45 protein-coding genes, 1 rRNA gene and 1 riboswitch are annotated in these 56,812 nt (G+C 72.8%); of the genes, 25 read left to right on the forward strand and 21 right to left on the reverse strand.

What is annotated here, in order from left to right:
* Positions 1-86: ribosomal RNA gene (locus H299_RS0122420) — 16S ribosomal RNA — on the reverse strand; the annotation flags it as partial.
* A 628-nt stretch (positions 87-714) separates the two neighbouring features.
* Positions 715-1,263, reverse strand: coding sequence for a MarR family transcriptional regulator (locus H299_RS0122425; protein WP_027750232.1), 549 nt, complete (start codon positions 1,261-1,263; stop codon positions 715-717).
* 118 nt (positions 1,264-1,381) lie between these two features.
* Between H299_RS0122425 and H299_RS35620 the strand changes: the two genes are divergently transcribed.
* Entirely contained in the window at positions 1,382-2,719 is a 1,338-nt protein-coding gene (locus H299_RS35620) for an MFS transporter (RefSeq protein ID WP_078512944.1), read from the forward strand.
* Positions 2,720-2,758: 39 nt separating this feature from the next.
* Here H299_RS35620 and H299_RS0122435 read toward each other — a convergent pair whose 3' ends face one another.
* Together H299_RS0122435 and H299_RS0122440 are read right to left on the reverse strand one after the other, a co-directional pair.
* Complete coding sequence (locus H299_RS0122435; protein WP_027750233.1) at positions 2,759-4,684, reverse strand: SpoIIE family protein phosphatase; 1,926 nt, start codon at positions 4,682-4,684, stop codon at positions 2,759-2,761.
* A 189-nt stretch (positions 4,685-4,873) separates the two neighbouring features.
* Entirely contained in the window at positions 4,874-6,190 is a 1,317-nt protein-coding gene (locus H299_RS0122440) for an NAD(P)/FAD-dependent oxidoreductase (RefSeq protein WP_051262737.1), read from the reverse strand.
* 387 nt (positions 6,191-6,577) lie between these two features.
* On the opposite strand from H299_RS0122440, the gene H299_RS0122445 reads away from it, so the two are divergent.
* Together H299_RS0122445 and H299_RS35625 are read left to right on the forward strand one after the other, a co-directional pair.
* Positions 6,578-7,417, forward strand: coding sequence for a helix-turn-helix domain-containing protein (locus H299_RS0122445; RefSeq protein ID WP_027750235.1), 840 nt, complete (start codon positions 6,578-6,580; stop codon positions 7,415-7,417).
* A 195-nt stretch (positions 7,418-7,612) separates the two neighbouring features.
* Positions 7,613-9,565 (forward strand): sigma-70 family RNA polymerase sigma factor, encoded by a 1,953-nt coding sequence (locus tag H299_RS35625; protein ID WP_078512945.1) that lies wholly within the window; start codon positions 7,613-7,615, stop codon positions 9,563-9,565.
* A gap of 104 nt (positions 9,566-9,669) precedes the next feature.
* Here H299_RS35625 and H299_RS35630 read toward each other — a convergent pair whose 3' ends face one another.
* From H299_RS35630 to H299_RS35635, 3 genes are all read right to left on the reverse strand, one after another.
* Positions 9,670-13,083: a BTAD domain-containing putative transcriptional regulator gene (locus H299_RS35630; protein ID WP_051262735.1), complete on the reverse strand. Its 3,414-nt coding sequence runs from the start codon at positions 13,081-13,083 to the stop codon at positions 9,670-9,672.
* A gap of 116 nt (positions 13,084-13,199) precedes the next feature.
* A complete protein-coding gene (locus H299_RS0122460) occupies positions 13,200-13,715 on the reverse strand; it encodes a methylated-DNA--[protein]-cysteine S-methyltransferase (RefSeq protein ID WP_027750236.1) in 516 nt (171 codons plus the stop codon).
* Between the two features lie 131 nt (positions 13,716-13,846).
* Positions 13,847-16,126 carry a macrolactam cyclase family protein gene (locus H299_RS35635; RefSeq protein WP_037760087.1) on the reverse strand — a complete coding sequence of 760 codons (2,280 nt, stop codon included), beginning with the start codon at positions 16,124-16,126 and terminating at the stop codon, positions 13,847-13,849.
* A gap of 667 nt (positions 16,127-16,793) precedes the next feature.
* Between H299_RS35635 and H299_RS0122470 the strand changes: the two genes are divergently transcribed.
* Both H299_RS0122470 and lhgO read left to right on the forward strand, forming a co-directional pair.
* Positions 16,794-18,284, forward strand: a complete 1,491-nt coding sequence (locus H299_RS0122470; RefSeq protein ID WP_027750237.1) for an NsdA family TPR-like regulatory protein — start codon at positions 16,794-16,796, stop codon at positions 18,282-18,284.
* Between the two features lie 210 nt (positions 18,285-18,494).
* A complete protein-coding gene (lhgO, locus tag H299_RS0122475) occupies positions 18,495-19,775 on the forward strand; it encodes an L-2-hydroxyglutarate oxidase (protein WP_027750238.1) in 1,281 nt (426 codons plus the stop codon).
* Between the two features lie 87 nt (positions 19,776-19,862).
* Here the strand turns inward: lhgO and H299_RS0122480 are convergent, their stop codons facing one another.
* Positions 19,863-20,447 carry a hypothetical protein gene (locus H299_RS0122480; protein ID WP_027750239.1) on the reverse strand — a complete coding sequence of 195 codons (585 nt, stop codon included), beginning with the start codon at positions 20,445-20,447 and terminating at the stop codon, positions 19,863-19,865.
* A 154-nt stretch (positions 20,448-20,601) separates the two neighbouring features.
* Between H299_RS0122480 and trmB the strand changes: the two genes are divergently transcribed.
* The 4 genes from trmB (at position 20,602) to H299_RS0122500 (ending at position 24,728) form a co-directional block, all read left to right on the forward strand.
* Positions 20,602-21,435, forward strand: a complete 834-nt coding sequence (trmB, locus tag H299_RS35640; RefSeq protein WP_486587376.1) for a tRNA (guanosine(46)-N7)-methyltransferase TrmB — start codon at positions 20,602-20,604, stop codon at positions 21,433-21,435.
* Positions 21,436-21,667: 232 nt separating this feature from the next.
* Complete coding sequence (locus H299_RS35645; RefSeq protein WP_037760094.1) at positions 21,668-22,021, forward strand: ArsR family transcriptional regulator; 354 nt, start codon at positions 21,668-21,670, stop codon at positions 22,019-22,021.
* Positions 22,018-22,287 (forward strand): hypothetical protein, encoded by a 270-nt coding sequence (locus H299_RS0122495; protein ID WP_027750240.1) that lies wholly within the window; start codon positions 22,018-22,020, stop codon positions 22,285-22,287. The genes H299_RS35645 and H299_RS0122495 overlap by 4 nt, the downstream gene beginning before the upstream one ends.
* A gap of 152 nt (positions 22,288-22,439) precedes the next feature.
* Entirely contained in the window at positions 22,440-24,728 is a 2,289-nt protein-coding gene (locus tag H299_RS0122500; protein ID WP_078512946.1) for an MMPL family transporter, read from the forward strand.
* Between the two features lie 69 nt (positions 24,729-24,797).
* Here the strand turns inward: H299_RS0122500 and H299_RS0122505 are convergent, their stop codons facing one another.
* A complete protein-coding gene (locus H299_RS0122505) occupies positions 24,798-25,268 on the reverse strand; it encodes a hemerythrin domain-containing protein (protein ID WP_027750242.1) in 471 nt (156 codons plus the stop codon).
* 209 nt (positions 25,269-25,477) lie between these two features.
* On the opposite strand from H299_RS0122505, the gene H299_RS0122510 reads away from it, so the two are divergent.
* The 3 genes from H299_RS0122510 to H299_RS38555 all read left to right on the forward strand — a co-directional run bounded on the left by H299_RS0122510 (position 25,478) and on the right by H299_RS38555 (position 27,745).
* Positions 25,478-26,329 carry a GNAT family N-acetyltransferase gene (locus tag H299_RS0122510; protein WP_027750243.1) on the forward strand — a complete coding sequence of 284 codons (852 nt, stop codon included), beginning with the start codon at positions 25,478-25,480 and terminating at the stop codon, positions 26,327-26,329.
* Between the two features lie 256 nt (positions 26,330-26,585).
* Complete coding sequence (locus H299_RS38550) at positions 26,586-27,299, forward strand: HNH endonuclease (protein WP_486587378.1); 714 nt, start codon at positions 26,586-26,588, stop codon at positions 27,297-27,299.
* The gene (locus H299_RS38555) at positions 27,296-27,745 is read left to right on the forward strand and encodes a very short patch repair endonuclease (RefSeq protein ID WP_078512949.1); all 450 of its coding nucleotides are present in this window, start codon (positions 27,296-27,298) and stop codon (positions 27,743-27,745) included. Before H299_RS38550 ends, H299_RS38555 begins: the two co-directional genes overlap by 4 nt.
* On the opposite strand, the gene H299_RS0122515 is transcribed toward H299_RS38555, so the two are convergent.
* Positions 27,680-28,885: a DNA (cytosine-5-)-methyltransferase gene (locus H299_RS0122515; protein WP_027750244.1), complete on the reverse strand. Its 1,206-nt coding sequence runs from the start codon at positions 28,883-28,885 to the stop codon at positions 27,680-27,682. The two genes, H299_RS38555 and H299_RS0122515, sit on opposite strands and share 66 nt — an antisense overlap.
* Positions 28,886-29,046: 161 nt before the next feature.
* On the opposite strand from H299_RS0122515, the gene H299_RS0122520 reads away from it, so the two are divergent.
* Positions 29,047-29,778 carry an HNH endonuclease gene (locus H299_RS0122520; RefSeq protein WP_027750245.1) on the forward strand — a complete coding sequence of 244 codons (732 nt, stop codon included), beginning with the start codon at positions 29,047-29,049 and terminating at the stop codon, positions 29,776-29,778.
* 101 nt (positions 29,779-29,879) lie between these two features.
* Here H299_RS0122520 and H299_RS0122525 read toward each other — a convergent pair whose 3' ends face one another.
* A complete protein-coding gene (locus H299_RS0122525) occupies positions 29,880-30,506 on the reverse strand; it encodes an ATP-binding protein (protein ID WP_027750246.1) in 627 nt (208 codons plus the stop codon).
* 212 nt (positions 30,507-30,718) lie between these two features.
* Here H299_RS0122525 and H299_RS0122530 point away from each other — a divergent pair, with 212 nt between their 5' ends.
* From H299_RS0122530 to H299_RS0122555, 7 genes are all read left to right on the forward strand, one after another.
* A complete protein-coding gene (locus H299_RS0122530; RefSeq protein ID WP_027750247.1) occupies positions 30,719-31,564 on the forward strand; it encodes a Scr1 family TA system antitoxin-like transcriptional regulator in 846 nt (281 codons plus the stop codon).
* Positions 31,564-31,776 (forward strand): DUF397 domain-containing protein, encoded by a 213-nt coding sequence (locus tag H299_RS38560; RefSeq protein ID WP_078512950.1) that lies wholly within the window; start codon positions 31,564-31,566, stop codon positions 31,774-31,776. Before H299_RS0122530 ends, H299_RS38560 begins: the two co-directional genes overlap by 1 nt.
* A gap of 97 nt (positions 31,777-31,873) precedes the next feature.
* Positions 31,874-32,323 carry a Scr1 family TA system antitoxin-like transcriptional regulator gene (locus H299_RS40580; protein ID WP_486587377.1) on the forward strand — a complete coding sequence of 150 codons (450 nt, stop codon included), beginning with the start codon at positions 31,874-31,876 and terminating at the stop codon, positions 32,321-32,323.
* A gap of 177 nt (positions 32,324-32,500) precedes the next feature.
* Positions 32,501-35,098, forward strand: a complete 2,598-nt coding sequence (locus H299_RS37700) for a protein kinase domain-containing protein (RefSeq protein ID WP_027750249.1) — start codon at positions 32,501-32,503, stop codon at positions 35,096-35,098.
* Entirely contained in the window at positions 35,095-36,429 is a 1,335-nt protein-coding gene (locus tag H299_RS39705) for a CHAT domain-containing protein (RefSeq protein ID WP_027750250.1), read from the forward strand. The genes H299_RS37700 and H299_RS39705 overlap by 4 nt, the downstream gene beginning before the upstream one ends.
* On the forward strand, positions 36,426-37,460 hold the full coding sequence (locus H299_RS0122550) for an alpha/beta hydrolase family protein (protein ID WP_078512951.1): 1,035 nt from the start codon (positions 36,426-36,428) through the stop codon (positions 37,458-37,460). Before H299_RS39705 ends, H299_RS0122550 begins: the two co-directional genes overlap by 4 nt.
* Positions 37,461-37,503: 43 nt before the next feature.
* Entirely contained in the window at positions 37,504-38,343 is an 840-nt protein-coding gene (locus H299_RS0122555; RefSeq protein WP_027750252.1) for an MOSC N-terminal beta barrel domain-containing protein, read from the forward strand.
* A gap of 19 nt (positions 38,344-38,362) precedes the next feature.
* On the opposite strand, the gene H299_RS0122560 is transcribed toward H299_RS0122555, so the two are convergent.
* Positions 38,363-38,695 carry a glyoxalase superfamily protein gene (locus tag H299_RS0122560; protein ID WP_027750253.1) on the reverse strand — a complete coding sequence of 111 codons (333 nt, stop codon included), beginning with the start codon at positions 38,693-38,695 and terminating at the stop codon, positions 38,363-38,365.
* A 146-nt stretch (positions 38,696-38,841) separates the two neighbouring features.
* On the opposite strand from H299_RS0122560, the gene H299_RS0122565 reads away from it, so the two are divergent.
* The gene (locus H299_RS0122565) at positions 38,842-39,285 is read left to right on the forward strand and encodes a PPOX class F420-dependent oxidoreductase (RefSeq protein ID WP_027750254.1); all 444 of its coding nucleotides are present in this window, start codon (positions 38,842-38,844) and stop codon (positions 39,283-39,285) included.
* Positions 39,286-39,737: 452 nt separating this feature from the next.
* Here the strand turns inward: H299_RS0122565 and H299_RS0122570 are convergent, their stop codons facing one another.
* From H299_RS0122570 to H299_RS0122585, 4 genes are all read right to left on the reverse strand, one after another.
* On the reverse strand, positions 39,738-40,865 hold the full coding sequence (locus tag H299_RS0122570) for a peptidoglycan DD-metalloendopeptidase family protein (RefSeq protein ID WP_027750255.1): 1,128 nt from the start codon (positions 40,863-40,865) through the stop codon (positions 39,738-39,740).
* Between the two features lie 13 nt (positions 40,866-40,878).
* A riboswitch (cyclic di-AMP (ydaO/yuaA leader) is annotated at positions 40,879-41,026 on the reverse strand.
* A 337-nt stretch (positions 41,027-41,363) separates the two neighbouring features.
* Entirely contained in the window at positions 41,364-42,557 is a 1,194-nt protein-coding gene (locus H299_RS0122575) for a PP2C family protein-serine/threonine phosphatase (RefSeq protein WP_078512952.1), read from the reverse strand.
* A 69-nt stretch (positions 42,558-42,626) separates the two neighbouring features.
* On the reverse strand, positions 42,627-43,190 hold the full coding sequence (locus tag H299_RS37705) for a hypothetical protein (protein ID WP_027750257.1): 564 nt from the start codon (positions 43,188-43,190) through the stop codon (positions 42,627-42,629).
* A 148-nt stretch (positions 43,191-43,338) separates the two neighbouring features.
* Positions 43,339-44,790 carry an FAD-binding oxidoreductase gene (locus tag H299_RS0122585; RefSeq protein WP_027750258.1) on the reverse strand — a complete coding sequence of 484 codons (1,452 nt, stop codon included), beginning with the start codon at positions 44,788-44,790 and terminating at the stop codon, positions 43,339-43,341.
* 283 nt (positions 44,791-45,073) lie between these two features.
* Between H299_RS0122585 and H299_RS35660 the strand changes: the two genes are divergently transcribed.
* The 4 genes from H299_RS35660 (at position 45,074) to H299_RS0122605 (ending at position 49,237) form a co-directional block, all read left to right on the forward strand.
* A complete protein-coding gene (locus H299_RS35660) occupies positions 45,074-46,366 on the forward strand; it encodes an MFS transporter (RefSeq protein ID WP_037760099.1) in 1,293 nt (430 codons plus the stop codon).
* 118 nt (positions 46,367-46,484) lie between these two features.
* The gene (locus tag H299_RS0122595) at positions 46,485-47,066 is read left to right on the forward strand and encodes a TetR family transcriptional regulator (protein ID WP_027750259.1); all 582 of its coding nucleotides are present in this window, start codon (positions 46,485-46,487) and stop codon (positions 47,064-47,066) included.
* Positions 47,067-47,266: 200 nt separating this feature from the next.
* Positions 47,267-47,737, forward strand: coding sequence for a hypothetical protein (locus H299_RS0122600; protein WP_027750260.1), 471 nt, complete (start codon positions 47,267-47,269; stop codon positions 47,735-47,737).
* Between the two features lie 24 nt (positions 47,738-47,761).
* Positions 47,762-49,237: a hypothetical protein gene (locus H299_RS0122605; protein WP_027750261.1), complete on the forward strand. Its 1,476-nt coding sequence runs from the start codon at positions 47,762-47,764 to the stop codon at positions 49,235-49,237.
* Between the two features lie 58 nt (positions 49,238-49,295).
* On the opposite strand, the gene H299_RS35665 is transcribed toward H299_RS0122605, so the two are convergent.
* The 5 genes from H299_RS35665 to H299_RS0122630 all read right to left on the reverse strand — a co-directional run.
* Entirely contained in the window at positions 49,296-50,828 is a 1,533-nt protein-coding gene (locus H299_RS35665; RefSeq protein WP_078512954.1) for a nitrosuccinate lyase, read from the reverse strand.
* Complete coding sequence (locus H299_RS35670; protein ID WP_078512955.1) at positions 50,825-52,954, reverse strand: FAD/NAD(P)-binding protein; 2,130 nt, start codon at positions 52,952-52,954, stop codon at positions 50,825-50,827. Before H299_RS35670 ends, H299_RS35665 begins: the two co-directional genes overlap by 4 nt.
* Before the next feature lie 647 nt (positions 52,955-53,601).
* Entirely contained in the window at positions 53,602-54,048 is a 447-nt protein-coding gene (locus tag H299_RS35675) for an NUDIX domain-containing protein (RefSeq protein WP_037760102.1), read from the reverse strand.
* Between the two features lie 62 nt (positions 54,049-54,110).
* Entirely contained in the window at positions 54,111-55,898 is a 1,788-nt protein-coding gene (locus H299_RS0122625; protein WP_027750262.1) for a helix-hairpin-helix domain-containing protein, read from the reverse strand.
* Positions 55,899-55,990: 92 nt separating this feature from the next.
* Positions 55,991-56,812 (reverse strand): SpaA isopeptide-forming pilin-related protein (locus tag H299_RS0122630; protein WP_027750263.1); only part of this gene is annotated, 822 nt, incomplete at its 5' end.

The following is a 56,812-nucleotide window of genomic DNA, read 5'->3' on the forward strand; positions in this document are numbered from 1 at the left end:
CCACCGAAGCGGCTTCATCGTTCGACTTGCATGTGTTAAGCACGCCGCCAGCGTTCGTCCTGAGCCAGGATCAAACTCTCCGTGAATGCTTTAAAAAGCAGCACGAGAGCGGGTCGACCGGAGGAATAATCCAGCCGACCACAGCGTCCTCGCTGTACAACATCATTCAAAGGAACCACCACCACCGAAACCCACCCACAGACTTGCAGGCAGACCCCGAATGGCAGGGGGATCAACATATCTGGCGTTGACTTTTGGCACGCTGTTGAGTTCTCAAAGAACGGACGCTTCCTTCGAATGCCGTCTCCGACACCCTCCGGGCTTTCCCTTCGGTATTTCGTGTTCCCGACTCTAGCAGATCCTTTTCCCGGTCCTGCCCCCGGTCGAGCGGGGTTCCTACTGTGTACTGCGGTCCTGCTGTTTTCGCCTTTCGGCGTGTCCACCACGTTAGAGGATCACCCACCCGAATTCCAAACCGGGCCTTCCGAAGCGATTACGGCACGCCGAAATCATCCCCGGAGGGAAATCACACTTCTGAAATGGATGCCGTCACGAAGACAGCGGGATGGCCACCCGAGGTCACAACAACCCCGTGGCAGCCCGGAGGACACTACGGATCGCCGGGGGCCGTGTCAAACGGAGCCGCCGCCCGCGCGTGTGCTGTCCCGCGGGCCGTCAATTGCCGTGATCGCGGGGGCAGTTGTCCGCACCCGCTCAGTCCAGATCGGTGAGCCGGCCGCCCGCGTCGTGCTGGGCCGTCTCCACCCGGCGGAGCAGGCGCGTGAGCAGCTCCCCCAGGACGCCCCGCTCGTCCCCCGACAGGTCCTGGAGCAGTTGCTCCTCGAAGACCGAGGCGCGGCGCATGACCTGGAGCCACTTCTCCCGGCCGCTGTCGGTCAGACCGATGATGACGCGGACCCGGTTGTCCGGATCGCGCTCCCGTGTCACCAGCCCGTCGTTGAGCATGCGGTCGACGCGGTGGGTCATCGCGGCCGGGGTGAGTCCGAGGCGCTTCGCGAGGGTGCCGGGCCACAGCTGGTACGGCTTTCCCGCGATCACCAGCTCCCGCAGGACCTCCCACTCCGCGTTGCTGAGGCCCAGCGTCGCGAGGCTGCGCCCGTACGCCACGCTCATACGCCGGTCGAGGCGGCTCACGGCGCTGACGACCTTCTCCACCTGGGGGTCGAGGTCGCGGTACTCGCGCTGGTAGATCGCGATCTGCTCGTCGAGCGACTTCTGCTGCGGCGGCGGTAGGTCCGGCATGGCGGAAGTATGCCACGGAACTGATTAGGCTCGAACGCTTGCGCTGTGTACTCTTTAGCATCGAACTTTAGTGTTGAACTCTTGGGCTCTCAGCCCCCGACTACCTAGGTAGGTGAGTGTGACCACCGCGATGGGCGCGACCCTGCGCCGTATCCAGCTCGGAAACGCCCTGGCGGCCTTCGGCAGCGGCTTCACCATCCCGTATCTGTTCATCTACGTGGCGAACGTGCGGGATCTCGGTGCCACGACGGCCGGTGTCGTGCTCGCGGCCTTCGCCGCCGCGGCGCTGCTGGTGCTGCCCCTGGTGGGACGGGTGATCGACCGGCGCGGGCCGATGCCGGTGGCGCTCGGCGGCGCGGTCGCCGCGTCCGCCGGGGCGCTGGGCTTCGGGCTGGCGGGCAGCGCGCCCTCCGTGCTGGTCGCCTCCGCCGTGATGGGCGGGGGTGTCGCGGTGCTCCAGCCCGCGCTGGCCACGATGATCGTGCACTGCTCCACCAGCGCCAACCGGTCGCACGCCTTCGCCACCCAGTTCTTCCTGATCAACCTGGGGATGGGCTTCGGCGGCCTGCTCGGCGGCCAGATCGCGGACGAGCACCGGCCGGGCACCTTCACCATGCTCTTCAGCGTCGAGGCAGCCATGTTCCTGGTGCTGGGCGCGGTGCTGCTCGCCGTGAAGCTGCCGAAGACCGTGACCATGGACGGCGGTGCCCCCTCGGACGGCGCCGGGCAGCAGCCGGAGGCCGGATGGCGGCAGTTGCTGAACCACCGGGCGATGGTGCTGCTGTGCGTGCTGGGCTTCGTGCTCTTCTTCACCTGCTACGGGCAGTTCGAGTCGGGGCTGCCCGCGTACGGGGTCGAGGTCACCGGGATCTCCACGTCCACGCTGGGCTTCGCGCTCTTCGCCAACACGGCGGTGATCGCGCTGGCGCAGTTCGTGGTGCTGCGGCTGGTGGAGGGCCGCCGGCGCAGCCGGGTAGTGGCGCTGGTCGGGCTGATCTGGATGGTGGCGTGGCTGGCGGCCGGGCTCTCCGGGCTGGTGCCGCACATGCAGGGGGTCGCGACGGCGCTGCTGATCTCGACGTACGCGCTCTTCGGCCTCGGGGAGTCGATGCTGTCGCCGACGGTCGCGCCGCTCGTCGCCGATCTGGCGCCGAGCCGGATGGTGGGCCGCTACAACTCGGCGTTCGCCCTGGTGAAGCAGCTCGGGGTGGCCGTGGGCCCGGCGATCGGCGGTCTCCTGGCGGCGCAGGGGGCGTTCGTCGTGTACATCGTGCTGCTCGTCGGCTGCTCGCTGGGGGTTACGGTGCTCGCGCTGTGGCTCGGGCGGCATCTGACCCCGGCGCAGGACACCCCGCGCCGGAGCCTGCGGGTCAGCTCGGGGGGCAGCTCCGGGAGCGGGCCTGCGGGCGCGGACAGCGCGCCCGCGGCGAAGGCTGGGCAGCTGGCCGCGGTCTGAGCAGGCGCGTGGCGGAGACGGCCGGCGCCCCCGCCACGCTCACTCCGGCAGGGGGAACTCGCACCACACCGCCTTGCCGCCGCCCAGGGTGCGGCGCGAGCCCCAGGACGCGGCGATCGTCGCGACGATGGAGATGCCCCGGCCGGCCTCGTCCGCAGGCTCCGCACGGCGGCGGCGCGGCAGGTGGTCGTCGCCGTCGGTCACCTCGACGGTCAGCCTGCGGTCCGTGCGGCGCAGCCGCAGCCGCATCGGCGGGGTGCCGTGCTGGAGGGAGTTGGCGACCAGCTCGCTGGCGGCCAGCACCCCGAGATCGTGCAGCTCGGCGGGGAAGCGCCAGGAGGTGAGCACGCCCGAGGCGAACGCGCGGGCTCGGGAGGCGGCCTCCGTACCGCCGAGCAGTTCCAGCGAGGCGCCGCGGAAGAGATCGGCCTGCGCCCCCGTACGGCGGGGGTGCTGGAGGACGAGCACGGCGACGTCGTCGTCGTGCTCGGCGGTGATCCGCATGGCGCGCAGCATGCGGTCGCAGATGACCTGCGGGTCGCCGGTCGCCCCCGCGAAGGCGTGTTCGAGCGCGGCGATGCCCTCGTCGATGTCGGCGTCGCGGCGCTCGACGAGGCCGTCGGTGTAGAGCACGGCGGTAGCGCCCGGCTCCAGCGGGACCGAGCCGGTGGTGTGCATCCAGCCGCCGGTGCCCAGCGGCGGTCCGGTCGGTTCGGCGGTCGAGTGGACCGCGCCCTCGACGTCCCTCACGAGGATGGGCAGGTGGCCCGCCGAGGCGTAGTGGAGACGGCCCTCGCTCGGGTCGTGGACGGCGTACACGCAGGTCGCGATCTGGCTGGAGTCGATCTCGGCGGCCAGGCCGTCCAGCAGCTGGAGCACCTCGTGCGGCGGGAGGTCGAGCCGGGCGTACGCGCGTACGGCGGTGCGCAGCTGGCCCATGACGGCGGCGGCGCGTACGCCGCGGCCCATGACGTCGCCGATGACCAGGGCGGTGCGGCCGGCGCCGAGGGTGATGACGTCGTACCAGTCGCCGCCGACGGCCGCGTCCGTGCCGCCGGGCTGGTAGGTCGCGGCGACGCGCAGTTCGTCGGGCTGCTCCAGCTCCTGCGGCAGCAGGCTCCGCTGGAGCGTGACGGCGGCCTCGCGCTGGAGGCGTTCGCTCACCCGGAGCCGCTCGGCGCTCTCGACCTGGTCGGTGACCTCGGCGGCGAAGATCAGCACGCCGTCGTCGTCGGTGGCGGAGATGGGCGTGCAGGTGAAGGTGTAGTACCCGGGGCGGTCGCGGCCCTGGACGCGCCGCGATTTGACCGTACGGGGCTTGCCGCTGCGCAGCACCTGGTCCATCAGGGGCAGCAGGCCGAGCGCGGCCAGCTCGGGGAGGCCGCTGCGGGCGGGGGTGCCGCGGTCGCGGGGGCCGAAGACGCGCGCGTAGGCGTCGTTGACGTACGCGACGCGGTGCTCCGCGCCGTAGACGACGGCGGCGAGGGCGGGCACCTGGCCGAGGAGGTCGTGTACGGAGAGGGCGTCGATGCTGCGGGCCACGCCTGCGGCGGCGACCGGGTCGGGCGCGTCGGGTGCGGGGGATGGTGCGGGGGCGGCCGGGTCGGTACGGCGGCCGTCGCTCCCGGGGCCGTCGGGGCTGCTGGGACCGCTGGGGCTCTCTGCGCTCTCTGCGCTCTCAGCGCTCCCGGTGCCGTCCGGGCCGGCGGCGGCCCGCTCGCCCCGCGCGGCCGGGACGGTGCCGGTGCCTGGACCGGCCGTCCCGGCGTCGACCTCGGGCTCGCGGGCCGGGGGGCTGCCGCGGCCGGGCCTGGCGCCCGCGGCGGGCTTGCGCCGCGCCGGTGCCGCCTTGCCGGCGTCGGCGGTCTTCGCCGCCTCGGCCGTCTCGGCCGCCTTCGCCGCCTGGGCGGCGGCGGTGCGCCGCTGTGTGCCGGGCAGTCGGGCGCTCCAGCGCGTGAAGTTCACGTCGTCCGATTCCTCGCGTTGTCCTGTGCGTGCGTCAGGTGTTGCTGATCTGTGTCACGGGAGATGCCTGGCTGTCACTCTTCGCAGACGCGGCCCCACCCATGGTCACACGTCCGGCGTGGCCGAGGGCACTGACACCCGTCGGACGGTGCGGGGCGCCGCGGAGTTCCCGCGAGGCCCCCGAAGGGCTCAGGGGGCCTCGGGACGGCGACCCGTACCAGCCGCCAGTTCGAATTCCGCGCGTGGGTGTTCGAGTGAGCCGAGGGAGACGATCTCGCGCTTGAACAGTCCCGCCAAGGTCCATTCGGCCAGCACCTTTGCCTTGCGGTTGAAGGTGGGCACCCGGCTGAGGTGATAGGCCCGGTGCATGAACCAGGCGGGGTAGCCCTTGACCTTGCGGCCGTACACGTGGGCCACGCCCTTGTGCAGGCCCAGCGAGGCCACGGAGCCCGCGTACGTGTGCCGGTAGTCGGTCAGCTCCTCCCCCGCCAGCGAGGCCGCGATGTTCGCGGCGAGCCGTCGCGCCTGGCGTACGGCGTGCTGGGCGTTGGGCGCGCAGAGGGCGCCGGGGCTGCCCGCATCCTCGGCCGCCAGATCCGGTACGGCCGCCGCGTCGCCCGCCGACCACGCGTGCTCGGTGCCGTGCACGCGGAGCTGGGGAGTGCAGCGCAGCCTGCCGCGCTCGTCCAGCGGGAGGGCGGTGGCGGCGAGGAGGGGGTGCGGCTTGACGCCCGCCGTCCACACCAGGGTGCGGCTGGGGTGCCGCGAGCCGTCGCTGAGCACGGCGACCCGGCCCTCGCAGGTGGCCAGCCGGGTGTCCAGGCGTACGTCGATGTTGCGCCCGCGCAGCTCGCGGAGGGCGTAGCGCCCCATCTCCGCACCGACCTCGGGGAGGATGCGGTCGCTGGCCTCGACGAGCAGGAACCGCACGTCGTCCGGCTGGATGTTGTGGTAGTAGCGGCAGGCGTAGCGGGCCATGTCCTCCAGTTCGGCGAGCGCCTCGACCCCCGCGTAGCCGCCGCCGACGAAGACGAAGGTGAGCGCGGCGTCGCGGACTTCGGGGCTGCGGGTGGAGGAGGCGATGTCGAGCTGTTCGAGGACGTGGTTCCGCAGGCCGATGGCCTCCTCGACGGTCTTGAAGCCGATGCCGTGCTCGGCGAGTCCGGGGACGGGGAGGGTGCGCGAAACGGAGCCGGGTGCGAGGACCAGCTCGTCGTACGGCATCTCGAGGGCGTCGGTGCCGTCCTCGGCCGTGGCCAGGGTCTCGATCACGGCGACCCGCTCGGCGTGGTCGATCCTCTTGACCTCGCCGATGACGACCTGGCATCTCGTCAGCGTGCGGCGCAGCGGCACGACGACGTGGCGCGGTGAGATGGAGCCCGCGGCTGCCTCCGGCAGAAAGGGCTGATACGTCATGTAGGGCTCGGGGTCGACCACCACGACCTGCACTTCTCCGCGCCCGAGCTGCCGTTTCAGGGTCTGCTGGAGCCGCAGGGCGGTGTACATGCCGACATAGCCGCCGCCGACCACGAGAATGCGCACGGGTTCCTTCGTCACATGTCCATGACGCACCCGCCGTCCGGTGTTTGTCCACAGGTCCAGCAAATTGTATGACCGACGGAGGTATCTGGTCCGTTTCACCGCGGCGGCTTGACCGGAGGGAGTCGGCGCAGGTCAGCACGAGTTCGCAGGGGGGTGCGGAGGAGGGCTGGGCGCGCCGTTCCCGACCCGTACTCCAATCGGGGCCGGGGGCCCGGGGAGGTGCCCTCTTCTCACTTGACGTGGGCTCAACTATGTTCGTTACCCGTCGGAGCGCTCTGCGGACTGAGAGCGGCACCGACCACACGAGGGCGGGGGTCTCCGGGGGGAGACATCATTACCGGGGGAACATCTATGCACATTCAGGGGATTCAGGACTCATCACGCGCGACTCCACTGCGCGTCGACGCCCAGCGCAATCTGGAGCACGTTCTGCGTGCCGCGCGTGAGGTCTTCGGCGAGCTGGGGTACGGCGCGCCGATGGAGGACGTGGCGCGGCGCGCCCGGGTCGGCGTCGGGACGGTGTACCGCCGCTTCCCGAGCAAGGACGTGCTGGTCCGCCGCATAGCGGAGGAGGAGACGGCCCGGCTGACGGAGCAGGCGAAGACGGCGCTGGGGCAGGAGGAGCAGCCGTGGGCGGCTCTCTCCCGCTTCCTGCGCACGTCGGTCGCCTCGGGTGCGGGGCGGCTGCTGCCTCCCCGGATACTGCGCACCGGGCCGGTGGAGGACGAGGCGGGCGCCGTCGCGGGGGAAGCGGCGAGCGGTGTCGAGAGCACGGGGGAGGGCGGCGAGGGCGGTCAGGGCCGGTCCGAGCAGCTGGACGCGGGGGTGCGGGTGCCGCAGCAGCGGCAGGCCGCCCGGGAGCGCCAGCCGGGGCTGGTCCTGGTGGAGCAGCGCGCGGCGCCCGAGCCGGCGCAGCTCGCCCGCGAGCGAGGTGCGGGGAGCCTGGAGCCGGGCGACTTCGACCCGGCGGCGGACGACTCGGGCGAGGCCGAGCTGCTCGAGGTGGTCGGTCAGCTGGTCGAGCGGGCGCGGGCGGCGGGTGAGCTGCGGGCCGGTGTGACGGTCGGCGACGTCCTGCTGGTCATAGCGACGGCGGCGCCCATGCTGCCGGACGCGCATCAGCAGGCGGCGGCCTCCGCGCGGTTGCTGGACATCCTGCTGGAGGGCCTGCGCTCGCGCCCCGTCCACTGACGGCTCAGGCGCCGTACGCTGCCCGCCCGCCGTGCGCCGCGCTGCCTCGCGCGGGGCGCGGCGCGCGTACGGGCGACCACGCTTCGGCTTGAGGGCGGGGCACAATACCTGAACTCACCTCGTACGAGTGGTTGTTGTCCTTGATCGCGTCCCAATCTTCTCCTCTGTGGCACTCTTACCCGATGTTTGGCGGCGATGGCGCGAACGGGGGAATCCGCTGTGGGCGTTGAGGGGCGCGAGGACCCGCACGGCACAGAGGGCGGGGAGACCGGCGCCGGGTTCCCGGCGCCCCTGGTCCCGGGGCAGGGCGGTCCGGTGGACCGCGGGACGGGCGGCGCCGCGCGCGGCTCCACCGGCGGCGGCCCGGCCGGATCGTCCGGGGAGCAGGCCGGTGAGCAGGCCGGTGACGTGTCCAGTGCGGCCAGCGTCCCCCGGCAGCTCAGGCGGCGAGGCGAGAGCGGCGACGAACTGCCCGACACCACCCTCGTCGCCCGGATGCGCGCGGGCGACACCGACGCGTACGACGAGCTGTACCGCCGCCACGCGGACGCCGTGCGCCGCTACGCCCGTAGCTGCTGCCGCGATTCGCATACCGCCGACGACCTGACCAACGAGGTGTTCACCCGCACCCTCCAGGCCGTACGGGGCGGCTCCGGGCCCCAGACGGCGGTCCGCGCCTACCTGCTGACCTCGGTCCGGCGGGTGGCCGCCGCCTGGACCAGGACCGCCAAGCGGGAGCAACTGGTCGAGGACTTCGCGGTGTTCGCCCAGTCGGCCGACGCCTCCGCCGCCGAGGGGGATGCGCACGACCCCGGCGCGGACGTACGGGCGATGCGGGAGGCGGACCGCTCGCTGGCGGTGCAGGCGTTCCGCAGCCTGCCGGAGAAGTACCAGACGGTGCTGTGGCACACCACCGTCGAGGACGAGTCGCCCAAGGACGTCGCGCCGCTGCTCGGCCTCTCGGACAACGCGACGGCCGTGCTGGCCCACCGGGCACGGGAGAAGCTCAAGCAGGCCTATCTCCAGGCGCACGTCAGCCATGCCCTGACCTCCGGCGGCGACTGCGCCCGCTACGCGGACCGGCTGGGCGCGTACGCGCGCGGCGGGCTGCGGATGCGGGCGGAACGCGGGCTGCGCAAGCACCTGGAGGAGTGCGCCCAGTGCCGCACCGCCGCCATGGAGGTCAAGGACCTCAACAGCGAGATCCGCCTGCTGCTCCCGACGGCGTTCATCGGCTGGTTCGCGGCCGGTGGCGCCAAGGCCTTCGGCGGGTTGATCTCCGGCAGTGGCGGAGCCGCCGCAGCGGGCGGCGCGGGGGTGGCCGCCGCCGCGAGCGGCACGGCGAGTACGGGTACGGGTACGGGCGCGGCGGGCGGCGCGGCGGCCGGTGGCGCCGCCGCGAGCGAAGGGCTGGGCACGCCCGCCAAGGTCGGGATCGCGGCGGGCATCATGACCGCGGCCGGTATCGCCGTCGCCCTCGCCATGTCGGGGGGCGACAAGGAGTTGCCGAAGCCGCAGGCCAAGCCGTCGGCCGCGCCGGTCGCCCCGACTCCGCCCGAGAAGCCGGGCCCCGGACACCAGCCCGGGGCCCCGCCGCCGAAGCCGCCGCCGCGCCCCGCGCCGGAGCCGCCGGCTCCGGCGCCCGAGCCCGAGCCCGAGCCGGAGACCGCTCCGGCCGCGCCGCCGCCCGAGCCGGCCCCGGAGCCGGAGCCCACGCCTCCGCCGCCCGAGCCGGCCCCGGAGCCGCCTGCGAAGCCGGCTCCGCCCGCGCCCGCTCCGACGCCTCCGCCCGTCCCGAAGCCGCCGAACCGCTTCCCGTTCAACTGCCTGGACAAGGACTCCTTCAACCCGGGCAACGCGGGAAGCCCCGGCAATCCCGGCACCCCGGGTGGTCCGAACGGCCCCGGCGGGCCGCCCGGCGGCGGGCCGGGCGCCCAGCGGCCGGGGCCTCCGAGCCTCGACCGCCTGTGCGGCAAGTTCAAACCGCTTGCCGGAGTCAGCGAGTTCAACGCGGCGGACGGGCCCGCCGGGCGCCCGGGGCGGGACTTCGCGCAGCGCGTCGCGCGCACGGCCCTCGGCGGCGACGGCCCCGTCGGCTCCCTGGACCCCCTCGGTCCGGGCGGTCCGGGCAGCGCGGGCACTCCCTGAAGGCAGTCCCTCAAGGCGCTCCTTGAAGGCACTCGCTGAGCGATCGGCGCGCGGCGTCACCTGCGGTGCCTCACGGCGGACCCAGGGCGCTCAGCGCCGCCGCCCTACCGCCCACCCGCGAGGCGGGTGGCGGTCGCGCTGCGGGCCCCGCCCGCCCCGTCCCCCGCCGGGCGGGAGGTCTCGCCGAGCACGGCGGTCAGGAGTTCCTCGGCCTCCCGCAGGCTCAACCGGGCGCCGCCCTCCCCCGCGCCGTGCGCCCCGAGGCCGCCCGCCACCGCGCGCAGTTCACCCTCCCGGCGCAGTTCGGGCACGCTCGCCGGCAGGTCACCGCGCATCGCCCGGGCTCCGTCGGCCAGCCGCACGGCCGTCGCCGGATGCCCGGCGGCGAGCGTGACGTTGGCGGTGGCCAGCAGGACGCCGGCGCACAGCCCCTCCGCCACCCGGCCGTTCTCGGCCCGCCGCAGCGCTTCGCGCGCCTGCCGCACGGCCTCCAGCGGAGGGCCGCCCTCGGCCGCCATGAGCTGGGCCCGTTGCGCGGCGGTGATCGCGTCGAACATGGCGGGCGGGCTGCCGAGCAGCGCCAGGCGCGAGGTCTCGTCCATCAGCGCGCGCGCCCGTACGATGTCGCCCCGGTCGAAGCGGATGAGGGAGCACAGGAACGAGCTGAAGATGCGGGCGTCCATGACGTTCAGCGCCTCGGCGTCCTCCAGCACGCGCTGCGCGAGCCTCTCCGCCTGCTCGCTGTCCCCCTGCCGGTACCACGCCTCGGCGATGCGGACGAGCAGGAACGGCATCTCGGTCAGCGCGCCCAGCGCCTGCGCGTGCCCCAGCGCGACCTCGTACTCGCGCCGGGCCGCGTCGTAGTTCCCATGGATCAGCGCGATCTCGGCCCGCAGCGCGGCGACATGGCCGATCAGCCAGCGGTCACCGGTGGTTTCGGCGAGGCAGTCGATCTCCGGCAGGTCGACGACGGCGCGGGCCAGGCCGCCGGGCATGTCGACCCGCAGGTGCGCGCGGAAGAGAAGGGTGACGGCCAGCTCCCAGGCGCCGCCGAGGACACGGCAGTTGGTGACCGAGATGTTCATCAGCGCGCCGACCTCCTCCACCCCGCGGGTCAGATACGCGGAGAACGGCCAGAGCAGGCCCGGGAAGCGGGTGCTCCGCGGCCCGGGGCGGCGGAAGGTCTCGACGACCCCGCGGGTGACGGACTCGGTGTTCGTGTACTGCCCCAGCAGCTCCTGGTTCTGGTGCTCGTGCAGGAGGAAGTACATGAGCAGCTGCAACTCACGCCAGCGCACCTCCTGTTCGGCGTCGCGGGCGGTGCGCTCGCTCGGCAGCAGCCGCATGGCGCAGTCGATCCACTCGGCGCCCTCGTCCCGGTAGTTGCGCAGCCACCAGAACCAGCTGACGGCGTCGATCACGGCGAAGAGGTTGTCCGCGTCGCGGGCGTGCAGGAGGCGGGTGAGGACGGCGCGGATGTTGTCGAGGTCGGCCTCCACCCGGGGGAACCAGGCGAGTTGGTCGGCGGAGCGCAGGCGTGGCTCGGCGGCGGTGACGAAGCGGCGCATCTGCGCGGTGTGCCTGGTCTCGGCCGCCGCCCGGTCCTCGGGGTACTCGGCGGCGCGCTCCTTGGCGTACTCGTGGATCGTCTCCAGCAGGCGGTAGCGGACGCCGGTGTGGGCGGCGGAGGGCGGGGTGTCGACGATGAGGATGGACTTGTCGACGAGCGTGCCGAGCGCGTCGAGGACGTCGTCCTCGCTGACGGGGACGCCGTCCGGTGCCGCGCCGCCCGGGACCGCCCCGTCCGGTGCCGGGCCGTCCGCGCAGACGTACTCCGCCGCCGAGAGCGTGCATCCGCCGGCGAAGACGGAGATGCGCCGGAGCACCGTACGCTCCCGTCCGTCCAGCAGGTCCCAGGACCAGTCCACCACCGCGCGCAGCGTCTGCTGGCGCGGCAGCACGGTGCGGCTGCCCTGGGTGAGCAGCCGGAAGCGGTCGTCGAGGCGGTCCGCGATCTGGCGCGGGGTGAGGGCGCGCAGCCGGGCGGCGGCCAGTTCGATGGCGAGCGGCAGGCCGTCCAGGCGGCGGCAGATCTCGGCGAGGGCCGTACGGTCCGCCACCGTCGCGTCCGGTGCGAAGCCCGGCCGCGCGGCGGCACCGCGCTCGGCGAACAGGCGGTGCGCGGGCACCGGCGGCAGCGGTTCGACCGGCCGTACGGCCTCGCCCGGCACGCCCAGCGGCTCCCGGCTGGTGGCCAGCACCACGAGGCCGGGACAGTGCTCCAGCAGCGTGGCGGCGAGGGTGGCCGCGGCGTCGATGACGTGCTCGCAGTTGTCGAGTACGAGGAGCAGCTCGCGGTGTTCCAGGTGCTCGATCAGGCGTGCGGTGGACGCGCTCGCGTGCTCGGAGCTGCCCGCACGTGGGCCCTCGATGCCGCCGGTGAGCCGGGCCGTCTCGCGGCGCCCGAGCGCGCTGAGCGCGGCGCCGGGCACGGCGGCGGGATGGTCCAGCGGCGCCAGCTCGACCAGCCAGGCGCCGTCCCGGTACGGCAGGGCGGCGGCGGTCTCCTCGGCGAGCCGGGTCTTGCCCGAGCCGCCGGGCCCGGTGAGGGTGACCAGCCGGGCGGCGGCGAGGTCGGCGGCGAGGGTGTCCAGATCGTGCTCGCGGCCGACGAAGCTGTCCAGCCGGGCCCGCAGGTTCCCGCGCGAGGCGGGTGGCGGCGGCTGCCGGGGGGTGTGCGCGGCTGCCGGACCGGGTACGGAGGCGGCTTCGCGCGCCAGGCCGGGCGCCTCCCGCAGCAGGGCCGCGTGGAGCGCGCGCAGTTCCGCGCCCGGATCGGCACCCAGCCGGTCCGCGATGGCCCGCCGTACGGTCTCGTACGCCTCCAGCGCTTCGGCCGGGCGCCCCGCCTCGCACAGGGCGCGCAGGTGGAGGGCCTGCAAGGGCTCGTCCAAGGGGCGGGCGGCGGCCAGCTCGCGCAGTTCGGGCAGCAGCCGCGCGGCGTGGCCGAGGGCGAGGTCGGCGGCGATCCGCCCCTGGACGGCCGCCTGCCGCAGTCCCTCCGGGCGGGCGGCGGCCGCGACGCGGTCGGGCAGGTCAGCGAGGGCGGGGCCGCGCCACAGGGTCAGCGCCTCGCGCAGCAGCCGGGCCGCCCTCGCGGGCTCCTCCGCCTCCAACGCCCGCTCCCCGCTCCGCACGAGGCGCTCGAAGCGGTGCAGGTCGACGTCGTCCGGTGCGGCGCGCAGGCGGTAGCCGCCCGGGAGCGACTCCACCGCGTCCCTGCCCAGAGCCCTGCGCAGCCGCCCGACCAGCGCCTGGAGGGCGGCGGGCGCGTCACCGGGCAGGGCGTCCGGGTCCGCCCAGACCTCCGCGATGAGCGCCTCGACGGGCACGGCGGCGTCGCTGTGCGCGCGCAGCGCGAGCGCGGCGAGCAGTGCGCGCAGCCGGTGTCCCCCGAGGGGAACGGCCTGCCCGTGCTCGTCCAGCACCTCGGTCGCGCCCAGAATCAGATACCGCACGACCCCATTGTCACCGGGAAGGCGGACAAGGGCGCCGGAATTTTGCCCCGCTGCTGCCTTGGGCCGCCGCGCGCGAGCAGGCGGGCGCCGCGCGCGAGCAGGCGGGCGCCGCGCGCTCAGCCGAGCCGGGGCGGCAGCGCCCCCTCGAGCGTGAGCAGCGCCTCCTTGCGCTCCAGCCCGCCCGCGTAGCCGGTGAGCGAGCCGTTGGCGCCGATCACGCGGTGGCAGGGCAGCATGATCAGCAGCGGGTTGGCCCCGATCGCGGACCCCACCGCGCGCACCGCCGCGCGCGGGGCGCCGATCCGCTCGGCGATCTTCCCGTACGTCGTGGTGGTGCCGTACGGGATGGTCTCCAGCGCGCGCCAGACGCGGCGTGTGAAGGCCGTGCCGCCCGGCGCCGTACGCGGCAGGTCGAACTCGGTCAGCTCGCCCGCGAAGTACGCCCGCAGCTGGCGTACGGCGCCGCCGAACAGGCCGGGGTCCGCGCGCCAGGCGGGGCCGTGTACGGGCGCGTTCCGTCGGCCGGGCATCGACAGCGAGGTGAGGGTGAGCCCGCCGTCGGCGCCGGGCGCCTCCTCGCCGGTCAGCAGGATTTCGCCGAGCGGGGTGTCGAGGGTCGTGTAGACCGTCATGGCCCTTTCCCTTCCCTGTGTTTCCTGGTCAGGTGCCCAGTGTGCGGGGAATCGGGCGGCCGGACCGGCGGAAATCGGACGCGGCGTTCACGGCCGTACGGGACCCCTGCCGCGAGCGCGGTCAACGGCGCTCACAGCGCCGGGCGCTGCGGGCCGGGCGTCACCCCGGCCGCCGCCGCGCGTCGGCGGGGCGCGGCGGAGCCCGTCCAGCAGGTGCCGCGCCGGGCCAGCAGCCGCCGCAGCCACACCTCTGTCGAGACCAGGTCGGCCAGCCCGTCGAGTGGCAGCGGCTCGCCGTCCGCCGCGGCGCGCAGCGCCTTGCGTACGACGCGGGCCTCGATGAGTCCGGCGTCGGCGAGCAGCGGGGCGTCGAAGAAGCCGATCAGGTCGCTCGCGGCGAGCCGGAGCCCGGCGCGTGCGGAGGCGATGTGCGGGGCGTGCGAGGGCGCGCCCCAGCCGGGCGGCAGGTCGCGTACGCCCGCGCCCGCGAGGACCGCGCGCAGTACCGAGACCCGGGCGCCCGGTTTGACGCGGGCGGCTTCGGGGAGGGCGCGGCAGGCCCGTACGACCTGGTTGTCGTAGAAGGGCGCGTGCAGGCGCTGGTTGCGGATCTCGGCGGCCTGTTCGAGCACGCGCTGGTCGGCGGCCTGCCGGGCGAGGGCGGCGCGGGCACGGCGCTCGCCGGGGCGTTCGGCGATGGGGCGGGCGGCGGCAGCGGCCTCCAGCCGCAGGGACACCTCGGCCAGTGCCTCCCCGGTCATCCAGCGGGCGGCGGGCCCGGGACGGCACCAGGTGAGGGCGGCCAGCGAGGCGTCCAGCGCGGTCACTTCGTCCCCGTGGCCCGGCGGGCCGAAGCCCTCGTCGGCGAAGCGTCTCTCGCGCAGCCGGGCCGCCGCCTCCTCCACCCCGGCGCGGTAGGGCGTACGGGCGAGGCGGCGTGCGGCACGGTAGACGGTCAGCGGGGCCAGCACCGTGCTGCCTCCGGAGAGGCCGCGTTCGGCACCCTCGGCGCGGGCCAGCGCCGCCACCGGGCGCACCAGGTGGCGGCGGCGCCGGTCCAGCAGCAGGTCGGCGAGGCGGGCCGGGTGCGCGTCGAGCACCTGGCGGGCGCCGAGGCCCACGAAGTGGTCGGCGCTGCCGGCCGAGAGGCGCAGCCGGTGGCGTTCGGCGGAGACCAGGGAGGGGGCGGGCTCATCGGTCAGCGGGCCGCTCTCCAGGTCGGCGTACGGGAGCGCCTCCTCGCCGCCGGTGACGACGACGTGGTGCAGCCGGGGGTTCTCGGCGAGGGCGCGGGCGCGCTCCAGCTCCGCCGCGTAGCCGCCGCTCGCGCTCTCGGGGGCGGCCGAGCCGGAGGCCGCCGCCGCGGTCAGGTCGTTGAAGGTGACCGCGAGGAGCCGCTCGCCCGCCTCGGCGCCGCCGGTGCCGAGCACCGTGCCGGGCATGCCGGGCAGTCCGGCCGCGAGCAGCGCCAGCGTGGCGGAGGCGGGGCCGCCGGACAGGTCGGCGCCGATGCCCGGCGCGGGGCCGGGTCGGCCGCCGCGGGCCGCGCGGCGCTGGGCGGGGCCCATGCCGGGGACGGGGCCGGGGTCGAGGCGGTCGAAGTCCGCCTCGTACGCGTGCCGGGGCGCGGTCATCCGGGCACGTACGGCCTCCACCAGGGCGTCGCGCACGCCTGCCACGGCGGTGTCCACGTCCACGGGCGGGGGCGCGGAGAGGACGGTGGAGGCGGTCGGTTCGTAGCTGGCGATCTCGCAGCTGCCGTCGCGGAGGATCAGCGCGTGCCCCGGCGGTACGCGGCGCACCCCCGCGTACGGGGTGCCGTCGCCCAGCGCCTCGGGGGCGTCGGGGCAGGCGAGCAGGGCGGCGAGGTGGGAGATGTCGAGCTGCGCCTCGACCAGGTCGGCGAGGGGGAGGGCGGCCGTCGCGTAGGCGTTGCCGCCCGCCCAGGGGGTGTGGAAGACGGGCCGCAGTCCGGCCAGGTCGGTGGTGACGGTGATCCGGCGGCCGACGCAGGCGACCGCCGTATAGCTGCCCGGCCAGGCGGTGAGGTGGCGGAACGCGCCGCCGCGCGCGGCGTACAGGCCGACCCGGAGCTGTTCGTCGGTGGCGCCGCAGTGGCCGAGGACGGCGAGTTGGTGGCCTGGTTCGGCGTGGATGACGCGGACTTCGTCGGGGCGCCAGTCGCCTACGGCCCAGAGCGGGTCGGGGTCCTCCCACAGCGGTTGGGCGCCGACGGGACGGACCGTTTCACCGGTGCCGGAGCCCGCACCGGAGCCGTTGCCGACGCCGGAGCCGTTGCCCGTGCCGGGGCCGTGCGCGCCGCGGTGGCCGCCTGCGTACCCGTTGCCGTGCCCGTTGCCGTTCGCTCCCGGACCACCCGCGGCGCTGCTCCACCCCACCAGCCATCGCATCGCCGCCCCGCCTCCGCCCGTGCCGTCCAAAGCGACCGACGGGCCCGAAGGGCCCGGAAGGTCAACATGTCCAGGGGCTCGCGGAGCCCGAAAGACGCCGCTGCCAGCCGCTGTTGTGACCATGCTGCCACGAGAAGGGCAGGGTGGAGGCGCTCACGGGGCGCACGTCTTTGTGAGGTGCGCCGCGACCGCGCGCCCCGGTGTGCGTCCCCGGCCTGCTGGGCGGAGAAGGAATATGCCGGGTGAGTCAACCGGTGTCATTCAGCCAAATCTGGGTCCGGGGGACGACCACGTCCCCCGGACCGAACCGCCGTCCGCGGGGAATGAAGACGGCGTTCTCCCCCAGCCCGCTCGTACGGTTCAGCGGGCCGACCCACGCGACTCACATGGAAGCGCTTCCGCTCGGGCGGGCACAGAGCGCATGGGCGGGCGCATGGCCACACACCAGGAGCACATGCCCCATCCCTCCGTAAGACGCCCCCCGGACACGGACACGAATCCCGCCATCCGGGATATCAACCCTTAACGGTCGGGATGCGGCGAACTACGCTGGGTCGCAGTAACTTTCCCGTGCCAAGGCGAACGGGTAAGCCCCTGACCGGAGTTGGAGGTCAGGGGTGCTCCGCGTTCGTCACGGGGCGGCCGTCGGTGTGTGTCAGGGGTGCGCATGTCCAGGGAGCCACGCGGGCCGAATGAGAAGCTCGGCACCGTTCTCGCCCTCGCAGGAATCAGCAACGCCGGACTGGCCCGCCGGGTCAACGACCTCGGAGCCCAGCGCGGTCTGACGCTTCGTTACGACAAGACGTCGGTCGCCCGGTGGGTCTCGAAGGGGATGGTGCCGCAGGGAGCGGCGCCCCACCTCATCGCCGCCGCCATCGGCAGCAAGCTGGGGCGTCCGGTACCACTGCACGAGATAGGGCTGGCGGACGCCGATCCGGCGCCGGAGGTGGGTCTCGCGTTCCCGCGCGACGTCGCGGCGGCGGTCAAGGCCGCCACCGACCTGTACCGGCTGGATCTGGGCGGCCGGCGCGGCGGCGGCATCTGGCAGACGCTCGCGGGCTCGTTCGCCGTGAGCGCCTACGCCACGCCCGCCTCCCGCTGGCTGATCACCCCGGCCGACAGCTCCGTGGCGCGGGACACCGACGCCGCCCGCGCGGCGGCGGCAGCCGCTGCCGCCGCCGCGGCACTGAGCGGCGGCGCCGCGGAGAGCGGTGAAACGGGGTCCCAGGGACCGAAGTTGATACGTGTCGGCCACACCGACGTCTCCAAACTCCGTGAGGCGGCCGACGAGGCGCGCCGCTGGGACTCCAAGTACGGCGGGGGGGACTGGCGTTCGTCGATGGTGCCCGAGTGCCTGCGGGTGGACGCCGCACCGCTGCTGCTGGGCGCGTACTCGGACGAGGTGGGCCGCGCGCTCTTCGGCGCCACCTCCGAACTCACCCGCCTGGCCGGGTGGATGGCCTTCGACACGGGTCAACAGGAGGCGGCGCAGCGGTACTACATCCAGGCGCTGCGGCTGGCGCGCGCGGCGGCCGACGTACCGCTGGGCGGCTACGTGCTGGCATCGATGTCACTCCAGGCCACCTACCGGGGTTTCGCGGACGAGGGCGTGGACCTCGCGCAGGCCGCCCTGGAGCGCAACCGGGGCCTGGCGACGGCCCGCACGATGAGCTTCTTCCGGCTGGTGGAGGCCCGCGCCCACGCGAAGGCGAACGACTCGCAGGCCTGCGGCGCGGCCCTCGCCGCCGCCGAGGGCTGGCTGGAACGCTCCCGTGAGGGCGACGCCGACCCTTCCTGGCTGGACTTCTACTCCTACGACCGCCTCGCCGCCGACGCGGCCGAGTGCTACCGCGACCTGAAGGCACCGCGCCAGGTGCGCCGCTTCACCGAGAAGGCGCTCTCCCGTCCGACGGAGGAGTTCGTACGTTCGCACGGGCTGCGGCTGGTCGTCTCGGCCGTCGCGGAGCTGGAGTCGGGCAACCTGGACGCGGCCTGCGCGGCGGGTACGCGGGCGGTGGAGGTCGCGAACCGCATCTCCTCCGCCCGGACCACGGAGTACGTCCGCGACCTGCTGCACCGGCTGGAGCCGTACGGCGACGAGCCGCGGGTGGCCGAGCTGCGCGAGCGTGCCAGACCGCTGCTGGTGGCCCCGGCGTGACGGGGCCGGGCCGCGGGGCCGCCGGCGGCCGGGGCACGGACACCTGCACCGGCCTTGGCGGCGGCATCGGCACCTGCTCCGACGCCGCGCGCGGAGAGCGGGCACCGCGGCCGTGGCCCCCGTGACCGCGCGGCGTGCGGCCCGTGCACCCGCCCGCGCCACCGCCGCTGCCGCCGCCACCGGTGCGGACTGTCAGTGGCGGCGGCCATGATGGGGGACGTGTTCAGCGAGTCCACGGCATCCTCCGCCGCCCCGGCCCCGGCCCAGCCGCCTGCCCGGGCGTACGACTGCGACGTGCTGGTGGTCGGCGGCGGCATCGTCGGCCTCTCGACGGCCTACGCGCTGACGCGGGCCGCGCCCGGCACCCGGGTGCTCGTCCTGGAGAAGGAGCCCAGCACCGCCCGCCACCAGACCGGGCGGAACAGCGGCGTGATCCACAGCGGTATCTACTACCGCCCCGGCTCGCTGAAGGCCCGCTTCGCCGCGCAGGGGGCGGCCGAGACGGTCAAGTTCTGCGTGGAGCACGGCGTTGCGCACGAGCTGACCGGAAAGCTGATCGTCGCCGCCGAGCGCGCCGAGCTGCCCCGGCTGCACGCCCTCGCCCAGCGCGGCCGGGAGAACGGCATCCCCGTGCGGGAGCTGGGCCCCGCCCAGATCACCGAGCACGAGCCGCACGTCCGCGGTCTCGCCGCGATCCACGTCGGGAGCACCGGCATCTGCGACTACGGCGCCGTCGCGGCGACGCTGGCCCGGCTGGCCGCGGAGGCGGGCGCCGCGGTGCGCTGCGGGGCCGAGGTCATCGCCGTCGACCGCCGCCCCGGCCGCGGAGTCGCCGTCCGTACGAGCGACGGCAGCGTGCTGCGTGCCCGCGCGCTGGTCAACTGCGCGGGGCTGTACAGCGACCGCCTGGCGCGGCTGGCGGGGGACGAACCGGGCATGCGGATCGTGCCGTTCCGCGGTGAGTACCACGAGCTGGCGCCGGACCGCGCCGGTCTGGTGCGCGGCCTGGTCTACCCGGTGCCCGACCCGGCCTTCCCCTTCCTGGGCGTGCACCTCACGCGCGGGATCGACGGCACCGTCCACGTCGGACCGAACGCCGTGCCAGCTCTCGCCCGCGAGGGGTACGACTGGGGCGCCGTGCGCCCGCGCGAGCTGGCCGGGACGCTGGCGTACGGGGGCACGTGGCGGCTGGCCCAGCGCCACTGGCGGTACGGCGCGGGGGAGCTGCGCCGTTCGCTCTCCCGCCGGGCCTTCGCGGCGGCGGTGCGCAGGCTGCTGCCCGAGGTGACCGCCGCCGACCTGCGCCCGGCACCGGCGGGGGTGCGCGCCCAGGCGGTGCTGCCGGACGGCGGCCTCGCCGACGACTTCCTGCTCGCCGAGGCCGCGCACACCGTGCACGTGCTCAACGCGCCCTCTCCCGCCGCGACGGCCTCGCTGCCGATCGGCCGCGAGATCGCGCGGCGTGCGCTGCGTACGCTGGCCCCCGCCTGACCACCCGCCCGCGCGGCGCCGCACGCCCGTCGTCGGCCTGCCGCGCTTCCTTCGCCGCTGCTTCCCGGCGCGCCGCGTCCCGGCACCTCACTCCACGTCCCGGACGACGCGGAGCCACCCCAGCACGGCCGCGCCGAGCAGGAACGCCTGGACGCCCGCCGACACCAGCACCGGCGGCGAGACCCACCCCGCGCCGTCCGCCGCCACCGACAGCCCGAAACCGGAGAAGGCGAGCAGGGCCAGCCCGAGACCGCCGTAGCTCACCGCCATCTGGAACCACAGCGCGCCCGACTGCCGGGTGACGTCGACCACCTCGCGCCCGGCGTACGTACCGATCCGGGCGCGGTGGGCCGCGGGCAGTCCACTCCGCGCGTAGAGCGCGTCCTCGACGGCGATCGTGGACGCGAGCCGGGCGTTGCTGAGCGCCACCAGGACCACGTGGTAGGCGTGCAGGAACCACAGCGGGAGCGGGCTGGAGGCGGCGACCCACGGACCGACATCGGCGGATTCGGTGCCGAGGGCGACGGCGGCCAGGCTCAGATACGTCAGCTGGAGGGCCAGCAGCGCGAGCCGGGCGGTGACGAGCATCGCGCCCTCCTGCCGCTCCGCGGTGTAGAGAGCGGCCAGCGCGCCGAGCCGGTCGGCTCCGGCGGCCTCCCCCTCGTCGGTCATCCGCCCCCCAGCCGGTCATCCGCGACGACGCACCTGTCCACGACGGTAGCGGGCGGCGGCGGCCCTCCGCGCGGGAACGGGCGCTTCGGCCCCGCCGCCGTGCGCCCCGCCCCGCCCCGGGCTCCGCGCGCCCGCCCGTAGAATCGGCGGCACTGTGTCCGAGAAACGTCCCGACCCGCCCGCCGCGCCGCCCGGCGCCCGCATGTTCGCGCCCGGCGCGGGCCCCGCCGCCGACCCGGCGGGCGCGCACCACGAGCGCCGCATCCGCAGCTTCCAGCCCCGCCGCAGCCGCGTCACCCGTGGTCAGCGCGGTGCGCTGGAGCGCCTGTGGCCGTCCTACGGGCTGGATGTCGACGGGCTCGCCCGCCTCGACCTGCCCGCCCTGTTCGCGCCTCTCCCGCCGGACGCGCCGATCGTCCTGGAGGTCGGCTTCGGCATGGGCGAGGCGACCGCGCGGATGGCCGCCGACGACCCCGGCACGGGCATTCTCGCCACCGACGTGCACACCCCGGGCCAGGGAAACCTGCTGCGTCTCGCGGAGCGGGACGGGCTGTCCAACATCCGGGTGGCCAACGGCGACGCGGTGATCCTGCTGCGCGAGATGCTCGCGCCCGGCTCACTCTCCGGACTGCGTGTCTACTTCCCGGACCCCTGGCCCAAGACACGGCACCAGAAGCGGCGGATCGTACAGCCGGAGTTCCTGGACCTGGCCGCCAACGCGCTCGCACCGGGCGCGCTGGTGCACCTCGCGACGGACTGGGAGCCGTACGCCGAGCGCATGCTCGACCTGCTGCGCGCCCACCCCGCGTACGAGAACACCCAGCCGGACACCGGGACCTCCACGCCCGAAGACGGTGACGGCTTCGCCCCGCGCCCGGGCTTCCGGCCGCTCACGCGTTTCGAGGGGCAGGGGCTGAAGCACGGGCACCGCGTGCGTGACCTCCTCTTCCGCCGGCGCGCGGAGCCCCTGCCACCGCTGCCGCACTGAGCGACGCACCCGCGGGGGACGCCGATCCGGCGGTCCCCCACCCCCCGCACGCCCCGGCTTGCCGGGGGCAAGCGGAGATGTTCCCGGTATATGCCGCGCGCCCCCCTATGGCCGCACGCCTCGCACGCCCCCATGCGCCCTCCGCGGTCACCGCCGGGCGCACACCCCGGACCGCTCACGCCAACCCAGCACAGCACCTGCTAAAGTTCTTTTGCATGTGCAGGATTTGGCCATGAAGAACCCCGCACCCACGGGTGACGCCCTGGTGCGCGTACTCGCGACGCTCTCCAACCCGCACCGCCTGCGCGTCGTCGCCGCCCTCGCGGGCGGACGGAACTACGTGAGCAGACTGGCCCGCGAGCTGGACATCAGCCGCGCCCTGCTCCAGGTCCACCTCAAGCGCCTGGAGGCGGTGGGCCTGGTGTCGTCGCAGCTGGAGCTTTCGGAGGACGGGAAAGCGATGAAGTTCTACGAGGTGCACCCGTTCGCGGTCCACCTCACGCCGGACGGCATCCGAACCGCCGTGGAGACGCTGCACCTGCCGGAATCCGCCACACCCACCGAGGAGAAGGGAACCGGAGAATGAACGAACACGAGTGGCAGGAGATCATCGGTGTCATCGGGATGTTCGCACTGCTCATCACCGTCGTGACGGTGACCATTTCGCAGGTGGCCAAGAGCCTGCGGGCCAAGGCTGTGCTGGCCCGCGACGACTCGTACAAGAAGCTCGCCGAGGCCGCCCTGAGCACCCAGCAGAACACCGAACTCCGGCTCGCCGAACTGGGCACACAGCTGACCGAGTTGCAACGCCGGATGAGCGCGCAGGAACGCATCCTCAAGGACGTCGAATAGCCACCGCCCCACGGCAGCCGGCCACGGACCGGCTCTGATCAGACCCTGGGCCGCCGAGCGGCAACTCGGCGGCCCAGGTAACGGAAGACGCACCACCTCGCCCGCGGGCGAGCATCCACAGGAACGCTCCTCCACCCGAAGGAGAGCAGCTCATGCTGCGCGAAAGCAAGCCGGCCGATCCGTCGCCCGGCACCGTCACCTCACCCGGCACCGTCACCTCACCCGGCCCCATCGCCCCACCCCCCGCCGCTGCCGCCGACCGGCGCAACGGAATCTTCGAAGCCCTGGCCGCCTGGTCCGTACGGCACCGTGCGCTCACGCTGACCGGATGGTTCGCGCTGATCGCGCTCACCGTCCTCGGCAGCTCTCTCGGCGGCGTCCCCGCCGACACCGTCGACCCGGGTGAGGCGGGTCGTGCGGGCGCGATGGTGCGGGACGCGGGGGCCCAGAACACCACCCGCGAGAACATCCTGATCCAGTCCCGGGACGGGGGTGGCCCCCGCTTCGCCGACGACCCCGACGTACGCGCCGCGACCGCCGATCTCGTCGCCGCCCTGCGCGACGGCCCCGCGGCCACGGGCGCGGCCCGCGTCGGCTCCCCGCTGAGCGACGGCGCGGAGGGCCGCCGCCACCTGTCGCAGGACGGCCGCTCCGCGCTCGTCACCTTCGACATCACCGGCGTCGGCGAGCGGTTCGCGGCGCATGAGGAGGCCATCGGCGAGGCCCTGGCCGCGGTGCGGGAACGCCATCCGGAAACGCGGCTGGCACAAGCGGGCGACGCGAGCCTCTCCGGCGTCGTGGAGGAGGGCATCAAGGACGATTTCCAGCGCGCCGAGTACCTGTCCCTGCCGCTCACGCTGCTGATCCTGCTGGTCGTCTTCGGCTCCGTACTCGCCGCCGGAATTCCCCTGCTGCTCGCCGCGACCTCCGTGGCAGGGGCCTTCGGACTGCTGCAACTCCTCGCCCCGCTGGTCGCGTTCAACAGCGCCGCCTCCTCCATGGTGCTGCTGATCGGCGTGGCGGTGGGAATCGACTACTCGCTCTTCTCGCTGCGCCGCGTGCGCGAGGAACGCGCCGCCGGACGCGGCATGGACGAGGCGCTGCGCATCACCGCCCGCACCTCCGGGCGCGCCGTGCTGGTGGCCGGCGTGACGGTGATGGTGTGCGTGTGCGGGCTCTGGCTCACCGGCGTGGACCAGCTCCAGGGCCTCACCGTCGGCACCGTCCTGGTCGTCGGCCTGGCGCTGCTCGGCTCGGTGACCGCACTGCCCGCGATGCTGGCCACCCTCGGCGACCGGGTCGTCCGCAGCCGCATCCCCTGGCTCGGCAGGCGGCGCGCCGAGGCCACCGCCTCCCGCCGGTGGGGCGCCATCGCGCGGGTGGCCGTCCGCCGACCGCTGCTGACCGGCGGGCTCGCCACCCTCGCCCTGCTGATCGCGGCGGCCCCCGCGCTGGACATCCGGCTCCAGGACGCGGCCGTGACCGAGAGCCTGCCGCGCGACGCCTCAGCGACGGTGGACGCGGCGGTCCGCATGCAGGAGGCGTTCCCCGGCTCCCCCGCCCCGGCCCGGGTCGTGGTGCGCGGCGACGCCGACCCGGCCCAGCTGCGCCAGGCCGTGGCCGGTCTGCGCGCCGACGCGGCGAGCGGCAAGGACCTGCTGCACGAGCCGATCACCGTCACGCCCGGCACCGGCGGCCTGACCGAGATCCGCGTACCGCTGGCCGGCCCGGGCACCGACCCCGCCTCCGTACGGGCCCTCACGCACCTGCGCGAGGATGTGCTGCCCGCCACCGTGGGGAAGCTCGACGGGGTCACGTACGCGGTCACCGGACGCACCGCGCTGCCGCACGACTTCGCCGAGCAGGTGAACGACCGCACGCCGTACGTCTTCGCCTTCGTCCTCGTGCTCGCCTTCGTCCTGCTCCTGGCCACCTTCCGCTCGCTGGCCGTCCCGCTGGTCTCCATCGCGCTCAACCTGCTGTCGGTCGGCGCGGCTTACGGGGTGCTGACCTGGGTCTTCCAGGACGGGCACCTCGAATCGGTGCTCGGCTTCACCTCGTATGGCGGCGTGGTCAGCTGGCTGCCGCTGTTCATGTTCGTGATCCTCTTCGGGCTGAGCATGGACTACCACATCTTCATCCTGAGCCGCATCCGCGAACGCCGCCTGACCGGCGGGAGCGTGACCGACTCGATCGTCGGCGGCATCTCCAGCAGTGCCGGAGTCGTCACCAGCGCGGCGGTCATCATGACGGCGGCCTTCTCCGTCTTCATGACGCTGTCCGCGATCGAGTACAAGATGATGGGCGTGGGCATGGGCGTGGCCATCCTCATCGACGCGACCCTCGTACGGGGCGTCCTCCTCCCGGCCGCACTCGCCCTGCTGGGGCCCCGCGCCTGGACCCTGCCGCGCCGCAGGACCCCGGCCGCCACCCGCCACTGACCTCGCCCCGGCTCCGACGCCGAACGCGCCCCCGTCCAGAGAAAGTTGGACCGGGGGCGCGTTCTGTGTTCACAACGGGCCCAGCACCTCCGCGGGCGACGCGTCCAGGTCCAGCGTCTCCAGCACGCCGAGCAGTTGCCGCTCCTCGTAGCGGAAGTGGCTCTCCATCAGGGCGGCGATGCCCTCGAAGTGGGCGTCCAACTCCGCCGGTTCCGCCGCCCGGTCCACCGCGGCACGCAGACCGGCCAGGAGACTGCCGATCATCGAGTGGTCCTGCTCCAGCGAGCGCAGCACCGGGCGCAGCGAGGGATACGCTGCGGCGATGGCCGGGAACAAGGTGCGGTCCTCACCCCGATGATGGCCGTCGAGGGCGGCACAGAAGCCGTGGCAGTACAGCAGCAGCTCACGGGTGGCCGCCTCACCGGCGGTACCTGCGGCGAGGGAGACGCGGGTCACCTCCAGCGCCTCGCGCAGCCGGTGGTGCACCTGACGCAGTTCCTGGCTCCAGGCGACGAGCCTGGTCGTCTCGCGCTCAGTCACGCGAGAACGAAGGGTGCGACGAACTCATCGTCGACCTCCTTCGATACGGCGCCTCCATGCCTGACACGGCCTGCCACCGGCACGCGACGCTCCGGCCAGACTACCGTGCTCCGGTCCGCGGCAGGGGTTCGGCGTACGGGGTCCGCAGAGGGGTAGATTGCGGGTTCAAGTCCTGCCATATTGGCCTTCGTTCCGTGGGAGAGCGACCAGTGACCGCATTCGACATCAGCGTCGCGAGCGCCGAGGACCTCCGCCTCATCGCGGAGTGGGCCGCGGCCGAGGGCTGGAATCCGGGCGACGCCGACCAGCGCGTCTTCTTCGCGGCCGACCCGCACGGCTTCCTCGTCGGACGCCTCGACGGCGAGCCCATCGCCTGCATCTCCGTCGTGCGCTACGGCACCGACTTCGGGTTCCTCGGCCTCTACCTCACCCGCCCAGCGCTTCGCGGCCAGGGCTACGGCAGCCAGCTGTGGCGCGCGGGCATGGCGCACCTGCACGCCCGCACCGTCGGCCTGGACGGAGTGGTGGCCCAGCAGGTCAACTACCGACGCTCCGGCTTCCGGCACGCCTGGAACAACATCCGCTACGAGGGCACCCCCGCCGCCACCGCCCCCACGCCACCCGCCGGCCTGACCCTCGTCGACGCCCGCACGGTACCGTTCGCCCAACTCGCCGCCTACGACCGGCGCTTCTTCCCCGCACCCCGCGACAACTTCCTCGCCTCCTGGATCACCACGCCCGGGCACACCGCCCTGGCCGCCCTCCAGGACGGCGAACTCCACGGCTTCGCCGTCCTGCGCCCCGCCCGCACATCCTCCCGCCTCGGCCCCCTCTACGCCGCCTCCCCCGACGTCGCCGCCACCCTGATCACCACCCTGGCCGCCACCGCCCCGGCCACCCCGCTGACCATCGACGCCCCGGACCTCAACCCCCGCGCCGCCCACCTGCTGACCCAACTCGGCCTCACCCCGACCTTCGAGGCCGCCCGCATGTACACCGGCCCCACCCCCGACCCCGACCACACCGCCCTGTACGCGGTCACCACCCTCGAACTGGGCTGACCAGGGTACCGTTCCGGGTCCGTCATCAGTTCACTGACCGAGCAAAGCAGGATATGTCTGTCCTGACAGTTACTGCCGGAAGGCGCGGCAGCAGGGAGGCTTTGACATGAAACAAAACGGCGAACCGGCAGCGGGTGAGGAAGCGGAAACGCCCCTGCCTGAGCCAGGGACACCGGAACTGCTGAGTCTCCTCCCCGACGCGTCGCACCGAGTGATCTACGAGTTTCTACACCAGCGTCGGAATGCTCCCCCAACGATGAACGAGATCCGAGCCCGAGTCGAAGAGGTGACAGGAGGGCCGCTAGCACAGACCGATCGTCGCCTACGCGAGCTTAGAGTTCATTTCGCTGTCAAAACAGTTCGCTCCGGGAAGAATCATCGCTACTTGCTATGCGGCCGGTCAAAAGTGCGTGGAAAACAATCCCGTGGGAAACTGAGCAGCCGGGTCCGGGCCCAAGTTCTCGCACCCCAGCGGTGCGCTCAGTGCGGGAGGTCTCCACTTGACCACCATGTCGCCTTGGTAGTCGATCACAAGTTGCCACACGACTGGGGCGGCACAGATGATGTCGATAATCTGCAGCCGCTCTGCGAGGAGTGCAACTCAGGTAAGCAGGCATTCTTTGCCACCTACGATCAGTACGCGCAGCAGATCAAGGAGTCTGCCACGTACGATGATCCGCACAAGCGGATCGGTGAACTCCTCAAAGCGTTCCATGGCGATTGGGTGCCTTCGGAGTTGATAAAGGTAGTTGCCTCAATGCAACAATACCAGGATGACTGGCAAAGACGGCTCCGCGAGATCCGCAATCTTGGCTGGGTGATCACAGCGCGGAAGACTACTGACCCAAAGACAAGACGTTCCCTCTCCTGGTACCGAGTCGAGCGTTGGGAACCATGGCCCGACGGCCCCATCAGAACGGAAATCAGCCGACGGGAGAAGGAGAGAAGGGATTTTACGAGTCCTTCATGAGCAGCACATGGGACCGTCCAGAAGGGTCGTGGGCATCCTCGGATTCCCGTCGTCGGAACATGCAAGCAATTCGAAGCCGGGACACGCGGCCTGAATGGCTAATCCGCAGAATTGTCCATGCGCAAGGGCTCCGGTACCGGGTGGCGGCACGGCCACTGCCTGACCTTCGCAGGACGGCGGACATGGTCTTCCGTCCCGCGAAGGTGGCAGTGTTCATCGACGGGTGCTACTGGCACGGGTGTCCTGAGCACTACGTGCCGCCCAAGACCAACGTCGGCTACTGGTCTGGCAAGGTAGCCCGCAACATAGCGCGAGACCAGGACACCAACCGGGCCCTCAGCGAGGCCGGCTGGACCGTTCTCCGATTCTGGGAGCACGAGTCACCCGACGACTGCGCTCGCAGCATCGCCGATACGGTCCGCCAGATCCGTCGTACTGGTTCCTGACTGCTGAGGAATGTCGGCGAAGAGCACTTCGTTCCCGTCTTCATCCAGCTCTGCCGCCTCAAAGCACGGCCTTTCGGCCCCTGCTACCAGCGCAGCATAGATCCTCTCCCCGATCGCCTGCGCCACCGGCGGCGGAAACGCATTGCCCACCTGCCGGTATGCTGCCGTCTTACGCCCCGAGAACTTCCAGGTCTTCGGAAAACCCTGGATGATCGCCGCCTGGGCTACCGTCAGCTTAGGACCGATCAAGTTTCCGTCAGGATCGGCGCTGTATAGGTCGCGCCCGGCGTCCACCATTTCTTCCGGATTGTTCGCGACACCCATGGCGTCCACGCCCAGTTGACGCCAGGCTTGTTTCGCGCGCGTCGGCCCCAGGTCTGCACCGCCGTGCTTTTTCGATCCTCCCACCAGCGTCGGGGCAACGCCTTTACTGGCCATTGCATACCAGCGCTTGTAGGCCGCACGCCCTTCCGGCGAAGTGCCGAACCTCTTGCGCATGGAAGGCGCGAGAGCCGTGGCAACGCTGACACGATCCGCCTTCCCCGGCTCCGGCCATTCAAAATGACCGGCATAATCAAGCCTCAAGGCAATCAGGATCGAACGTGGCCGCAACTGCGGGACGCCGTAGTCGCACGCTTCTACGACCTTCCAGCCACGGATCACGTACCCGGCATCGCGCAATCGTCGTTTGATGAAATTCTCGCGGTAGTCACGGAATTTATGCCGTGGCTCCAGCAGCCCCCGGACGTTCTCGATCATTACCGCGCTGGGCTTGAGGTAATCGACCAGGTCAAGCATGCAAGGGAAGAGGTCACGATCGTCATCCTGCCCAAGCTGCTTGCCCGCCGCAGAGAACGGCGGGCAGGGAACACCCCCGGCCAGCAGGTCCAGATCGCCTTCCTCCAGCCCAAGACGCTTCGCCAGCTCTTCGGGCTGGAGCCGGGTGAGGTCTTCCTGGAGCACCTGGCAGTCACCCCAGCCCTTCCGGCTGGTCACGTTCAAGCGCAGCGTGTCGCATGCGTTGTCATCGATCTCAATCAGGCCCAGGTGCTGGAAACCCGCCTTGTGCAGCCCAACAGCCTGCCCGCCAGCTCCGGCGCAGATCTCCACTGAGGTGAACGGCCGCCCCGTCCGATTCATGCACCCTCCTTCTGAACTTCCCACGGACACTCATTGCAACTGCTCTTCACAGAGGGTGACATGTCCCACTGACAACGCGCCTCCCTCAGTGTGTGCCACGCCGCAAGCTCCACCAGCGTCGGCCTCCCCCACGCCGAACGAACACCCATACGATATTGCCCATGAAGAATCCGGCCTGGGAGTGGGATGAGCTCGTCCTCGCATGTGCCCTTGTTGCGAGAAACGGGTGGAAAGAGCTGCGCGAAGGGGACCCGGCCGTGCGCGACCTCTCCGCGCTGCTGCAACTGCCGGCCTTCCATGCCGCCGAGGTCCGCGCGGCCCAGTTCCGCTCTGCGGGGAGCGTCAGCCGGAAGACTACCGACCTGGCAACGGCACATCCGTCCTACAAAGGCGGGCGGACGCGTGGCGGCAGGCTCGACCCGCTTGTGGTGACCGCCTTCCTCGCACGTCCTGCTGAGATGCAGGCCTCCGCAGACCGGATACGGGCCACTGTGCAGAGCGGAACACTGCTGCCGCCAGACCTGGACGACGGCAGCGAACACGGCCGGCTCACGGCGCCGGAGGGGCACCTCCTCGCTCGCCTCCACCAGCAGCGCGAGCGGAATCCGGGGCTCCGACAGCGGAAGATCGAAACCGTGCTGACAGCGAAAGGGGCCCTGGCCTGCGAGGTCTGTGACTTCAACTTCCATACGTTCTACGGCAGCCTCGGACATGGCTACATAGAGGTGCACCACGTGCTTCCGCTGCATGTTTCCGGTGAGGTCCGGACGTCCCTCAAGGACCTTGCGCTGCTCTGCGCGAACTGTCATCGGATGTGCCACAGAAGTAGCAGCTCCGCAGAGCCCTGGCGCACTCCAGTCGAACTGCGCGCGCTGATACAGGAGGTGCGCTGAGGCGTGTGTGAGTGGGTGGCAGTGTGCAGACCGACGCCAGCGTGGCGCGGCGCACCCGTGTAGTGCTTGCCCCGCCCGGCGCTGCCCGTTGCTCCACAGCATCAGGATGCCTCGGCGTCGAATCGCAGTTGGGCGTTTGCCAGCACCTCGTCGGGGTCTCGGCCCTGTGCCGCCAGCCAGTGGAGCAGGTCGGCGACGAGGCCGGTGGCCTGGGTTTCGAGCACCGGGAGACTACGGGTCTGCGAGGGCGCCGGACCACCTGAAGCAAGGCAGTAGCTTTCCAGCGCCCCCATCGCGCGCTGTTTCCGCCGCCAGTTCCGGTCAGCCTGCAACGGAAGCTCGCACCAGACTGCCTTCCCGGCCGCAGTGAGCAGCGTCCCCCAGCCGAGCCCCAGTGCTTCGAGGAGCAGCAGCCCGCGGCCGTGCTCGTCACCCAGGGCAGGCTGCCCCAGAACCGGAACATCATGGCTTGTGTCGTGAACCTCCACTCGAAGACAGCCGACCCCGGTCGCGAGGACGAGCGACGCCTGTGCTCCTTCACCTACGTGTTCAACGACGTTGGCAGCCAGCTCACTCACGGCCAACTGCGCATCACCAACCAGTTCGGGCAGCCCCCAGACCCTGAGTTGATCCCGCACCTCACGGCGAATCGAATGAAATTCCGAACTTTTTGCTTCGAATGGCATTGCCCATCGAAGGCCAGGACCGGCGATGTCATCACCATGCATGGCTGCGCCCCTTCCCGTGCCACGTCAGCGCTGCATCTGCCGTTCCTGCCCGGCTTAACCACGTGGCCTGTGACAGGAAGTATGGCATTGAGAAGTATCCCTGTGTAACTTCTCATAGACTCGTTCGAGTGAATCAAGTGGTAGCGAATCTCTGTCCAGCAATAGCCTGCGCTGGCAATATCCACATAGATGATCTTCAGTGAGGGACAGTCATGCCACCGAGGGCAACGACCCGGCGCCGACAGCTCGGCGCGATGCTGCGGAAGCTGCGCGCCCGCACGGGCATGACGCTGGAGGAGGCCGGCACCCGGGTCGGCGTCTCCAAAGCAACGGTCAGTCGCTACGAGACTCAGGCAGGCCCGGTGAAGTGGCTCGTGGTGGATGCCCTTTGCCGCGAGTATGGAGTGAGCGACGCTGAACGAGGAGCCCTCGTCCGTCTGGCCAAAGACGCCCGGCAGCAGGGTTGGTGGGACTCCTTCGCCGACTCGATTCCTGAGGACATGAACCTGCTGCTCACTCTTGAGGACGAAGCAGTGCGGGAGGACCACTTCGCCTGCCTCTACGTACCGGGGCTGCTCCAGACGCGCCGGTACACAGAGGCTGTGCAGCACGCCTCCGAGATGCGGCTTCCTCCAGGTGAAGTCGACCGCCTGGTCGACATCCGGATGAAACGCCAGGAGATCCTCGGCAGAGCCAAGCCGCCTCACCTCTGGGCGATCCTCGATGAGTCCGTGATCCGTCGGGTCGTCGGCTCCCGCAGCATCATGAAGGAGCAGTTGGATCACCTGACGAGAGCGAACCACTCTGCTGACATCACCCTCCAGGTGCTTCCGTTCGCGAAGGGTGCTCACTCGGCGGCCATGGGCAGCTTCGTGGTCCTCGGCGGCGCGGAACCCTCCCTGGACGTCGTGTACGTCGATATCCATGTGGGCTCGCTCTTCATGGAGAAGGACGAGGAGCTTGCGCGATACCGACTTGCGTTCGAGTACCTTCGGGCTCAAGCCTTGGATATGGCCGCGTCGTCGGCCTTCATCGAACGTGTCTGTGAGGAGTTGTGATGCGCGCTGCGGAAACACCCATCTCTGACGACGCCTGGTTCAAGTCGTCACACAGCGGGGCAAGCACAACCGAATGCGTGGAGGCCGCGATCGTGCCGGGGTGCACCGCCGTACGAGACAGCAGACGTGCTGGTGGGCCGGTATTGCGGTTTACGCCGGAGGCGTGGCAAGAGTTCCTGGCACAGATCGTCACAAGTCAGGTGACGGGATAGCACGTGGCCCGCCTGCCCTGAGGCGCACCACAACCTCAGGACTCCAGCAGGAGTGCCGGTCACTAGCCCCGTGCGTGCGGGAGGTGGCGTCGAGGCTGTGGAGCGCCACCAGTCGTGGGCCCTGCGTACCCACAAGTGCGATTTCGTCCCAGGGCTGCTCCAGGCCGAGGCATACGCACGGGAGCTGCACGTCGCCTCGTCGGCACCCTCGTCTGATGACACCGAGCGAATGATCGCGGTCCGTATGGAGCGGCAGGAACTGCTCAAGCCCGCCTTGCCTCCCGACCTCTGGGTCATCGTGCAGGAGTGGGTCCTGCGCCACACTTGTGGGCGGCAGAGATGCGATGCGAGGACTGACTTCATGACCGAACCCACTCAGCTCCCTTGGCGCAAGAGCAGCTACAGCAACGGTTCCGGGGGCAACTGCATAGAGATAGCCACCCCTGATCGCGTGGTGGCCGTGCGGGACAGCAAGGACCCCGCCGGTCCCGTGTTGCGGTTCACGCCTCGGGCATGGCGATGCTTCGTGGCAGGCGTGCGGGGCTGAGCACGAACGCCCCGAAGCCGCGGGCATGGTGGCGCCCGATGCCCAGCAGGCCGCATCCGGACCTGCTCGTGTCCTGCCGTCGGGCGGTGGGGCGTCGTAGCATGGGCCTGTATGGAGGGTGAATCCGGGCGGGAGCGGGGGGCGTCGGTTACGCCGCGTGCGGTGTCGACGGTTCGGGTGAGCGCGCCCGACGGTTCGGTGCTCGGCTCGGGCATCCTGGTGTCACCGCTCTACGTGCTGACGTCCGCGCATGTCCTCCCGGGTGCCGAGGGGGCGGGCGGTACCCGGGAGTGCCTTGTCGATGTCCCCGGTCTGACGGGCGCCGCGCCCGTGGGCGCCACCGTGGAGTCCGCGATGGTGCGGGCGGGCCGAGGCCCGTCCGGAGGCTCGGGCTTCGGTGCGCTGCTACGCCTCGCGCAGTCGCTGACCGGAGCGCGCCCGGTCACGTGGGGAAGGCCGGAGGAGCTGCGGCCGGGTGCCCTGGTGTACGGGTTCGCCGCTTCCTCCCGCCCGCGCGAGGAGCCGGTCGTCACGCAGTGGCGGGTCGAGGGGTTCCGGCCCGACGGTGTCCGGGTGGCCCTGCGCCGGGACGAGTGGGTGCCCTCGCCCTCGGTGCCGCTGGTGCCGGGTTCCGCGATCGTCAATCCGCAGGCTCCGGATCGCGTGCTCGGCATGATCGTCGAGACCGAGCAGCGGGCTCTGGCGCGCGGGCCGGGCGCACCGGGCGTCGGGCCGGACGTGCGCGCCGCGTCGATGGTGATGGGTGTTCAGTTACTCCCCGACTACCTGGTGTTGAGGCATGGACTGGCCGGAGCGTTGAGCAGTGCGAGGCCCGTTCGGCGCGCAACGCCGCCTCACGAACTGCCCACCCCGCCGATGCCCCGGGGCGAACTGCTCGGCCGCCGCTACCGGGTCATCGGCCCGCTGGCGCGGGGCGGGAGGGGCTGGCTCCACCTGGCCGCCGACGACAGTCCGGAGGAGGGGAGCGCGGGCGGCGGCACGGCGACGGATGCCAGTGCTGCGGAGAGCGGACCCGCCCAACGGCTGGTGGTACTCAAGGAGTTGGCGGACGAGACCGCCCAGGAGGGCGCGTCGGGCCGGGCCATGGCGCCGGAACGCGAGTTCATGTCGCTCGTCCGGCATCCGCACATCGTCCGCATCCAGGACCTCGTCACCCACCAACGGCCTTACGGGCGGCGCGAGTCGTCGTACATCGTAATGGAGTACGTCGCCGGACCCACGCTGAGCCAGCTGATGCGCTCCGCACGTGCCGGGGGCCCGCCTCTGCTGATCGAGCAGGCGCTCGCGTACGGCACCCAACTGCTGGAGGTGCTGGGTCATCTGCACCGGCTGGGCCTGCTCTACTGCGACCTGAAGCCCGGCAACGTCATCCTGCGGAACGGGCACATCACGCTGATCGACCTGGGAGCACTGCGGCGGATCGACGATCAGCACTCCCCCGCCGTCGGCACTCCGCACTACCAGGTGGCGGAGGCCGAGATCCACGAGCGCGGGCTGTCCGTGCGCTCCGACATCCACACGGTGGGGACGACGCTGCGCGCCCTGGTCGAAGCGGCGGAGCGGTCGGACGGCGCGGTGCGGCACACCCCCGCCGGGCGCGCGCTGCACCAAGTCCTCGACCGGGCCACCGCGGCATACGACGAGCGCTACGCCTCCACGGAGGACATGTGCGAGGACCTGACGGACGTACTGGAGGACGTACTCGGCGAGCAGCGCGCCGCACCGCGCCCCGAGCACGGCGGGTCCACCGAGGAGCTGCGAGCCGAACTGGACCGGGCCGTCGAGGCGGGCGACGCGGCGTACGAAGCAGGCGAGGCGGTGCGGGCGACGCGGGAGTGGGGCCGCGCGGTCTCGCTCGCGCACGCGCTGGGCGTCCGCGCGGTGCCGACCTTGCTGCGGCGGCTGGCCGACATCATCGATCCCGCGTGGGGTGTCATCCGCCTGAAGGACCCGGGCGAGAGGCGTCGTCCACTCACGCGAGGGGAGGGTGGGCCGTTCAGCGAACGGTCGCTCGGCACCAGGCACCCGACCCCCCAGGTGGACGTTCCGGGCTCCGAGTTCGTGGACACGGGTGCGGCCCCTCCGTTGACGCTCGACGACCGCGCGGACACCTGGGCAGGGCTGCTGAGAGGCCCCGTGTCCGAGTCCGTGTCTTTGACGTCGACGTCGCGAACGACATCCGTGTCCCGGCCTACGGTGCGGCCGATCCACTTCGTCACCATGAGGGGCGGGGCGGCCTTCGCGGTGGGCACGGCGAATATCGTGCAGACCAACTACCTCCAGGAGCCGTACTCCCCCGATCCGGGCCTGCCGTTCACCCGCGCGCACACCACCGTGCCGCCGCCGCTCAGCGAGCCGCGCATCGAGCGGCTCGGCACCGCCTCGGCCCGGGTCGGCGAGCCGGTACCGGTCGCCTTCGCGCTGACGGCTGCCGCCAGCCGCGACGCGCGGAGCACCCGCGGTCTTCCCGAGCCGCCGCTGCCGGAGACGGTGAAGCTGCGGGTGCTGCTCGACGCCGGTTCACAGGCGGCCAGTTGGCCGGTGACGCGGCTGGTGGAGCTGAGACGGGACGGGACGACGGAGCCCGTGCCCTTCGACGTGGTGCCCGCCGAGGCGGGGCGCCTCGGGCTCCTCTTCCGTGTCTACCGGGAGGCGGACAGCGAACTGCTGCTGGAGGTGCGCTCCGAGCTGGAGGTCCTCGCCCCATCGCCTTGGCAGCTCGCCCTGTTCGGGCCGCAGGGGCCGCGCGCATGAACCAGCTGCTGCCGCACGTCGTCACGCACGACCCCGCACAGGGGATGCGCCGGGCCCGGGGACCTTCGTACAACCGCTCGCGGACGGCGCACCTGCGCTTCGTCCGGGACCGGGACGAGCGCTACTACACCGTCCAGGCGTGGGGCCCCGCCTTCGAGGAGACGGGCGGCGGCGGGTACCAGGCGCGGCTGGCCGCCGAGGCCGGCAAGCTGCGGGGCGGTATCGCCGCGCTGCGCGCGGAATGGCAGCGCACGCTGATCGAATACCAGCGGGCCGACCCGGAGTCGGGCCGCACCTGCCATCCGTACGTGGACGACTGGCGTACGAGCGCGCGCCTCCCGCAGGAGGCGCGCCGAGAGGTGTGGCTGGGTCTGGCGCGGGCCGGGCACAGCCTCTTCTCCCTGCTCTTCCACGGGCCGGACGCGGCGCTGCAGGAGATCACCGCCCAGCTCACGGAGGCGCTGCGCGGGGGTCCGTGCGTGCTGACGATGGAGTCGGACGACCTGTACGTGCCCTGGGGCATGCTCTACACGCCGCCGGACGCCGCCGACGACCTGTTGCGGGATCTGGCCGAGGACCCGGCCGAGGACCCCTGGTCACTGGAGGGCTTCTGGGGGTACCAGCACGTCGTGGAGCACAACTTCTCCCGGATGCCCGGCTTCGAGAGCCGGATCGCGCTGCCGGACGGGGAGGTGGCGGTCGGGCTGAACGTGGACGGCCGGGTGGACGAGGAGTATCCGCGTACGGAGTTCGTCGGCGCGCTGCCCGGCATCTTCCAGGGCTGCGACCGGCGTTCGCGCGTGCAGGTACGGGAGCGGAAGGTGGAGCTGGCGCGGGCGCTCAGCAGTCCCGAATTCGCCGACCACATCAGCTACTTCGGCTGCCACGCCGAGGTCGCCACGTCGGCGCGCGGCCCCGGGCAGCCGTACTTCGTGCTGGGTGACGACGAGAAGATCCACGTGTCCGACCTGGCGGGCTGGCGGCCGGTGGAGAAGCTGCCGCAGCGGCCGGTGGTGTTCGTCGCCGCGTGCCAGGGCGGTCAGCTGGGGTCCGACTTCTATCCGTCCTTCGGACGGCAGTTGCTGGACATGGGCGCCCGCTGCCTGGTGGGTCCGCAGATCGACCTGCCCCGGGACTTCGCCCGCGAGTACACCGCCCGCTTCTTCACCGCGTTCCTGGACAAAGGCGGCCGGATCGGGGACATCACGCAGTCGCTGGCACGGGACTTCGCGCGGGAGCACGGGAACCCGCTCGGACTGATCTTCTCGCTGCACCGGGGCGTCGACGTCCACCTGTGGTCGCCCGACGAGGAGCCGGGGGTGGCCCGTTGAGCACGGAAGCCGTGCGGTCGCCGACGGTGCTCGACCTGACGGAGGCGGGCGACCTCCTCGACCCCGACGCCGCGCGTGGCCCAGGCGCCGCGCGCAGCCGCAACGCGGCGGGTGCGCCCGTACCGCCCGCCGCCGTACGCAGCTTCCTCGCCGACCGGCTGCGGGTGCCCGAAGGGGCCACCGACATCGTGGTGTTCGTCCATGGCTGGCGCAACACACCCTCACGTGCGCTGACTTCGGCGCAGCGATTGTTCGACCTGGTGGAGGCGCAGTACGCGCGCCGCCCCGGCGCGTACCCGGCGCTGCCGCGCTGGGACGCGCACTACGTCGTGGTGCGCTGGCCGTCGATGAGCAGCCCGCTGCCGCACGGCTACCGCCGCATCCGCGACCGCGCGCACGCCATGACGACCCAGGGCCGCGCGGCCGAGGTGCTCGCCCAGCTGCTGGGCTACCTCAACGAACGGCGGCGCCTGCCCGGCGGCCCGCCGACGCTGCGTACGGCCGGGGGCCAGTACCTGCACTGCGTCGGGCACTCCTTCGGCGGGCGCTTCCTGACCCAGGCGGTGCAGGCCGCCGCCGACTCCCGTCCCGGAGTGCTCGGCTGGCAGCGCGCCGACCCGCGCTACCCGTACGCGGTCGACTCGCTGCTCGTCTTCCAGATGGCCGCCTCGCCCGGCATCTTCGCCGAACGCCTCCCTCGCCTCCTGTACGACGCCCCGGTCAACGGGCCGATCGTGTTGACCCGATCCCGCGCGGACCGGGCTACGGGCCTGTGGCACCGGATGGCCGAGGGCACTCCCGGCATCGGGTACGCGGGGGTGGTACGGCCGGCCGAGCATGTCGGCGTCGTGCCGCTGCACGACACGGAAACCCCGTACCGGCGGGCCGAGTTGGACCACCGGATCGTGAATGTCGAGGCGGGTTCGCGGTTTCGGCGCGGGCGATGGTGGAGCCCGGTCGGCGCGCACTCGGACTACTGCCACCCGGAGTCGGCGCACCTGCTGCTCTCGCTCGCCGACCTCGCCCGCTGAGCGCGGCGCGGAAGCGCACCGGCCCAGCCCGTAGGCTGCGGATGTGGCCAGAATTACGGAGCTGATCTCCTACCCGGTAAAAGGGTGCGCCGGAGTCGCACTGCGCGACGCGGCCGTGACGTGGGCGGGGCTCGCGCACGACCGCAGCTTCCTGGTGATCTCGGAGGACGGCGTCTTTCGCAGCCAGCGCCGCAGCCCCCGGCTGGCCGTGATCCGGCCGGAGCCCGAGGCGGGCGGCGAACGGCTCACGCTGCGCGCACCCGAGGCCGAGCCGCTGCGCATCGAGGTGGCGGCGGACGGGCCCCGGCGCGCGGTCGAGATGTTCCGCAAGCCGTACCAGGGCATCGACCAGGGCGACGCCGTGGCGGCGTGGCTGTCGGCGGTGCTGGGCGAACCCAGCAGACTCGTGCGGGTGCCGCCGGAGCACAACCGGGTGACCGACGGGCAGACGCCCGGGACCAGCGGCTTCGCCGACAGCTCCGCGCTGCACCTGCTGTCGCTGCCCAGCCTCGCCCTGCTCAACGAGCGGCTCGCGGCGCGTGGTTGCGCGCCCCTGCCGATGGCGCGCTTCCGCCCGAACATCGTCGTGGACGGCTGGCCGGACCAGGACGCCGAACCGCACGCGGAGGACCGGGTACGCCGGATCGAGGCCGGTGGCGCCGAGTTCGGCTACGCGAAGCTCGCCATCCGCTGCGCCGTCACCACCGTGGAGCAGCGGTCCGGGAGCCGCGCGGGCCCGGAGCCGCTGCGTACGCTCGCCGACTACCGGCGGGCGGCGGAGGGGGGCGTCGCGTTCGGCGCGAAGTTCTCGGTGCTGCGGCCCGGCAAGGTGTCGGTGGGCGACGAGGCGACGGTCACCGCGTGGGGCGACTCCGAGTTCTGAACTGCCGTGCCCCGCGCGCTCACTCGGTCGGGGTGCCGATCCGCAGCCGGTTGCCGTCGGGGTCGGTCAGCTCGATCTCCCGCGCCCACGGCGCCGTCCGGGTCTCCGTGCCGAACTCCGCCGCGAGCGCCTCCACATCGCGGACCCGCAGGTAGATCAGGGTGTCCGGCCGCGCGTCCTCCCGGTGCTCGGACAAAAACAGCCGCACCCGGCCCCGCGCGATCTCCACGAAGGCGGGGAACCCGGGCTCGAAACGGTGCTCCCAGCGCTTGCCGAAGCCGAGGCGCCCGTACCAGCGGACCGCGGCGGCGGCGTCCGTGACGTGCAGGATGGGGATGACCTCTTCGTTCAAATCGTCCATGCCCCATATTCTCGCAGCGCTCCGGGCACCGCCCGGCCAGGCCCGCGTACGCCCCGCCCACACCCCGCAGGCCCCCGGCCGAGGCCGGACCGTGGCACCGTGGGACGCGTCAACCCGCCTTCCAGGAGAGGACGACCGTGACCGCACCGGATACAAAGGCGCAGGACGCACTGCTCGCGCTGCTCACCGCGTACGACCGGGGGGTGCTGGTCACCCTGAAGCGTGACGGGCGGCCACAGCTCTCGAACGTCAACCACACCTACGACCCGGCCACCGGCCTGCTCCGGATCTCCGTCACCGCGGACCGCGCCAAGACCCGCAACCTGGCACGTGACCCGCGGGCGAGCTACCACGTGACCAGCGCGGACGGCTGGGCCTGGACGGTGGCCGAGGGCACCGCGGAGCTGTCCGCCGTCGCGGCCCGGCCAGGCGACGCGGCCGTCGAGGAGCTGATCGAGGTCTACCGCGCGATCCAGGGCGAGCACCCCGACTGGGACGAGTACCGCGCCGCGATGGTCGCCGACCGGCGGCAGGTCGTACGGCTGCGGGTCGAGCGGGCGTACGGGCAGCCGCGCCGCTGAGGCGCGCACCGGCGGGCTCGGAAGGCGGCGGGAGCGGGCGGACCGACGGCCCTGGTGTCGGGGGGTAGTCCACCAGGGCCGCCGGGGCAGGGGTGCCCGCGCGGGCACGCGCGGGGCGTTGACGCGCGAGGAGGGGAGCGCGGCGGCGCGGCCGGGCGTGGGGCGCAGCGCCGGCGGGCGGGCCGCTCGGACCTCCCCGAGGGCCGCCGCCCCGTCCCCTCCTGCTCGCCGGGGCTGAGGTAAAGGGGCACAGCGCCCGGTCGGTTCGGGGCGGCGGCTCGGTCCCTGTACGGGATGTGGGGGGTCGGGCCGTGATCTGTGGTTCAGGTGCCGCGGGGCGTCCGGACGGGGCGTCCGGACGGGGCGGCGGCAGCCGACGCGCCATACGTACCCCATCCGCGGACGTACCGGACGTACCGGGCGCGCCTGGCGTACCGGGCGCGCCGGACGCGTCAGACGCTGAGGCCCTTGCCGCGCAGCCAGGCCAGCGGATCGACCGCGTCGCCGCCGCCGGGCAGGACTTCGAGGTGGAGGTGCGGGCCCGTCGAGTTGCCGGTGGAGCCGACGTTGCCGATGACGTCCTTCGTGCTGACGTCGGCACCGGCGGACACCTGCATGGAGGAGAGGTGGCAGTACCAGATCTCCGTACCGTCATCCAGCTGCAGCACGATGCGGTAGCCGTACGAGCCGGCCCAGCCCGCTTCCTTGATCGTGCCGCTGTGGACCGCCTTGACCGGGGTGCCGGTCGGTGCGGCGAAGTCCTGGCCGGTGTGGTCGTTCTGCCACATGCCGCCCGCGGCGCCGAACCCGGAGGTGAGCTGGTAGTTGGAGGTCGGCAGCGTGTAGCTGGCGGCGAGCTTGGCGAGCCGCTCGGCCTCCGCCTTGCGCTTGGCCTCCGCCTCCGCCTTGCGCTTGGCCTCGGCCTTGCGCTCCGCCTCCGCCTTCGCCTCGGCGGTGACCTTGGCCGCAGCCTCGTCCGCCGCCTTCTGGGCGGCGGCTGCCGCCGCGTCCTCGCGGGCGGTGCGGTCGGCCTCGGTCTGCTGCTGTGCGGCCTGTTCGAGGATGCGGGCGCGCAGCGCCTCGCCCGGGTCGGTCTGACCCGCTTCGGCCTCGGTGGTGCTGAGCGCCGCGTAGCTGAGGGGGGCCTGGGAGGCCGCCTGGACGGTCTCGTCCGAGGCGTCCTCGTCGTCGTCCGAGACCAGGCTGCCGACGCCGGGGAGGTCCTCCATGACGGAGAGGTCCGGCATCGAGACGGGGGCGGGCGACTTGTCGCTGGCCGAGGCCATGCCGCCGGCGCCGACCGCGGCGATCACGCCGACGCCGAGCACCGCTCCGCTGCGGGCCATGCCGCCGCGCTGCTTGGCCACCCGGTGGCGGCCCCGCACGGGACGGATGGAGTCCTCGGTCGGGTTCCACTCCTGGAGGGAGTCGTCACGGTCCGGGCCGTAGGCCGGGGCCGGGGACTCGGAGAGCGTTTGCGTGCCGTACCCGCCGTAGTTGTCGCCGGAGCGGTAACCGCGGTCGTCCACCTCGTAGTACGGGTCGTACGAGGGCTCGGGGGCATACGTCTTGGACGCCACTCGGGGCGCTCTCCTTTCCTTCCTTCTCGCCTACCGGGTTAGCTGACGGGTTCGGAGCAGGAAGGTCTCCTACGGGCGCGTCCATGGGCGGGACGTGTCCGATTCACCCCAAGTGGTGGTTCCCCGGCTCCCTCTGCGCGGTGGTATCGCGTGCTGGTTGCTCGCGATGCCGCACTTGCGGGATTAGGCGACGGCGCACGGTGCCGTCTCTCGTGACGGCAGTGACGACCGCGCTGCGTTATCGAACGTTAATAGACTTGCGGCTGAGAATCCAAGTCGTTCCCGGGTTTTTGACTCTCCATTGGCCTGGACTTAGCTGTCAGTGTTGGGCAATTGGGGCAAGCCGTCGGCGGCCGAGATCCCTTCCTCACACCGTCGCTCCTTCCGCGCCGCCCCTGGTCAGCCGCGTCCGGCCCGTACGGCCCTTACGTCAGGCCCGCTTGCCGACCGCGCGCCCCTACAGCGCGTCACCCTCACGGCGAACCCGCCCGGCCCGCCTCACCCGCCGGGACGGCGGCACACCGCGAGCAGCGCCATGTCGTCCCCCGAGTCACCGCCCGTGAACACCCGCACATCCGCGACGATCGCGTCCAGCAGCGCCTCGGGATGGCCGAAGCGGCGGCCCTGGAGCCGCCCGCCCGGGTCGTAGAACTCGCCGCCGTTGTCGCGCGCCTCCGACAGGCCGTCCGTGTAGAGCAGCAGCAGCGCGCCCGGCGGCAGCCGCGCCTCGTCCGCGCGGTCCGGCCAGCGGGCCAGGTCAGCCATGCCGAGCGGGAGTGAGGGCGCGGACGGTTCCAGGTAGCGGGCGGCGCCCTCGGCGAGCAGCAGCGGCGGGGGATGCCCGCGGTTGACGATCCGCAGCCGTCCCGGGCAGCCGGCGGGCACCTCCGCGAGCGCGGCCGTGGTGAAGCCCTCCATCGCTTCCACGTCGCGCCGCCTGCCGCCCTCCCGCTGGAGCGCCCGCTCCAGCCGCGCGGCGACCCCCTCCAGAGTCGGTTCCTCCTCGGCGGACTCGCGGAAGGCCCCGATGATGACGGCCACCGCCTCCACCGACCCCAGCCCCTTGCCCCGTACGTCACCCACGATCAGCCGGGTGCCGTACGGCGTCTCCTGCACCGCGTACAGGTCGCCGCCGATCCGGGCGTCCGACTGGGCGGCCTCGTAGCGGGCGGCCACGTCGAGGCCGCCGATCCGGGCGGGCGGCACCGGCAGCACGGCGAGCTGCACGGCCTCGGCGATGCCGCGCGCGGAGGCGAGCCGCTGCTCGCCGCGCCGAACGAGGCGGTTGATGCCGAGCGCGAGCCCCGAGACGGTCAGCACGGTGGCCACGTGCATCACGGAGTCGCCCTCGTCCGGCGCCCCGGCGACGAACAGCATCGTGACCAGCACGAGCACGGCCAGCGCACCGCACGCCGCCGTCGCCCGCGCGGACAACAGCGGCGCGGCGACCACCGGCGCGGCGGCGAACAGCGCGGCGGGCGTGTACTGGGGCGGCACCGAGAGGTCGACGACCACTCCGGCGACGATCAGCAGCACGGGGAGCAGGCGGTCGTAGCGGCGCGGCACCACCGGGCCGGCGGTACGGGCACCGCCCGGCACGGCGCCGGGGCCCTTGCCGCGCGCGCCGCCGCTCGTGCCGTTATCGACCGTACTGCCGCGGCCCGTACAGCCGCCGCCCGTTTCGTGCGTCACCGTCCCAATCTGCCCGCCGGTCCGCCCGACGGCGACCCGAGCCTGCCCGGCGCTGCTCCGGGTGGCGGCTCACAAGGTGCCGACGCGCTCCCAGGCGGGCTCGCGCGGGCTGACGGGCACGGCCGGGCCGAGCGGGCTGATCTGCTGCACCCGGGAGACCGGCCGCGCGGCGCGGGGCGGGAGCGGGAGCGACTGGGCCGGGGGGCTCGGTGCGGGGGGCGGCGTGGGCGGCGGCGTCCCGGGCTCGGCTTCGGCACTCCGGTCCGGGGGGAGCGCGGCACGGACCGGGGCGGCATGGACGGGCACGGGGACGGGGTACGCCTCGCGGGGGTCGTACGCGGCGGGCGCGTCGTACGGCTCGGACGCGTCGTACTGCTCGGACGCGTCGTACTGCTCACCCGGCTGGGGCGCGTCGTATCTCCCGTACGCGTCGTGCCTGCGGGCGTGCCCGGCGGCGCGGCCACGCGGTGGGTCGCCCTCGCCCGGCAGGGTCCGGCCCGCCCGCGACCACTCGTTCAGCAGGGCCTCGTAGATGGGCGATCCGAGGGAGCGGGCCGGGCCGCGCGGAACCGTTTCTTCTTGCCCATCAGGGGCCGCCGTCCAGTGCTTCAACTGCTTCAGCATCACTGCCATGACGTGACCAACGACCCGCGGCGGGCCCGGTCACCCGGCCAGATCAGCCGCGTCACCCGGACGGGTGCCGGGGCGGGCCGGGGCGGGCCGGGCAGGGACCCCGCGCGGCCCCGGCCCGCACCCTGGCCCACCCCGCCCCGGCCCGCCGTCAGGAGAGGTCGGTGGCCGGCGTGCGGAAGAGCCCGTCCGGGTCGTGCCGCCGCCGGATCTCGGTCAGCCGGCGCCGCACCTGCGGCTCGTACGCGTCGCGCACCTCGCCCGCATCCGGCTCACCGAAGAGGAAGTTGAGGATGCGCCCCTCCTTCCGGTGCTTGAGCCGCTCCAGCAGCGTGCGGTGGAAGGCTGCCGCGGCGGGCGCGTCGAACTCCCCCGCGCCTCCGGAGAGGACGCTCAGCGAGTACCGCGCATCGCGGTTGCCGACGGCGTTGCCCGCACCGGGCGCACGGGAGAGCGCGCCGCCGAGGTGGGTCAGCTGCACCACGCACATCACCGGCGCCTCGTATCCGGCCCGCTCGACGAACTCCCGCACCTCCTCGACGTCGAACCCGGCGGACCCCGAGGAGCCGTCCGGCCCGCTCGGCCCGCTCGGCCCGTCCAGAAGCACGTTCGTGCCCGTGTACGCGTGCGGGTCGACGGGGTCGCTGTGGATCGACGGGCTCTCGGTGTACGGCATCTCCCGGAGCGTGTCCGCCAGCGGCGGACCGACCGCGCGCAGCGGCGCCACCAGCCGCTCCCCCTCCGCCGCGCTGCCCGTGAAGGCGACCCGCAGCTGCGCCACGTGCAGACCGCGCAGCGGCTCGGGGACCTCCGAGACGGCGGGGAGGACGATGAAGGCGAGGGAGGAGGTCAGCTCCTCGGGCAGCTGGACCGTCCAGTCCCGGTAGACGGTCAGCAGTTCGGCGCTGACGGAGGCGTCGAACAACAGCGAGCCCCCGTAGAGCCGGGACACCGGCACGAGGCCGACCTCCAGCGCGGTCACCACCCCGAAGCCGTCCCGGCCGCCGCGCAGCGCCCAGAACAGGTCCGCGTCCGCGGTCGCATCGGCGTTCGCCTCCGCGTCCACGTCCGCGCCGACCCGCCGGAGGGTGCCGTCGGGGGTGACGACCTCGATCGCGTGCACATGGTCGGCGGTGTATCCGTAGGTACGGGCGAGCAGGCCGATGCCGCCGCCGAGCGAGAAGCCGACGACGCCGCTGTGCGGGGCGCTGCCGTTCAGCGGGGCCAGGCCGTACGGGGCAGCGGCCTCGATCACCTGCTCCCAGCGGGCCCCCGCGCCGACCCGGACCGTCCGCGCCTCCGGGTCGACCCGCACCTCGTCCATCCGGCGGGTGCTGATCAGCACGCCGCCCTCGGCCGCAGCCGACCGGCCGTGTCCCGTCGCGTGCACGCGCACCAGGAGCCCGCGCGCGGCGGCGAAGGACACGGCGGCCTGTACGTCAGCCGCGTCGAGCGCGCCGACGGCGTACGCGGGCCGCGCCTCCAGCCCCCTCTGGAAGCCCGCGGTCTCCGCCTCGTAGCCCTCGTCGCCGGGGGTGAGGACCGGTCCGCGCACCCGCTCGGCCAGTGCCGCCGCCGGGTGCCCGGTGTCGTGTTCGTTCATCGCGCTGCTCCGTCCTGATGCGCCGGCGCCCTTCGCCTGCGGAGCGCAGCGTCGCAGTTGAACCTGACACCTGCCGTCAACATTTCCGAGCAGGCGCGAGGCGGGGGCGGAGTGGGGACGGGACGGGGACGAGGGGCGCGTCTTCCGAATAACTCTCACGAGTGTTTCAATTGAAGCGAACGTTCAATTTTCTCACCGGATCTGTCCCCGCATCTGTCACCGCGCCTGCCCCACGCACGCCCTCCCGCGACCCCGCGCCCGTCCCCCAACCAGGAGACCCCGCATGGCCAGCCCGTACCGCGAACTCTTCGCCGCCCCCGGCACCCTCGCCTTCTCCGTCGCCGGGTTCGTCGCCCGGATGCCCATGTCGATGACCGGCATCGGCATCATCACCATGCTGTCCCAGAGCGACGGCGACTACGGGCTCGCCGGTGCCGTGGCCGCCGTGTTCACCCTGTCCATGGCCCTGATCGGACCCCGCATCGCGCGCGAGGTGGACCGGCGCGGCCAGGGCCGGGTGCTGCTGCCCGCCGCCGGTGTCAGCGTCGCGGCGCTCGGCGCGCTGATGCTCTGCGCGCACTACGGGGCGCCGGCCTGGACCCTGTTCGCCAGCGCCGCGGCGGCCGGGTGCATGCCCAGCATGGCGGCCATGGTGCGGGCCCGCTGGTCCGAGCTGTACCGCGGCTCGCCCCGGCTGCATACCGCCTTCTCCCTGGAGTCGGTGGTGGACGAGCTGACGTTCATGGTCGGCCCCGCGCTGTCGGTCCTGCTGTGCACGGCGCTCTTCCCGGCGGCCGGACCGCTGCTGGCCGCCGTACTGCTGGCGGTGGGCGTGCTCATGTTCGTCGCGCAGCGCGGCACCGAGCCGCGTACCCACCCGGCGGACGCGGCGGCCGACACCACCTCGGTGCTCCGGTCGGGCACCGTACGGGTGCTGGTGCTGGTCCTGCTCGCGGGCGGCGTGATCGTCGGCACCGTGGACGTGGCCAGCGTGGCCTTCGCCGAGGAGCTGGGGCGCCCCGCGGCGGCCGGCTTCGTGGTCGCCTCGTACGCGGCCGGGTCGGCGTTGTCGGGGCTGGCCTTCGGCCTGCTCACGCTCCGGGCGGCACCGTCCCGGCTGCTGCTGGCCGGCACCGTCGGCACCGCGCTGACGACGCTGCCGCTGCTGGTGGTCGACGGCCTGGTGGCGCTGGCTGCGGCGGTGTTCGCCGCCGGGGTGTTCTTCGCGCCGACCATGATCGTGGTGATGGGGACCATCGAGCGGACCGTCCCCGCGTCCCGGCTCACCGAGGGCATGACCTGGGCGACCACCGGGCTCACCGTCGGCGTCGCCCTGGGCGCGGCCGCCTCGGGTGCGGCGGTCGACCGCTTCGGCACGGGCGGCGGATTCGCGGTGGCGGTCGGCGGCGGCGCCCTCACGCTGCTGGCGGCGCTGCTGGGGCAAGCGTCGCTGCTGCGTACGGCGCCGGCCGCCGAAGAAGGCGGCGACGCAGGCGGGGAAACGGGCGGGGACGCGGGCGGGGACGCGGCCCCTGCCGCGGATGCGCGGCAGTCGTGCGACGCGCGGCCGAGCTGAGCACCGGGGTGGCCCGCCGCGTGCCGTACGGGGCGGGCGCCGCCCCGTGCACGCCCCGTACGGCGGGGTACGGCCGGGTACTGTGCCTACCCGGCAGGCGATCCCCGGGAGGTGCACGTTGAGCGGAACCGTCACCGACGGGCGCCGCCTCAAGGGTGAGCGGCGCCGCCGGGAGCTGATCGAGGCGACTCTGCGCGTCGTCGCCCGGGACGGCGTCGCCGGGGTCAGCCACCGGACGGTCTCCCGCGAGGCGGGCCTGTCCCCGACGGCCGCCGCCTACCACTTCCAGAGCATCGACGACCTGCTGACCGCCGCGCTGACCCGCTGCATGGACCAGAGCGTGGACGTACTGCGCCAGTTCACGGCCGCCACCGACAGCGGGGCCGACAGCCTGTCGTCGCTCGCGACGGTGCTGGCCGGGCTGTTCGGCGAACCGGCCCGGCTGCTCGCGGAGTACGAGCTGTTCCTGCTCGCCGCACGCCAGCCCGAGCTGCGCCCGCCGACGCACCGCTGGCTGGACGCGCTCGAGGAGTTCGCCCGCCGCCACACAAGCGACCCCGTGCGCGTCCAGCTCCTGGTCGCCACCGTGGACGGAATGCTGCTGCAAGGGCTGCTGCGGGAACAGCCGCCCTCGGCGGGGCAGTTCGAGGCCGTACTGCGGGCGCTGCTGGACGGCCCGCGGCCGGGCGGCGAGGCGTAGCCGGGCCGAGCCGCTTCGCGTGCTGCCGCATGCGCTGCCGCAAAGCATCGAACAGGATGAATGACCCGGGGGAAACGCGTGAACATCCCGGAAAGCGCTGCGCAACTGCCGCCTAAATCTCCGGAGATGCCCTTCCCCGGCCCGCTACGATGATTGCAATTCGCATACGTTACCCGCATACGCACAAGGCGGGAGCGGCGATGACGTTCAACAGCGAGTGGGCGCGGCTGGTGTCGGAGGCAAGGGAGCGGCGGCCCGTGCCCCTGCGACTCGCCGAGGCAGGCCCGGGGCCCGGCGGCGAGCCGGAGCTGGTCGTCCACCAGGACGACCTGGGCGCCGTGGGCAACGAGGCGTTCCGGCTGCACGGCGACCTGAAGAGGGCGGCCGACCTGGCCGGAGCGGGCGCGGGCAAGGGCGGCGCGGGCTCCACCGCCCGCGCGGCGGCCGAACTCTCCGCCCGCAACCTCACCATGGGCAGCGCGCTGAGCACGACGCTGGAGGTCTGGGACTCCCAGGTCAAGACCGTCCTCCAGATGTGCGCGCACCTCTCCAACCACCTGGACTACTCGAAGAAGGCACACGCGAGGGACGAGGCGGAGATCGCCGCGTCGATGCGGCACCGCGACGGCGCGGCGGTCTCGGTGTCCGAGATATCCGCCTGGGTGAAGTGAACGGACCGAAAGGGCTGCTGGGCTGTGGGGACGTTCACGTACACGGATCTCGTCGAGGTGGACTTCGGGAAGCTGAACACCGCCGCCGGAGACTGGAAGTCGGCGGTCGGCGGCCTGGAGAAACTGGGACGGGACGTCGGCACCGGCCTGGTGAAGCTGTCCGACGCGGCGAAGTGGGTGGGCGCGAACGCCTCGGTCACCCGGGAGTTCGTCCGCTCGACGGCGAAGGAGTTCCGGGATCTCCACCGTGAGGCGAAGAGCGTCTGGAGCGTACTGGACGACGCGCACACGGAGTTGACGGCCCTTCAGAAACGCGCAAAGCAGCTGGCCGGGGAGGCGCGCCGGGGCAGCCCGGACCGGGGGGACGGCGCTCTGCTGGTGCAGGACCCGGGGGACGGCACGGTGCGCGTACGGGAGGCGGAGTGCCCGGCCGAGGGCACCGACCAGCGCACCAGGGACCGGATGCAGTGGTACGCCGACACCCTCACCTCGCTGGTGGCGCACGCCGCCGAGATCGACGCCGCCGTCGGCCGCGCCCTGCGCAGGAGCCACGGCGGCGACCCGCACAACGCGGGGCACGCCACCTACACCTCGCTGGACGAGGACATGGCGCCCCGGGCGGCGCAGCTCGCCTCGCTCGGCGGGGACGGGAACACGGAGCAGCGGGCGGAGCTGGGGCGGCTGTGGCAGTCCCTGAGCCCGGCGGCTCGCGCCGAACTGTGGAAGGGGCACAAGGACGACCTGCTCTCGGCCGGGCTGCTGAACCCCACCCTCAAACAGATCGCGCCCGACGCGGGTTCCGGGCGGCACGACTCCGAATCCCCGGGTTTCGGCGACCGGTTGACCCGGTCGAAGGCCAAGATGCTGGCCGAGGGCGCCGACTGGTCGGGCAAGCCCGACGCGTCGCGGCACATGCAGCACTATCTGGACGGCACCGGGAACACGATGGATCTTCCGGTTGACAAGATGATGCACGACGACGAGGGCTTCGACCTCCATGTCGACCAGGTGCTCTGGGACAAGCAGGGTGAGTGGCGCACCGAGGCGCTGGCGGAGTTCGAGCGGAACGGCGGGCGGCCCGTGGCCATACCGGTCGAGACGAAGAACGCCGACTACCGCTTCTCCCCGGAAAGGGACGAGAACTGGCACTACGCGGTGGGCAGCACGCGGTCCAACGTCACCGGCGTGGTGACCGTCGTGCCGGATGCCGACGGCACCCCGCGAGTCGGGCTCGACTACCAGGTGAACGCCTGGGACCGCTACAACTGGGACGCGGGGAAGAAGGTGGCCGTCGGGCCGATGACCATGGAGGACGGGCAGATGGCCCGACTGCACACCACCGGGCTGGCCCAGGAGTTCGACATGAAGGGCAGCAGCTCCGTCAAGTACTACGAACTCGGCACCGACCAGATCGGCAACATGGAGCCGCTGCCCGACCCGGTGGAGCCCGGCCGGGAGGGCAGCCGCACGGACCCGGGGCGGGACAGCCCGCACCGCTGAACGGCGCGCGCCCGCCTCCCCCCCACAGCCCCGCATTCCCCCACGGCTCCGCCTCGCCTCACTCCTCGCTCTCCTTCGCTCCTCGCCCTTCCTCCCCAGGGCGCTCCCGCCCCAGGACACCCCCGCTCCCGAGGGCGCCGTCCACCAGGTGGCCCGCCGCCCCCGTGTACCGCCCGGGGTCCAGCAGTACGGCCGCCTCCTCCGCGCTGAGCACCCCGCGCAGCTCGGGCAGGGACGCCAGCACCTCGCCCAGCGGCGTGCCGGACTCGTACGCACGGGTCGAGGCCCGGGTGAGCAGCTCCTTGGCGGCCCCCTTCCCCAGCCGGGGCGCCAGTACCGCCGCGATGCGCTCCGAGACGATCAGGCCGCCCGTCAGCCCGAGGTTGGCGCGCATCCGCTCCGGGGACACCACGAGCCCCTCGGCCAGCTCGACGGCCGTGTGCGCGGCTCCGCCGGTCAGCCGGAGGCACTCGCGCAGCGGCTGCCACTCGGCGTGCCACCCGCCCGCCGAGCGCTCGTCCTCGGCGGCGAGGCACTGCACCAGTACGGCGGCCAGCGCGGGGACCTGGAGCGCGGCGGAGCGCATCAGCGTGGCCAGCACCGGGTTCCGCTTGTGCGGCATGGCGGAGGACGCGCCCCGCCCGGCCACGGCGGGCTCCGCGACCTCGCCTATCTCGGTGCGGGTGAGCACCTGCACGTCGGCGGCGAACTTGCCGAGCGCGCCGGAGGCGTGCGCGAGCGCCGCGCCGAGGTCGGCGACGGGCGTACGCAGCGCGTGCCAGGGCAGCGCGGGGCGGGCCAGCCCGGTCTCCTCGGCGAACGCGCGGACCAGCCGGTCGACGAACTCCGCGCCGCCCGCGGCCACGTCGCCCGCCGCCGCTCCACCCGCCGCCGCGCCGTCCCCGGCGTGCTGGAGGTACCCGGCGAGCGTGCCCGCCGCGCCGCCGAGCGACACCGGCAGGCCGCCGTCCAGCACCCGCTCCAGCCGCTCGGCCGACTCCAGCACCAACTGCCGCCAGCCCGCGGCCTTCAGACCGAAGGTGGTGGGCACCGCGTGCAGCGCCAGCGTCCGCCCCGCCATCGGGGTGTCCCGATGCGCCGCCGCCGTACGGGCCAGCGCGGCGGCCGTACGCCGCAGATCGGCGGCGATCAGCCGCAGCGCCTCCCGGGCGACCAGCATGGCGCCGGTGTCCAGGATGTCCTGACTGGTGGAGCCCCGGTGCACGTACTCGGCGGCACGCGGCTCCTGCCGGGCCACCACGGCGGTGAACTCCCGCACCAGGCCCACCACCGGATTCGCCGTCTCCCTGGCCGCCAGGGCGAGCGCCCGTACGTCCAGCTGGTCCGCGCGGGCCGCCGCCGTGATGGCCGCCGCCGCCCAGCCGGGGACGGCGCCCGTACGCGCCTGCGCTCTGGCGAGGGCGGCCTCCGCGTCCAGCATCGCCTGCAACCACGCCGGGTCCCCCACCGCCGCCTCGGCCGGGGTGCCCGCGCGCACCGGCGAGAGCAGGCCCGCGTCCTGCCAGGCGGGCGCGTGCCAGGCGGGCACCGGGCCGCCGTCAGACGGGAGTCCGGCCTCGTACGCGCTCATACAGGCTCTCCCTTCCCGCCGGCCACGGCGGCGGAACGCACCGCGCGTACGGAGCGCACGGCTCGTACGGGCGGCACGGCCGGCGGGGGCGGCGGCGCCGGGGGCAGTGGCGGCAGCGCCAGCACCGCGCCCGCGACGGCGTCCGAGTCCTCCAGGGTCACCGAGCCGACCCCGGGGCGGATGCCCGCCGCGGTGACCCAGTGCACGGACTCGGTGGGCACGCCGTACGCGAAGCGGCGCGGGTGCGCGACGCCTCGGGCGTCCAGTACGTGGTACGGCCGCTCCGAGACCGCGATGCCGCCCGTCTCGTAGTCCGAGCCCGCCCCGCGCCCGCCGCGCACGACGTACGGAAGGCACTGGCCCGTACGCGAGAGGTGGTGCATCAGCGGGTCCGCGGTGTGCCGCAGGTCGATCTCGGGCAGCCGGGCCTCGATCAGCGCGGTGGCACGCACCCGGACGCCCGGTATCTCTCCCGAGGTGCCCACGAAGCAGCCGCCTCCGGCGTCCGCCTCCGCGTGAACTGCCAGGGCAGGACCGGTGACTTCGAGCAGGCCCGCCTCGATCAGCGCGTCCATCTCCTCGATCCGGGAGACGGGCGGGCCGATCGAGAGGAAGGCGTTCAGCGGGGTGTACCAGCGCTCCAGCTCGTCCCGGTGGGAACCCGCTTCGAGGCCGCCGTGGTCGACGGCGAGCCGGATCTCGTTACGCAGATCGCGCAGGACGTCGAAGGCTGCCTTGACCGGACCGCTGACGTTGCCCGCCCGCGCCTCGCGCACGTCGCGGGCGAGGTAGCCCCGCAGCCAGGAGCGGAAGTCGCCGGGCCCGCTGAACGTCCGCTCGCCGTACGGCCGCGCGATCAGGCCCCAGTCCCAGCGCTGCTCGGACGGGATGCCGACGGAGTCGAGCAGCCGCGCCTCGGCCGCGCCGGGCGCGGTGGCGAGATAGCGCTCGGTGAACTCCTCCGCATCGGGACCAGCTTGGGCACCGGCACCGGCTTCAGCCGCGGCACCGGCTCGCGCCTTGAGCAGGGCGCCGTAGTAGACGCTCTGCACCTCCTTGGAGATCAGCGGCCACAGGTCCACCCGGAAGCGGATCAGCTCCCCCGCCGCGGCCCGCTCACGCAGCGCGGCGATGCGCTCGACGGTGAGCAGCCGGGGGAAGTAGCGGCCGAACGCGCCCTTCTCGTTCTCCCCGCGTGCCTGGTACGGCACCCCGCGCCGCGAGCCCGCGTACATCCTCGGCTCCCGCCCGGAGGGGTGGTAGATCAGCCGGGAGCCCTCCCGGGCGAAGGTGCCGCCCCGGCCGAGCGTGAACAGGGCCATGTAGTCGAAGAAGTTGAGCCCCAGGCCGCGCAGGAGCACCGTCTCGCCCGGCGCGACGGAGGAGAGGTCCACGTCGGCCGGGTTGGCGGGCGGCAGGTAGGTGAGGCCGTACTGCCCGGCGAAGCGGGTGAACTCGCGCTCGGTGCCCGTCAGCAGGGCCGGGACGTGGCCCTGCGCCAGCACGACGGCCGCCAGCCCGGTCAGCCGGGTGCCGTCCGCCAGCAGCACCGTCTGCGGCCCGTCCGGTCCCGCCGCACCCCGGGCGCCCCCGGCTCCCCCGGCGCCCCCGGCACCCGGCGGTCCGTCGAGCGCCACGGCGCGGCTGCGGTGCACCCGCACCTCCAGGTGGTCGGGGGCGTGCGCGACGACGTGCCGGAACACCCAGTGCAGGTAGTGGCCGTAGAAGACGCGGGTGGGGTAGGTGTCGGGCCCCAGGGCGGCGGCCTCCGCGAGCGTCTCCTCGTCGTACGCCTCGTACTCCACGGGCACGCCGGACGGCAGCGCGCGGTGCCGCAGGCACCTGGCCCACTCGTAGAGGCTCGGACCCTCCTCCAGGGGACCGGCGATGCTCACGCTCGCGTCGGTGTAGACGGTGACCTGGGAGGCGACCGTGTTCATCAGGAGGTGCCGGGACTGGGCCGCGCGCCAGACCCTCCCCGCCCCGGGCGGTTCCGGGTCGACGGCATGCACCGTGATCCCGCTCCAGCGCGGGGACTTCCGCTCGTACGCGCAGAGCCGCTCCAGCACGGACAGGCCGCGCGGGCCGACACCGACGAGGCACACTTCCAGACGTCTGCCGATCACGACAACACCTCTCTGAAGGGGAATGCGGCAGCACGCGGCCACCCCCGGACAGCGTGGAAAAAGCCGCTGGGGTATCGCTTCGCATGCACGCTTCGGAAAGTCGGACCTTGGGAATCGCGCGAAGACAGGCGGAGTCCTGCCGCGCTCGCGGCCGCAGATACCGAAGCCCGCCAATTCCCCTCACGGAAGAGGAGAACAGGAGAGGGGACAGGGAGAAACGCGCAATGAAGTCAGTCGCGGGCCTCGGTAACGGAGCCACGCTCATGCTCTACGGATGCGAGGGCAGGCGTCAAGAGCCTACTCGGCGCCTCGCCCGGAGCTGACCGACTATCTGAAGAGTACGGAAGGAAGCCCGGAAATGCGGCTGTTCAAGTTGCACACCTGGAATTCCTGCGGCCGGGTCGAAATCGCGTGCAAGTGCGGAGACCGACGGACCTGGGGGAATACGAAAAGCGGGTACTGGATCGCCGAATCGGGGTGTGCAACACCGGCATTGCACACCCCGAAATCCACTGTGCAACTGCGGAAATGACGCGGTCGGACACCCGCCACCGCCCACCCGCGCCCTCCCGACCGACGCCCGGCACCGGGCGAGAACGCGGCACTGTACGCGGAAAAAAATCCGCGAAGAAGTTCCGCCCGGCCCGTCAGGCGGAGGCCTCGGGCCAGCCGTGCACGCTGACGGCCTCCGCTCGGAGGTAGTGGGCGACGCCGAGCGCGTTGTAGCGCACGGTGTGGCCGGGCAGCCGGTCGGCCGGATGCCAGCCGATTCCGGCGCACTTGTGCGGTTCGGCGTTGACGGGTTCGCCCTGCCAGCGCGCGGTCGCGAAGAACCAGCCGACGCGCTCGTGTCCTTCGGGGTTGCGGTAGTGCATCACGTGCACGACCCGCAGCGCGCCCGGCGCGATCCGTACGCCGACCTCCTCCCGCGCCTCCCGTACGGCGGCCTGGGTGACGCTCTCGCCGGCCTCGACCTTCCCGCTGGGCAGGTTCAACAGGCCGTCGGCATAACCGGTGTTGCGCCGTTCGGCCAGCAGGACTCGTCCGTCCCGCTCCAGGATGACCAGGGCGTCGAGATGGGGGCGCTGGGGCATGGGCTCTCCGCTCCGAGGGGGCGCGTCGCCTGGACCCTAATCCCCCTCCGGCAGCGGGTCGTTCAGGACCGGCCGCCGCCCAGGAAGCGGCGCAGCCGCCGCAGTGGCCAGGTGTTGACCACCTCGTCGGCGGTGACCCAGCCGCGCTGCGCCGTCCCCACGCCGAAGCGCAGGTTCTCCAGGTCGGGTACGGAGTGGGCGTCGGTGTCGACCGCGAACCGGACGCCGTACTGCCGGGCGCGCAGGAGGTGTTCGTCGCAGAGGTCCAGCCGGTGCGGGTGCGCGTTGACCTCCAGCGCCGTGCCTGTACGGGCGCAGGCGGCGAAGACGGCGTCCAGGTCGACGTCCAGCCCGGCGCGCTTGCCGAGAATCCGCGTGGTGGGGTGCCCGATGACGTGGACGCCCGGGTTCTCGCAGGCGCGCAGCAGCCGCCGGGTCTGCGCGTCGCGGCTCTGGCCGAAATGGGAGTGGACGGAGGCCACGCAGACGTCGAACTCCCGCAGGAAGTCCTCGGGCCAGTCCACGTCTCCCGTGGGGCCGATGTTCAGTTCGGTGCCGTGCAGCAGGCGCATTCCGCCCTTGCGGTCCAGGGCGCGTACGCGGGTGCGCTGGGCGAGGATCTTCTCCTTCGTCATCTGCTGCATCCGCAGGTCCGGGGCGTGGTCGGTGACGGCGTAGTAGCGCAGCCCGCGCCGGGCCGCCGCGGCCACCATGTCCTCCAGCGGCGCGAGGCCGTCGGTGAGGTCGGTGTGGGTGTGCAGGTCCCCCTTGATGTCGGCCTCGGTCAGCAGCACGGGCAGCGCGGGCACCCCGGACGGTTCCCCGCGGTCCGGCGCGGACCCGGCTGCCCCGGACCCCGGCGCCTCCGCCTCCCGCTCGGCTGCCGCGATCTCCCCCCGGTCTTCCCGCAGCGTCGGCGGAATCCACTCCAGGCCGAGCCGCGCGTACACCTCCTCCTCCGTCGCCGAAACGATCTTCCTGCCGCTGCGGGCGTGGAAGAGGCCGTACTCGGAGAGCTTGAGCTTGCGCCGTACGGCCCGCTCCCGCAGCCGGATGTTGTGCGCCTTCGAGCCGGTGAAGTAGATCAGCGCGGCGCCCCAGGAGCCGGGCGGCACCACCCGCAGGTCGACCTGTGTGCCCGCGGTGGTGCGCAGAGAGGTCTTCTTGTCGCCTTGGGCGATGATCTCGGCGGCGAAGGGCAGCGCGCGGAAGGTCTCCATCAAGGGCCCGGACCGTTCCGCCGCGACGAGGATGTCCACGTCGCCGACGGTCTCGCGCATACGGCGCAGCGATCCCGCCCAGGTGCACTTCTCGCAGCCGTCCACCTCGCTCAGCGCGGCGACGATCTCCTCGGCCAGTTCCGTCGCGGTGTGCAGGAGGACGCGTTCCCCGGCCGCCCGCAGCAGTTCGATGCCGTGCAGGAGGTTCTCCTCCGTCTTCGGGCCGAAACCTCTCAGGTCGCGCAGCCGCTCCTGCGCGATGGCCTCCCGCAGTTCGCCGACCGAGGAGACGTGCAGTTCCTCGTAGAGGGTCAGGGCCTTCTTGGGGCCGAGGGCGGGAATCTCCATGAGCTGCCGCACGCCCGCCGGAATCCTCTCCTGCACTTTCCCGATCCCGGGCATCTCGCCGGTGCGCAGGTACTCCACGACCTTGTCGGCGATGGACCTGCCCACGCCGGGGATCTCGCGCAGCCCCTCGGCGTCGAGCTGCGAGACGTCAGCACGGGAGCCGCCGATCGCCCGCGCGGCCCTCTCGTAGGCCCGGGCCCGGAAGGCGTCACCGCCGCTGATCAGGGTCAGGTCCGCGTACTCCTGGAGTCGCGCCTGAACATCCTTGTTGGGACGCGCCACCCCTCGATTTTACCGCCGAAAGGGGGCCACGGCGCGGTGCGCGCCGTGACCCCCTCCGCCGTACGGGCCCGCGGGCCCGTACGGCCGTGGGCCTACTTGCCCTTGCCCGGCTCACCCCGCTTGTTGCCGATCTTGACCACGACGCCCTTCTCGGCGTTCTCGGACGTGATCTCGTACGGTCCGGTCACCGGCTGCCTCGGCAGGCGGTAGCCCTCGGGTACGTCGGTCTCCTGGAGGTAGTACGTGCCCAGCGGCAGGTCCGGGAAGGTGCACAGTCCCCGGGAGTCCGTCGCGCAGGCGGGGCCGACCTCGGTGTCCGGGTTCGGCCCGCGGAGCTGCGGACCCGGGCGGCCGTTCGTCTCGCGCCAGAGCTGGAAGACGGCTCCTTCGAGCCGCTTGCCGTTGGCCTTGTCCTTCTTGACGACGATGATCTTGCCGTCCTCGTCCTCCTCGGACTTGGTGTTCTTGGCGGTGACGGTGACGCCGTCCTCGATGTTCTCCTCGTCCAGGGTCAGCGGACCGAAGACGTTCGGATCGGGCAGCTCGTAGCCATCCGGAGCGGCGGTCTCACGCCAGTAGTACGTACCCGCGCCCTGCGTGGAGGTGCACTCGCCCGAGGCCTCCGTCGTGCAGGACTCGACCACCAGCGTGTCCGGGTCCGCGCCCGTGGTCTGAAGACCCTCGACACCGTTGGTCTCCTGCCACAGCTCGAACTCCGCACCCGCGAGCGGGTCACCCGTCGCGCTGTCCACCTTGACGACGGTCACCTCGCCCTCACCGGGAATCCGGTCGTCCTCGGCGGTGACGGAGACACCCTCCTCGATGTTCCCCTCATCCAGCGTCAGCGGACCGAAAACATTCGGATCAGGCAGCTCGTAGCCATCGGGAGCAGCTGTCTCACGCCAGTAGTACGT

Source organism: Streptomyces sp. CNH287 (genome assembly GCF_000424825.1).

Bases quoted from the DNA above. Each gene is read 5' to 3' on its own strand.
- H299_RS0122425 (WP_027750232.1), bottom strand. From the start codon at position 1,263: ATGCCGGACCTACCGCCGCCGCAGCAGAAGTCGCTCGACGAGCAGATC.
- H299_RS0122440 (WP_051262737.1), bottom strand. From the start codon at position 6,190: ATGTACACCGCCCTGCGGCTCCAGCAGACCCTGAAACGGCAGCTCGGG.
- H299_RS0122445 (WP_027750235.1), top strand. From the start codon at position 6,578: ATGCACATTCAGGGGATTCAGGACTCATCACGCGCGACTCCACTGCGC.
- H299_RS35625 (WP_078512945.1), top strand. From the start codon at position 7,613: ATGGCGCGAACGGGGGAATCCGCTGTGGGCGTTGAGGGGCGCGAGGAC.
- H299_RS0122460 (WP_027750236.1), bottom strand. From the start codon at position 13,715: ATGACGGTCTACACGACCCTCGACACCCCGCTCGGCGAAATCCTGCTG.
- H299_RS35635 (WP_037760087.1), bottom strand. From the start codon at position 16,126: ATGCGATGGCTGGTGGGGTGGAGCAGCGCCGCGGGTGGTCCGGGAGCG.
- H299_RS0122470 (WP_027750237.1), top strand. From the start codon at position 16,794: ATGTCCAGGGAGCCACGCGGGCCGAATGAGAAGCTCGGCACCGTTCTC.
- lhgO (WP_027750238.1), top strand. From the start codon at position 18,495: ATGGGGGACGTGTTCAGCGAGTCCACGGCATCCTCCGCCGCCCCGGCC.
- H299_RS0122480 (WP_027750239.1), bottom strand. From the start codon at position 20,447: ATGACCGACGAGGGGGAGGCCGCCGGAGCCGACCGGCTCGGCGCGCTG.
- H299_RS35645 (WP_037760094.1), top strand. From the start codon at position 21,668: ATGAAGAACCCCGCACCCACGGGTGACGCCCTGGTGCGCGTACTCGCG.
- H299_RS0122495 (WP_027750240.1), top strand. From the start codon at position 22,018: ATGAACGAACACGAGTGGCAGGAGATCATCGGTGTCATCGGGATGTTC.
- H299_RS0122500 (WP_078512946.1), top strand. From the start codon at position 22,440: ATGCTGCGCGAAAGCAAGCCGGCCGATCCGTCGCCCGGCACCGTCACC.
- H299_RS38550 (WP_486587378.1), top strand. From the start codon at position 26,586: ATGAACGAGATCCGAGCCCGAGTCGAAGAGGTGACAGGAGGGCCGCTA.
- H299_RS38555 (WP_078512949.1), top strand. From the start codon at position 27,296: ATGAGCAGCACATGGGACCGTCCAGAAGGGTCGTGGGCATCCTCGGAT.
- H299_RS0122515 (WP_027750244.1), bottom strand. From the start codon at position 28,885: ATGAATCGGACGGGGCGGCCGTTCACCTCAGTGGAGATCTGCGCCGGA.
- H299_RS0122520 (WP_027750245.1), top strand. From the start codon at position 29,047: ATGAAGAATCCGGCCTGGGAGTGGGATGAGCTCGTCCTCGCATGTGCC.
- H299_RS0122525 (WP_027750246.1), bottom strand. From the start codon at position 30,506: ATGCATGGTGATGACATCGCCGGTCCTGGCCTTCGATGGGCAATGCCA.
- H299_RS0122530 (WP_027750247.1), top strand. From the start codon at position 30,719: ATGCCACCGAGGGCAACGACCCGGCGCCGACAGCTCGGCGCGATGCTG.
- H299_RS38560 (WP_078512950.1), top strand. From the start codon at position 31,564: ATGCGCGCTGCGGAAACACCCATCTCTGACGACGCCTGGTTCAAGTCG.
- H299_RS39705 (WP_027750250.1), top strand. From the start codon at position 35,095: ATGAACCAGCTGCTGCCGCACGTCGTCACGCACGACCCCGCACAGGGG.
- H299_RS37705 (WP_027750257.1), bottom strand. From the start codon at position 43,190: ATGGCAGTGATGCTGAAGCAGTTGAAGCACTGGACGGCGGCCCCTGAT.
- H299_RS0122585 (WP_027750258.1), bottom strand. From the start codon at position 44,790: ATGAACGAACACGACACCGGGCACCCGGCGGCGGCACTGGCCGAGCGG.
- H299_RS35660 (WP_037760099.1), top strand. From the start codon at position 45,074: ATGGCCAGCCCGTACCGCGAACTCTTCGCCGCCCCCGGCACCCTCGCC.
- H299_RS0122600 (WP_027750260.1), top strand. From the start codon at position 47,267: ATGACGTTCAACAGCGAGTGGGCGCGGCTGGTGTCGGAGGCAAGGGAG.
- H299_RS35665 (WP_078512954.1), bottom strand. From the start codon at position 50,828: ATGAGCGCGTACGAGGCCGGACTCCCGTCTGACGGCGGCCCGGTGCCC.
- H299_RS35675 (WP_037760102.1), bottom strand. From the start codon at position 54,048: ATGCCCCAGCGCCCCCATCTCGACGCCCTGGTCATCCTGGAGCGGGAC.